Source organism: Enterococcus sp. DIV0691 (assembly GCF_051711145.1).
Lineage (GTDB): Bacteria > Bacillota > Bacilli > Lactobacillales > Enterococcaceae > Enterococcus_B > Enterococcus_B hirae.
The window spans coordinates 2,465,515-2,507,500 of record NZ_JBIOLY010000001.1; the positions used below are offsets into that span (position 1 = coordinate 2,465,515).

General features: G+C 36.7%; 38 protein-coding genes, 1 rRNA gene, 1 other RNA gene, 1 pseudogene and 1 other annotated feature (2 of these 42 running past the window's edge). Of the genes and pseudogenes, 8 read left to right on the forward strand and 33 right to left on the reverse strand.

Translation table 11 applies throughout. The features are described from left to right. The 13 genes from IGJ11_RS11315 to IGJ11_RS11375 form a co-directional block, all read right to left on the reverse strand. Window positions 1-281, reverse strand: partial view of an acyltransferase family protein gene (locus IGJ11_RS11315; RefSeq protein WP_010720873.1) — the start only. It extends 1,666 nt beyond the left edge of the window; 281 of the gene's 1,947 nt are visible here — the first part of the coding sequence; it begins with the start codon at window positions 279-281; its stop codon lies off the left edge, out of view. A 442-nt stretch (window positions 282-723) separates the two neighbouring features. Next, window positions 724-1,599: a YitT family protein gene (locus IGJ11_RS11320; protein ID WP_010720874.1), complete on the reverse strand. Its 876-nt coding sequence runs from the start codon at window positions 1,597-1,599 to the stop codon at window positions 724-726. 448 nt (window positions 1,600-2,047) lie between these two features. Continuing rightward, window positions 2,048-3,814 carry an aspartate--tRNA ligase gene (aspS, locus tag IGJ11_RS11325; protein ID WP_178287199.1) on the reverse strand — a complete coding sequence of 589 codons (1,767 nt, stop codon included), beginning with the start codon at window positions 3,812-3,814 and terminating at the stop codon, window positions 2,048-2,050. A gap of 14 nt (window positions 3,815-3,828) precedes the next feature. Continuing rightward, the gene (hisS, locus tag IGJ11_RS11330) at window positions 3,829-5,121 is read right to left on the reverse strand and encodes a histidine--tRNA ligase (protein WP_010720876.1); all 1,293 of its coding nucleotides are present in this window, start codon (window positions 5,119-5,121) and stop codon (window positions 3,829-3,831) included. A gap of 55 nt (window positions 5,122-5,176) precedes the next feature. Then, window positions 5,177-5,386: a binding site (T-box leader), on the reverse strand. A gap of 189 nt (window positions 5,387-5,575) precedes the next feature. Further along, window positions 5,576-6,523 carry an aldo/keto reductase gene (locus tag IGJ11_RS11335; RefSeq protein WP_010737088.1) on the reverse strand — a complete coding sequence of 316 codons (948 nt, stop codon included), beginning with the start codon at window positions 6,521-6,523 and terminating at the stop codon, window positions 5,576-5,578. 426 nt (window positions 6,524-6,949) lie between these two features. Beyond that, on the reverse strand, window positions 6,950-8,209 hold the full coding sequence (locus IGJ11_RS11340) for a cytochrome P450 (protein ID WP_207431565.1): 1,260 nt from the start codon (window positions 8,207-8,209) through the stop codon (window positions 6,950-6,952). A 307-nt stretch (window positions 8,210-8,516) separates the two neighbouring features. Beyond that, complete coding sequence (gene dtd / locus IGJ11_RS11345; protein WP_034699948.1) at window positions 8,517-8,963, reverse strand: D-aminoacyl-tRNA deacylase; 447 nt, start codon at window positions 8,961-8,963, stop codon at window positions 8,517-8,519. An 11-nt stretch (window positions 8,964-8,974) separates the two neighbouring features. Beyond that, window positions 8,975-11,188, reverse strand: coding sequence for a RelA/SpoT family protein (locus tag IGJ11_RS11350; protein WP_010720880.1), 2,214 nt, complete (start codon window positions 11,186-11,188; stop codon window positions 8,975-8,977). Window positions 11,189-11,394: 206 nt separating this feature from the next. Beyond that, window positions 11,395-12,147, reverse strand: a complete 753-nt coding sequence (locus tag IGJ11_RS11355) for a 16S rRNA (uracil(1498)-N(3))-methyltransferase (protein WP_088775327.1) — start codon at window positions 12,145-12,147, stop codon at window positions 11,395-11,397. Beyond that, a complete protein-coding gene (gene prmA / locus IGJ11_RS11360) occupies window positions 12,148-13,095 on the reverse strand; it encodes a 50S ribosomal protein L11 methyltransferase (protein WP_010720882.1) in 948 nt (315 codons plus the stop codon). Window positions 13,096-13,107: 12 nt separating this feature from the next. Further along, complete coding sequence (locus IGJ11_RS11365; RefSeq protein WP_063627546.1) at window positions 13,108-13,596, reverse strand: DUF3013 family protein; 489 nt, start codon at window positions 13,594-13,596, stop codon at window positions 13,108-13,110. Beyond that, window positions 13,593-14,234, reverse strand: coding sequence for a DNA-3-methyladenine glycosylase (locus tag IGJ11_RS11370; RefSeq protein WP_053766269.1), 642 nt, complete (start codon window positions 14,232-14,234; stop codon window positions 13,593-13,595). Before IGJ11_RS11370 ends, IGJ11_RS11365 begins: the two co-directional genes overlap by 4 nt. A 224-nt stretch (window positions 14,235-14,458) precedes the next feature. Further along, window positions 14,459-14,968, reverse strand: coding sequence for a DinB family protein (locus IGJ11_RS11375; protein WP_010737081.1), 510 nt, complete (start codon window positions 14,966-14,968; stop codon window positions 14,459-14,461). Window positions 14,969-15,232: 264 nt separating this feature from the next. Here IGJ11_RS11375 and IGJ11_RS11380 point away from each other — a divergent pair, with 264 nt between their 5' ends. From IGJ11_RS11380 to IGJ11_RS11395, 4 genes are all read left to right on the forward strand, one after another. Next, complete coding sequence (locus IGJ11_RS11380; RefSeq protein WP_053766267.1) at window positions 15,233-16,528, forward strand: replication-associated recombination protein A; 1,296 nt, start codon at window positions 15,233-15,235, stop codon at window positions 16,526-16,528. Window positions 16,529-16,589: 61 nt separating this feature from the next. Beyond that, a non-coding RNA gene (ssrS, locus tag IGJ11_RS11385) (6S RNA) lies at window positions 16,590-16,784 on the forward strand. Between the two features lie 114 nt (window positions 16,785-16,898). Beyond that, window positions 16,899-17,186 (forward strand): hypothetical protein, encoded by a 288-nt coding sequence (locus IGJ11_RS11390; RefSeq protein ID WP_010720887.1) that lies wholly within the window; start codon window positions 16,899-16,901, stop codon window positions 17,184-17,186. Between the two features lie 70 nt (window positions 17,187-17,256). Then, window positions 17,257-17,724 (forward strand): universal stress protein, encoded by a 468-nt coding sequence (locus tag IGJ11_RS11395; RefSeq protein WP_010720888.1) that lies wholly within the window; start codon window positions 17,257-17,259, stop codon window positions 17,722-17,724. A gap of 184 nt (window positions 17,725-17,908) precedes the next feature. Here IGJ11_RS11395 and IGJ11_RS11400 read toward each other — a convergent pair whose 3' ends face one another. The 11 genes from IGJ11_RS11400 to comGA all read right to left on the reverse strand — a co-directional run bounded on the left by IGJ11_RS11400 (window position 17,909) and on the right by comGA (window position 28,129). Further along, a complete protein-coding gene (locus tag IGJ11_RS11400; protein WP_438772557.1) occupies window positions 17,909-20,332 on the reverse strand; it encodes an immunoglobulin-like domain-containing protein in 2,424 nt (807 codons plus the stop codon). Window positions 20,333-20,590: 258 nt separating this feature from the next. Next, on the reverse strand, window positions 20,591-21,805 hold the full coding sequence (locus IGJ11_RS11405; protein ID WP_053766265.1) for an immunoglobulin-like domain-containing protein: 1,215 nt from the start codon (window positions 21,803-21,805) through the stop codon (window positions 20,591-20,593). Window positions 21,806-22,029: 224 nt separating this feature from the next. Then, window positions 22,030-23,214 (reverse strand): acetate/propionate family kinase, encoded by a 1,185-nt coding sequence (locus IGJ11_RS11410; RefSeq protein WP_010737077.1) that lies wholly within the window; start codon window positions 23,212-23,214, stop codon window positions 22,030-22,032. A gap of 24 nt (window positions 23,215-23,238) precedes the next feature. After that, the gene (locus tag IGJ11_RS11415; RefSeq protein WP_010720892.1) at window positions 23,239-24,246 is read right to left on the reverse strand and encodes a class I SAM-dependent methyltransferase; all 1,008 of its coding nucleotides are present in this window, start codon (window positions 24,244-24,246) and stop codon (window positions 23,239-23,241) included. Between the two features lie 165 nt (window positions 24,247-24,411). Next, window positions 24,412-24,783 (reverse strand): competence type IV pilus minor pilin ComGG, encoded by a 372-nt coding sequence (gene comGG / locus IGJ11_RS11420; protein ID WP_063627550.1) that lies wholly within the window; start codon window positions 24,781-24,783, stop codon window positions 24,412-24,414. Further along, complete coding sequence (comGF, locus tag IGJ11_RS11425) at window positions 24,752-25,186, reverse strand: competence type IV pilus minor pilin ComGF (protein ID WP_207431558.1); 435 nt, start codon at window positions 25,184-25,186, stop codon at window positions 24,752-24,754. The genes comGG and comGF overlap by 32 nt, the downstream gene beginning before the upstream one ends. Next, a complete protein-coding gene (locus IGJ11_RS11430; RefSeq protein ID WP_088745260.1) occupies window positions 25,161-25,433 on the reverse strand; it encodes a hypothetical protein in 273 nt (90 codons plus the stop codon). The genes comGF and IGJ11_RS11430 overlap by 26 nt, the downstream gene beginning before the upstream one ends. A 28-nt stretch (window positions 25,434-25,461) precedes the next feature. Next, entirely contained in the window at window positions 25,462-25,926 is a 465-nt protein-coding gene (gene comGD, locus IGJ11_RS11435; protein WP_207431556.1) for a competence type IV pilus minor pilin ComGD, read from the reverse strand. Continuing rightward, window positions 25,901-26,197, reverse strand: coding sequence for a competence type IV pilus major pilin ComGC (gene comGC / locus IGJ11_RS11440; RefSeq protein ID WP_063627553.1), 297 nt, complete (start codon window positions 26,195-26,197; stop codon window positions 25,901-25,903). The genes comGD and comGC overlap by 26 nt, the downstream gene beginning before the upstream one ends. Further along, window positions 26,194-27,243, reverse strand: coding sequence for a competence type IV pilus assembly protein ComGB (gene comGB, locus IGJ11_RS11445; RefSeq protein ID WP_178287181.1), 1,050 nt, complete (start codon window positions 27,241-27,243; stop codon window positions 26,194-26,196). The genes comGC and comGB overlap by 4 nt, the downstream gene beginning before the upstream one ends. Next, complete coding sequence (gene comGA, locus IGJ11_RS11450; RefSeq protein ID WP_178287179.1) at window positions 27,200-28,129, reverse strand: competence type IV pilus ATPase ComGA; 930 nt, start codon at window positions 28,127-28,129, stop codon at window positions 27,200-27,202. The genes comGB and comGA overlap by 44 nt, the downstream gene beginning before the upstream one ends. Window positions 28,130-28,259: 130 nt before the next feature. Between comGA and ade the strand changes: the two genes are divergently transcribed. Continuing rightward, window positions 28,260-29,990, forward strand: a complete 1,731-nt coding sequence (gene ade, locus IGJ11_RS11455) for an adenine deaminase (protein ID WP_063627728.1) — start codon at window positions 28,260-28,262, stop codon at window positions 29,988-29,990. A 115-nt stretch (window positions 29,991-30,105) separates the two neighbouring features. Here ade and trmB read toward each other — a convergent pair whose 3' ends face one another. From trmB to IGJ11_RS11475, 4 genes are all read right to left on the reverse strand, one after another. Continuing rightward, complete coding sequence (gene trmB, locus IGJ11_RS11460) at window positions 30,106-30,759, reverse strand: tRNA (guanosine(46)-N7)-methyltransferase TrmB (protein ID WP_010720901.1); 654 nt, start codon at window positions 30,757-30,759, stop codon at window positions 30,106-30,108. Between the two features lie 138 nt (window positions 30,760-30,897). Further along, window positions 30,898-31,680 (reverse strand): phosphotransferase family protein, encoded by a 783-nt coding sequence (locus tag IGJ11_RS11465; RefSeq protein ID WP_010720902.1) that lies wholly within the window; start codon window positions 31,678-31,680, stop codon window positions 30,898-30,900. A gap of 179 nt (window positions 31,681-31,859) precedes the next feature. Beyond that, window positions 31,860-33,071, reverse strand: a complete 1,212-nt coding sequence (locus tag IGJ11_RS11470; protein WP_010720903.1) for an ABC transporter permease — start codon at window positions 33,069-33,071, stop codon at window positions 31,860-31,862. Next, window positions 33,064-33,801 (reverse strand): ABC transporter ATP-binding protein, encoded by a 738-nt coding sequence (locus IGJ11_RS11475; protein ID WP_207431555.1) that lies wholly within the window; start codon window positions 33,799-33,801, stop codon window positions 33,064-33,066. Before IGJ11_RS11475 ends, IGJ11_RS11470 begins: the two co-directional genes overlap by 8 nt. A 135-nt stretch (window positions 33,802-33,936) precedes the next feature. Between IGJ11_RS11475 and IGJ11_RS11480 the strand changes: the two genes are divergently transcribed. From IGJ11_RS11480 to IGJ11_RS11490, 3 genes are all read left to right on the forward strand, one after another. Beyond that, on the forward strand, window positions 33,937-34,371 hold the full coding sequence (locus tag IGJ11_RS11480; RefSeq protein WP_010720905.1) for an HIT family protein: 435 nt from the start codon (window positions 33,937-33,939) through the stop codon (window positions 34,369-34,371). Continuing rightward, window positions 34,364-34,702, forward strand: a complete 339-nt coding sequence (locus IGJ11_RS11485) for a YtxH domain-containing protein (protein WP_010720906.1) — start codon at window positions 34,364-34,366, stop codon at window positions 34,700-34,702. Before IGJ11_RS11480 ends, IGJ11_RS11485 begins: the two co-directional genes overlap by 8 nt. Before the next feature lie 176 nt (window positions 34,703-34,878). Continuing rightward, a complete protein-coding gene (locus IGJ11_RS11490; RefSeq protein ID WP_010737066.1) occupies window positions 34,879-35,889 on the forward strand; it encodes a peptidylprolyl isomerase in 1,011 nt (336 codons plus the stop codon). 173 nt (window positions 35,890-36,062) lie between these two features. Here IGJ11_RS11490 and IGJ11_RS11495 read toward each other — a convergent pair whose 3' ends face one another. The 5 genes and pseudogenes from IGJ11_RS11495 to rrf form a co-directional block, all read right to left on the reverse strand. Next, entirely contained in the window at window positions 36,063-36,278 is a 216-nt protein-coding gene (locus tag IGJ11_RS11495) for a hypothetical protein (protein WP_010720908.1), read from the reverse strand. Between the two features lie 151 nt (window positions 36,279-36,429). After that, on the reverse strand, window positions 36,430-37,374 hold the full coding sequence (locus IGJ11_RS11500; protein WP_207431554.1) for a 3'-5' exoribonuclease YhaM family protein: 945 nt from the start codon (window positions 37,372-37,374) through the stop codon (window positions 36,430-36,432). After that, window positions 37,358-40,077, reverse strand: a pseudogene (locus IGJ11_RS11505) (AAA family ATPase). The gene IGJ11_RS11500 and the pseudogene IGJ11_RS11505 overlap by 17 nt, the downstream one beginning before the upstream one ends. Then, window positions 40,074-41,294, reverse strand: coding sequence for a metallophosphoesterase family protein (locus tag IGJ11_RS11510; protein ID WP_088745263.1), 1,221 nt, complete (start codon window positions 41,292-41,294; stop codon window positions 40,074-40,076). Before IGJ11_RS11510 ends, IGJ11_RS11505 begins: the two are co-directional and overlap by 4 nt. Window positions 41,295-41,918: 624 nt before the next feature. Continuing rightward, window positions 41,919-41,986 (reverse strand): 5S ribosomal RNA (gene rrf / locus IGJ11_RS11515); it runs 48 nt beyond the window's last position.

Consider the following 41,986-nt stretch of genomic DNA (forward strand, 5'->3'; position numbering starts at 1 on the left):
GATGCAGTGATTAGTAAAAATACTAATCCTGGATATAACCTTTTCATTCGTCGGACATAAAACTGCCAAATATTGATTTTGCCATTTTGTTCCCATTCTTGCCGTAATAAATCAGTGATCAAATAGCCTGATACAACAAAAAATATCGGGACGCCCAAATAACCACCCTTCAAACTTGTAGGGAGCAAATGGTACAAAATCACTCCTACTACTGCCAAAGAACGAATACCGTCAAAACCAGTAATGTAGCGACTATTTTTTAACCTTTTTTGTTTTTCCATTCAATATTCCAACTTTTCATAAACTTTTTTCATTTGTAATATACGTGTATTGTACAAAAATAGCAAGAAAAATTCATGTGATTTTCGCTATCATTTCTATCTTCCCATAAAACTTTGAAAAAAAGAATAACTTTTTCCGCAACTTTAATAAAAATTCAACTATGAACAACATATAACTAAAAATAACCTTGAAGTTTCAGTAAGATTACATCTAACTGAAAGAATCACTTTACTAAGATCGTTACGACAAATTTAGCAAAATGAAGGGTGAAAATCTCAAAACAGGATAAACTGTTTGAAGATTCTCACCCTCCAGATACAAATCAAGCTACACAATGCCCAACTTTATCAAACGATTTGTAGAATAAAGTTGTTTCCAGCCACACTGATCGATTCATTTATTTGGATATGTCACTTTTTCTGTCAATAAGTTGCACTTGCACTAAACGCCCTCTTCATAAAACCGACCAAGAATTTGGACATTTTCGGCGATACTGACAAACGCTTGTGGATCAGAAGCTTTCATCGCTTCTCTTAACAAAGGCAACTCATAGCGTGTAACGATCGTCATCAACACCGTTTGTTTATCGTGCTTGTAAGCTCCTTCTGCCTCATTGATGATCGTGATTCCACGACGCATACAGTTTTGGATTTCATTGACTACTCGTTCGGGATGCTTCGTTACGATCATCACTTGCATTTTCTTTTGTTTCGTATACATCACGTCGGTTACTTTCCCACTGACAAAGATCGAAAGTGCGCTATAAAACATGTATTGCCAGCCAAAAAGGATACCAGCTACGAAAACGATCAATGCATTGAAGTAAATCGAAATTGAACCAATCGATTTTCCTGTCTTTTTACGAATAGTGATACTGACGATATCCAAACCACCTGAGGATAAGCCATTTCTTAAGGCTAACCCGATCCCTAACCCCATCACAGCTCCCCCAAAAATCGCGCAGATGATTGGATCAGTTGAAAGAACCGTTAGAGGAAGGATATGGATACAAAGTGACGTCAATGTCACGGTGATAAATGTAAAAATCGTAAACTTCTTACCGATCTTCACCCAAGCAAGAACAAATAAAGGAATATTCAATAAGTATAAAGTCGTTGAGACGGGTACTTCGAATCCAATCAACGATTTAGATAAAGTAGTCAGTATTTGTGCCAAGCCAGTGATTCCGCTTGAATAAATATGTCCTGGTTGATAAAAAAAGTTTAGTGCTACTGATGCAATCAATGCATAAACGATAGATACCGAAAGCTTGGTCGTATAATCATGATGCGCCCAATTTTCGAAAGTTTTTTTCATTGCTTTGTATTTCCGGTTACGATCTCGTAATTTTCATATGAATTCGTATGAAGAGACAATCATTGGCTGGAAGTCAATTTCTCTCTTTTCCCGGAATTTCCTTTCTTAATTTTAATTTGGATAGTGAGTAAAGATACGTAGTATATAATGAAAGAACGAACGATTACGTTCAGTGACTACTCTATAATGATCCATCATTACACTAACCAAAAAGAAGGATTCATTCTTCGCCTATCGCATCACTAAACGTAGCATCCATTGAAAATATGGGTTAAAACTCAACTGACATTATACGCTATGGCTTAATTATAAATCGTTTTGGAATTAAATCAAGACAACATAAACAAGTACGAGAGTCTTTTTACACCTAGTCCAGACTCCCGTACTTATTATTTATAAAACGATCAATGGAATTGAGTTACTAGTCTTTTGTTCAATACGAATAAACTTAGTCCATGCTGGTTACATCAATATTCAAGTCAAATAATTGGGCATCTGATACCGTACTTGGTGCATCACTCATGACATCTGCTGCTCTACCATTTTTAGGGAAAGCAATAACTTCACGAATGTTTTCTTCACCAGCAAGTAACATCACAAAACGGTCCAAGCCAAGAGCAATACCGCCATGTGGTGGGAACCCATAATCCAATGCAGTTAATAGGAAACCAAATTGTTCCTCCATTTGTTCCTTCGTAAAGCCTAAAGTTTCTAAGACTTTTTCTTGGATTTCACGAGTATGGATCCGGATTGAGCCACCGCCTAGCTCATAGCCATTCAATACGATATCATATGCTTCTGCATAGACACTAGCTGGATCTGTACTCAAGCGTTCAAGATCTTCTTCTTTTGGCATCGTAAATGGATGATGAGCGGATACGTAGCGTCCTTCTTCTGCAGAATATTCAAATTGTGGCCATTCTGTGATCCACAAGAAATTGAATTTTGATTCATCAATTAAGCCTAATTCTTTTCCTAAGCGTGTACGGATTGCACCTAGTGTTGCAGCTACGATTTCTTTTGTATCCGCACCAAATAATAAAATGTCTCCAACTTCAGCGTTTGTCGCTTGAACGATTGCTTCTGTTGCATCTCCCATAAATTTAGCGATTGGACCTTTCAAGCCGTCCTCTTCTACTTTTAGCCAAGCTAATCCCTTCGCACCAAATTGGCTAGCGTATTGCCCAAGATTGTCTAAATCTTTACGAGAGTAGTTGCTTGAAGCATTTTTAGCATTTAAAACTTTGACGACGCCACCTTTTTCAAGAGCCATTTGGAAGACTTTGAAATCAACATCTTTGACGATTTCACTTAAGTCGGTCAACTCCATCTCAAAACGTGTATCTGGTTTATCACTACCGTAGCGATTCATTGCTTCGTCATACGTCATGCGAGGAAACGGTAAAGTAACGTCGATTCCACGAACATCTTTCATCACTTTCGCAATCAAGCCTTCGGTATAATCTTGGATTTCTTCTGCCGTCAAGAATGTCGTTTCAATATCTACTTGAGTAAATTCTGGCTGACGATCACCACGAAGATCTTCGTCACGGAAACAACGAACGATTTGGTAGTAACGATCAAACCCTGCGTTCATCAATAATTGTTTAAACAACTGAGGTGATTGAGGTAAAGCATAAAAGTGCCCTGGGTAAACACGCGAAGGAACAAGATAGTCACGAGCCCCTTCTGGCGTTGATTTTCCTAAATAAGGTGTTTCGATATCCATGAAATCATTATCATCTAAATAATGACGGATTGCTTTCGTTGTTTCATTTCTCATTTTGATATTTTTCGTCATTTTTGGACGACGCAAATCTAAATAACGATATTTCATACGGATCTCGTCTCCGACTGTTTGATCGTCTTCAATCAAAAACGGTGGTGTTTTTGCTTTGTTCAAGATAACAATTTCGTTTGCGAATACTTCATATTCACCAGTGACCATTTTAGGGTTGATGGCTAGCTCCTCACGTTTACGAACCACACCAGTGATTTCAATCACGTATTCACTCCGACATTTATCCGCGATTTCCCATGCTTCTTTATTGACTTCAGGATTGAAAACGATTTGGACGATTCCTTCTCGGTCACGTAAATCAATAAAGATTACTCCCCCTAGGTCTCTTCGCTTTTGTACCCACCCTTTTAATGTAACAGTTTGATCTAGTTCTTTTGCTGAAATCAAACCGCAATAAGTTGTTCTTTGTGCCATTTTTCTTTTTCCTCCTACTCGAATAAAGTCATTTCATCATAGACTTCATCAAAATGTTCATAAACTTCTGTTAAACTAAAGCTTTTTTCTTTTCTATTAGCCATTGATTTGACTGTGACCGTTTGGTTTTCCAGCTCATCTCCGCCAATAACTAACACTAACTTAGCATTCGCTTTATCAGCCGTTTTGAATTGTGCTTTTGCTTTACGATCCATAAAATCACGATCAGCTGAAAACCCAAAATTGCGGATCGTTTGCACCAGTTTCAATGCTTCGATATTCGTTTCTTCGCCTAAAGCCACGACATAAGCATCTAATTCATTAAATGCCGGAATCACGACTTCTTCTGCTTCCATTGTTAACAGCAAGCGTTCGATCCCCATCGCAAAACCAAAACCCGGTGTTTGAGGTCCGCCTAGTTCTTCAACCAGATTATCGTAACGTCCACCTGCACAAATCGTCGCTTGTGCGCCCATCTTTGGTGCATCACTCATAATCTCAAAGATTGTATGTGTATAGTAATCCAACCCTCGAACCATCGTGCTATCGATTTCGTAAGGTATATTAAGTGCATCCAACATAGCAACGACCATATCAAAATGTTTTTGTGCTGTTTCGCTTAAGAAATCTAAAATCGATGGTGCATCAGCAACAAACTTTTGATCACGTTTGTCTTTACTATCTAACACCCGCAACGGATTCTCATGCAAACGACGTTGTGAATCTTCACTCAACTCTTTTTCAAATGGTGAAAGATAGTCGATCAATGCTTGACGATATGCTTGACGCGTTTCTTTATCTCCTAGCGAGTTGATCACTAATCGAATTTGAGTGATTCCTAATTGTTTGAAGAAATCAAGGGCCATAACCATGCTTTCTACGTCAGTTGCTGGATTGTCAGAACCAAAAGCTTCTACTCCGATTTGATGGAATTGACGTAAACGACCTTTTTGAGGGCGTTCATAACGAAACATTGGTCCCATATAAAATGTTTTATAAGGTTTTGCATATTCTGGTCCAAATAATTTATGTTCCACAAAAGAACGAACGATCGGTGCTGTTCCTTCTGGACGTAAAGTGATGTGGCGTTCCCCTTTGTCATAGAAATCATACATTTCTTTTGACACGATATCCGTTGTATCCCCTACACTTCGAGAAATGACTTCATAGTGTTCAAAAATAGGCGTGCGGATTTCATTGTATTGATAATCTCTAAACAATAAACGCGCTGTTTCTTCCACGAACTGCCATTTTTCTGACTCACCAGGTAAAATATCATTTGTTCCTTTTGGTCTTTGGAAACTCATTTTTTTCTCCCCTTTACTTTTCTATGTAAAAAAAAATCCACCCTTATTCATTACGAACAAGGGTGAATGACTAATTCATACACGGTACCACCTATTTTTGAAAGATTGCTCTTTCCTCTAACGATTAACGCTCGTACACGGGACGGCTTTTCACTCGTCCATCTCCAGAGTGTCTTTTAGAACCTAAAACTTTAGATCATTTTCAGCCTTGATGATCCTCTCTTGTAAAGCTTCAGAAACTTACTCGCTCTTTCATTGATATTTTCAATATTACCTATAACCTACTAAAAACAAGGCGTAAAGTCAAGAAAAATCTGTAAATCAACTGAGAATTAATAAGGTGCTAACCGACTAACTGAATGAAACATCTCCTTAATTACTAGCATCCTTCATTCCAGCACACGCTCATTTTTTCAGAGCTAACTTCTTCTGTCACGACCTTCTCTGTATTTTTCTAAAAATCTTTAAAGAGTTGATCAATGGTATGGTAATCAGTGGACGATAAATGAATATCTAATGCACGAGCATTATCTCTAACTTGTTCCGGTTTTTTCGCTCCAGGTATCACGACAGAAATCCGTGGATTTTTCATATACCAAGCTAAAACGAGTTGAGCAATACTAGCTTGATTGTTTTTCGCAATCGGTGCAAGTTGTTCGACAGCCTGAATGATTTTTTCAAACCTCTCTCCTTGAAAATCCGGATTCTTCTTACGAGGGTCATCTGGAGCCATACTTTGAAGACTATTTAAATGATATTTCCCCGTTAACAAGCCGGAAGCAAGTGGAAAATAAGGGACAAAACTAATGTTATGTTGTTCAAGATAAGGCCAACGTTCTTTTTCAGCTTCACGATGGATCAAACTAAATTTATCTTCAACAACATCAACATAGCCATCTTGATTTGCTTCTTTCAGTTGAGTCATTGAAAAATTAGAGACTCCGATTGCACGGATCTTCCCTGCTTCTTTTAGTTTGTGCAACGCAGCGACTGCTTCATTTTTTGGCGTTTCTTTATCTGGAAAATGGATATAAAAAATATCAATATAATCAGTTTGTAAACGTCGGAGTGCTTCTTCTACAGAACGGGTCAAAAATTCTGGTGAATTATTGAATACCCCTTTTTGTCCAGGAACATGGGCAGCTTTAGTGGCAATGATCACCCGTGAACGATCAAATTCATTTTCTTGCAAGACTTCACCGATCAGTTCTTCTGAACGTCCATTTCCATAAGCATAAGCAGTATCAATTAAATTGATGCCGTTTTGCAAAGCGGTTCGTACAACTTCTTTCCCAGTTTCATCTTTTAAGTTAGCAAAAAGATTATGACCGCCGATCGCATTCGCTCCTAAGCCAAGTTGTTCAGCATAAACTTGTGAATGTCCAATTCTTATTTCTGCCATTCGCAATTCCTCCTTTTTTCTTTAGTCTAAAACAAAAAGAAAAAATGCTAAACTAAAAGAACTTTTGAAAAAAGAGGTTGTGAAAAGAGCGTTTTGACCTGAGCGTTAAGGAGGGAAATCTCGAAATAGCTTCTCATGTTTTGAGATTTTTTGACTTATCGCCGAAGGTCAGCTCTTTGAACACCGTGAATCAGAGGTTGTGAAAGCAACGGGAAGCTCCGATGATAATAAGAAAGAATTTTTTAAAACAGCTTCTCATGTTTTGAAAAATTCAGGCTTATTTCAAGGAGCTGTTACTTGAACACCGTTTACTTGTTTTAGAATAAAAAATAAAGCGCCCCCCAAAAGTTAGTTTTTTTAGTCTAACTTTTTTTGGGGGGCGCTACAGAATGAGATTTATATTTCAGACTTTTTATTTTCTACGCACTATTCTTTATATAAGAGTACACGACTATTAGGATAAGTTGGAAATTGATTACTAGGGATCGTCCAATCTTGTTCAGGTACTGAAAATTCATAATGGTTGACTAATTGGTCAGAAAAGACCCGTAAACTGTGTAAAGTGATCCATTCTCCTGCACAGCGATGCATTTGTCGAAAGTCTCCTCCACCTTGAGCAATCATCTCATATTCCTCTTCGTAAGAAAGATCTTTTGCTTTCCCTAAATAACGTTTGATCATGAATGAATCTGGCGCATCGATTGTACGCTCATCATGATTCGTCCCGTATAGATCCAAAATAACCCAACTATCTTTAGGAATAAGATAGCCGTCAACTGACACATCTTTTAAAGCAATGGCTGGCAACATTGGGAAAAATGGATAGTAACGACGCATTTCCTGAATAAACGGATCTTGAAGTTCTGTAAAGTCATTTTTTAACTGCTGTTTTAAGTCTGGTCGACTGAATAAAGCATGTCCCATCAAAGCTGCCCAGACTGTCAATGCTACAGTTGGTCGAATAATATTGAGCAATTCCACCGCAGCCACTTCGATTGGCAACAAATTACCATCAAGATCAGTTGCTTGGGCAAAAGCATATAAAGCGACATCTTCTTTACCTGGAACAGGGTTTGCTCGTGCATCCTCGATCAACCTTTGAGCCCATTGTTCAGATTTTTTACGATTTTCAACCCCTTTGATATGATCGATTGGCGACGTAAATGTCCCACTGATCATAGAAATTTGGTAATCAGCGAACTGATTGATTTCTTCATCGGTCAATTCTGCTAAGTTGATTCCTGACCATTCACAAATCGAAGTAAATAGTACTTGTTTACTTAAATCAAATAATTCAAATTGTCCATGTTGTTCGTTTAACGCTTGAGACAAATTTTTTTCTAAAATTTGATGGTACGTATCCATTCTTTCCGGTGTCATCAAATCCATAAAAATCGATTTGCGATGATGGTGTTGGGCACCGTCTAGTGTTTGAACACCATTTTTCCCAAACAACGTTTTTAATACTAATTTAGGCATTGCTCCTTTTCGTTTGAAATTCCTTGGATCATAAAAAATTTGAGCGGCTTCTTTTCCATAGATCACAATCGCTTCTTTATTGAAGATTTTTGCTTTCACTACTGGCGCATTTGCCTCTTTACGTAATTCCTCTAACAAGTGATAACCTTGCTCATATCGTTTTTTAATCTCGGTTATCTTTATATCGACTACTGGTACCTCTTTCATCTTTTATCTCCTCCAATAGAACACTTCATCTATTATTAGCTTATCTTTTTTTTAGATAGCTGACAAAAAAAGTGTTCTAAAACCAAAAAGACCAAATGGACTCGATTTTAGAACTATTTCTCCTCTAAAATCACTCTTTTTTCCTTAAAAAATAGGTTCCCCCATCTGTATGACACTTTTCGAGTAGGCACACAAAAAAACGATCACTCAAAGATTCATCGCTTGTGCGAATCTCTGAGGATCGGTTAAAGAAATTGACGAGTCCTGCTCATCTTATTTCAATCAATTATGAATATACTAGCATCTCTTATTTATTTTGAGAATCAATAATGATAGTAACCGGACCGTCATTGATCAAAGATACTGCCATGTCAGCTCCAAATTGGCCGGTTGCTACGGTAATCCCTCTATTTCTAATCCCTTCATTAAAAGCCTCGTATAGTGGAATAGCTGTTTCGGGACGAGCTGCTGAGATGAAACTTGGACGATTTCCTTTTTTAGTATCTGCAAACAGCGTAAATTGGGACACACTCAAAATTTGTCCTTCGACATCTTCTACACTACGGTTCATTTTTCCTTGTTCATCTTCAAAAATACGCATTTGTGCAATTTTTTTTACTAAATAATCAACATCATCTTGCGTATCTTTTTCATGAATACCTAGTAAAATAACCAGCCCTTGATCGATCTTCCCAACTTCTTGTTGATCGATCGTCACTGAAGCTTTACTTACTCGCTGGACAACAGCTCTCACGTGTTTTCCTCCTAACCATTGGTTCGTCGCACGCTATACACATCTGGTACAGCTTTGATTTTATCCACGATGCTCTTTAGGTGAGCAAGATTTTGGATCCCTACTGTTAAATGGATCGTTGCCATTTTGTCTTTGTTGGTTCTCGCTTCCACGCTGTTTAAGTTTTTAGTCATGGTATTTACCGTTTGTAAGACATCATTTAACATGCCGGAACGATTATAACCATAAATTTCCAGATCAGCATCATATTCTTTTCTGGTATTCGAGGTATCTTCCCATTCAACTTCGATCAGGCGTTCGGCCACATTCGGCTTGTCTACTTGGACATTCGGACAGTCTCTTCGGTGAATTGAGATTCCTCTTCCTTTAGTGATATAACCCACGATATCATCTCCAGGGATCGGGTTACAGCAACGACTGATCCGAATCAACAAGTTATCGACACCTTGAATCACGACACCACCTTCATGGCGAACCTTCATTTTTTCCGGTTCTTTTTTCGGTTGGTTCATGATTTCTTCAGCTTCTTGTTTTTGTTGCTCGATCTTTTGTTCTTTTCTTTCTTTTTCAGTCAAACGGTTCGCCATCGTCAATGCACTGACTTCACCATAACCCACAGCTGCATACATATCATCTTCCGTTTGATAATTCAGCTTTTCTAAAGCATCTTGCAGCTTACTTTTTGCTAAAATTTCTTTTGGTGCAAAGCCTAGATCGATAATACATTTTGTGATTGCTTCATGTCCTTTGATGATATTTTCTTCTCTGTCTTGCGCTTTGAAGAAACGTTTGATTTTATTGCGAGCTTTACTCGTAGCAACTAATTTCAACCAATCTCGACTTGGACCAAACGAATTAGGTGAAGTCAAAATCTCAATAATGTCTCCATTTTTCAACTTATAATCTAATTGAACCATTTTGCCGTTGATTTTGGCACCCGTTGTTTTATTTCCAATGTCTGTATGGATACTATAAGCAAAATCTAAAGGTCCAGAACCCTTTGGCAGTTCTGTCACGTCCCCTTTAGGAGTGAAAACATAGACCTTATCACTAAAGATATCTCCTTTGACACCTTCCATAAATTCTGAAGCATCATAACTTTCATCTTGCAGTTCAATGATTTCGTGGAACCAGCTTAATTGTTTCGTGATACCATCTGGTTCGACCTTATCATTTTTACCTTCTTTGTATGCCCAATGTGCAGCCACCCCGAACTCGGCGATTTCGTGCATTTCTTGAGTTCGTATCTGGATCTCTACCGGATTTCCAGCTGGTCCAATGACTGTTGTATGCAAGGATTGATACATATTTGCTTTAGGCATAGCAATATAATCTTTAAACCGCCCTGGCATTGGTTTCCATTTGGTATGGATTGCTCCTAAAACAGCATAACAATCCTTGATAGAGTCAACGATTACCCGTATTGCAAGTAAATCATAGATTTCATTGAATTGTTTCTTTTGGTCTTTCATTTTCCGATAAATAGAATAAATGTGTTTAGGACGTCCATAGATTTCTGCATAGATATCTAGTTCTTCTGTTGCTAGACGAATATCTTCGACTGTGGCGTTGACATATTTTTCTCGTTCTTCTCGTTTCGTTTGCATCAAATGCACGATTCGATAATATTGTTTAGGATTGAGATAGCGAAGTGCGGTATCTTCTAATTCCCATTTGATTCGACTGATCCCCAAGCGATGAGCTAATGGTGCATAAATTTCTAAAGTTTCTTGGGCGATTCGACGTTGTTTATCTTCACGAAGATGTTTTAGCGTACGCATGTTATGTAGTCGATCAGCTAATTTCACCATAATTACACGTAAATCTTGCGCCATAGCTAATAACATCTTTCGATGATTTTCTGCTAATTGTTCTTCATGTGATTTGTATTTGATTTTCCCTAGTTTCGTTACACCGTCAACTAACATTGCAACGTCTGGACCAAATTCTTCTTTCAAATCATCCAAAGTAACGTCGGTGTCTTCTACAACATCATGCAAAAAACCAGTTGCAACAGTATGGGGGTCCATTCTTAAATCAGCTAAGATCCCAGCAACTTGGATAGGATGGATAATGTATGGTTCGCCTGATTTACGAAACTGGCCATCGTGAGCAGCCGTTGCATAATCGCAAGCTTTTTGAACAAATGCTACATGATCAGGTCCCATGTATTGGCTAACCAATTTAATCACTCCAGGACCTGTCAATAATTCTTCTTTTGGCATGGAACATCCCCCTTTCAAAGGTTACGAACAACAGCTGTTGCTCCGAATAATATTAAAAACCATTCTTCTTTTGTATAACATAACTAGAAACAAACTCATGCACACCATTCATTTGATGTCATCCGTTGTTTACAATAAAATAATTGTTTTTATTATACAGATTGTTCGGAATTTTTTCAATTTTTCCTGATTTTATTCAGTTATTATCAGTGAGTGAGCTCCCACTGATAACTTGCCGCACTTAAAAGATAAAGAGGTGCCGTCTCCGTACGTAAAATCCGCGGTCCTAATCCACATAAGATTCCACCTTTTTCAACAAAGGCTTCAACTTCTTCAGGAGCAAGACCTCCTTCAGGACCAAAAACGGCTAAAATCCGACTACCATCAGTGAGTTCTTGGAATACCTTAGCTAAATTGGCTAGTTCTCCTTGTTTTGCTGACTCTTCATAAGCAATCAACAACACATCATAAGCAGATAGTCGATCAAAAAGAGCTTGCTGACTTTCCAATAATTCCACTTGGGGCGCAATCTGTCTATGAGATTGTTCAGCTGCTTCTTGAGCAATTTTGTTCAAACGTTCTTGACGTTTGTTTCTTTTTTTCGCATCCCATTTTACAATAGATGTTTTAGCTGGAAAGCCAATAAATCCATGCGCACCTAATTCTGTTCCTTTTTGAACGATCCAGTCTAGTTTATCCCCTTTTGGATAACCACTGGCAATCGTGATGTTATTGGGTAATTCCTTTTGGCTTTTTTCTTTTTCAAGCTCGCTCAAATAAACGGTATCTTCACTGATTTCTGTGATCTCCGCACGAATCGATACTTGATCGTTGAATGCTAAATAGACTTGATCTTTTGGCGCCATGCGCATGACCCGTACGATATGATGAAATGCCTCTCCCGAAAGTTCGAAGCGTGTATTTGGTTGATACGCCTCTTCTAAAAAGTAACGTTGCATTTATTCCACCTCAGGCTTTTTCAAGATAATTGCATACCAATCTTTTTGTTGGAAAATTTGATCAACGACAAAACCCTGTTCTTTCATGGCGTCAATGACCATTTGTTTTTTTTCTTCAATGATACCAGATACGATCAGGCGCCCCGTTTGTTTTAATAAGCGCCAAGCATCAGGGATCATCAACAAAATAATATCTGCTAAGATGTTCGCCACGATAACATCACTTTCGATTGTGATGCCGTTCAATAAATCATTAGCAGCTACGTGAACATCTTTGGCTACTTCATTCATATCCATATTTTCTTTCGCTGCACGAACAGCCACTTCATCCAGATCATAGGCATAAACATCTTTGGCTCCTAAGTATTTTGCTGCGATACTTAAGACGCCAGAACCAGTTCCTACATCTAAAAGTGTTTCTCCGCCACGCAATACCGTTTCTAATGCTTGCAATGTTAAAGAGGTAGTTGGATGTGTCCCTGTTCCAAATGCCATTCCAGGATCTAATGTAATGATCTTTTCTAATGGATCACTTGTTTGATACGCTTCCCAACTAGGCACGATTGTTAACATTCTGGTGATCCGTACTGGGTGATAATACTTTTTCCAAGCAGTTGCCCAGTTGCTTTCTTCCACTTCACTAACGGTGATGATATTTTTACCGATCGCCAAGCCAAATTCTGGGAGTTGAGCTACACGGTCTTTGATAAAAGGCAAAATCTCTGGTAAAAAAATCGTTTCAGGGAAATAAGCCATCACCAATGCGCCTTCTGTTAATGAAGTAAAATCTTCTTTATTCAAGATTTCCCCATATTGATCAGACTTGAAATTTTCAACGTCTAAAGCATCTTCAATCGCAACACCGCTTGCTCCTGCTTCCATTAGTATATTAGCCACAGCTTCCACTGCTTCACTGGCGGTTTCAACTTTTACTTCATTCCATTTCATGACATTCACTCCTTAATAACTTGGATAAGGCAAATAGACGTCCGTCTCATTTTGCTGTTTTTCTTCGACTAGTTTTGCTAACTGTTGATTGTCCCAATTCAACTCAAACACTGCCGTTTCATCATCTGCATCAAGAAAATCTAAGAGATCACTTTGCCCTTGCGCTAATACTTCGTTCAAATACTCAATCAATGCATCAATGACCGATTTGGCTATCCCTTTCTTCCCTTCATAAGGAATAACCGCTAAATAATCTTTTTCATCAAAATGGGATTTTTGTGGATTGAACAATAAAATACCATCTTCAAATTCAATGATTTCTTCTTCGGAAACTACACCTTGGACATCATCGATTTCCAAATGCGCTTTATTTTCTGCAAATAGTCGGACAATGATTTCAATCGTATGGTTTTTCGTATCCCAGTCTAATGCCACATCATAATCAGTGATCGTTTTTTCGATTGTTTTGTCTAAGTAGTCAAGTAAGTTTGTTTTTTTCATTTTTTCTTCCTCCAGCCCCAGTCTTCCTCCACCAGGTTCTTTCTTTGTAATGATAGATATGGATTTCCAGCCACCACAAAACGTAATGGTTTGTCCGTCCATTCTCCTTTGTTAGGAATACCGATCCTTGGCAAAGCCATGATTTTCTTAGGTATTTTTGTTTTTTCAAAAACAAAATGCAACGGACTGTCTAAAATCGATTGTCCATAAAGTTCTTGTGGTAATCCTAATGCCGCTACCAATTTTCCGGGACCGTTACTAATATCAGGACCAGTCTTCCCGCCTCTGTTAATGCTCATTTGAGCCACACCAGTTGCAGGCTCGATCGCACGGATCATTACCCCTTGTGGAATCCCTTCAGGTTGCGTAATAATATTTAAAATACGGTGGGTGTGCATCGTATAAAGATAAATCGTTCCTGGCTTTTCATACATCGCTGCCACTCGTGGGGTTCTGCGCATCCCAAAACTATGAGCCGCTTCATCTTCTGGACCAAGATATGCCTCTGCATCAACGATGTAACCACCAACGGTACCAGTTGGCGTAACATATTCTAAATACATCCCTAAAAGATCTCTGGCGACTTCGGGTGTTGTTTTATTCAATAAAAGTTCATCTAATTGCTCTTTATTTGTCATTTTATTCACCACCCTTATCATACACAATATTGAAAGCATAAGCTATGGAAACCAAGAAAAACCTACAGCAAACGACAGGCAGATAAGAATAGCCGAAAAATCCCAAAAATAGGAAGAACTATCTTCGGATTCTCCGGCTTATTTTTCAGAACTAGACACTTCTGTCACAGCCTTTTATAGGATTTTACATAGACCGTTCAAACCAGAACAAGGTTTAGCATTCATTATTTACCGATCACCAGTCGGCGAGTATAGATTCCCTGACCAGAATGCATCACTGCATCATCAATGATCGACACGAGACGATCTTCACGTGTGACAGGAGGTGTCCAGTTGGAATCAATGACTTCATCAAGTGTTCCTTCATCGACTTGTTCCAAGTACTCAATCGTCAATGAAACACTATTAGCTAAATAATCTGTAAGTAGTTTTTTGTCTGTTACGACGACTTTTTTTGCTTCCGCAGGTGTGTGTTGCCAATCTTGCGTATCATCAGGCAGATCTAATGCAAATTTTCCAGACCAGTCTTGACTAAACCACAGTGGTTCACTATTTTTCAAATCGGATATTTGAAGGTCTAATTCTCGAGCAGTATGCCAGATCAGCCAAGTTACTGATTTGATCAAAGGTGCCGGCATCGTATTTGCTTCTGCTACATCTAGCTGGTCTAACGTTTCTTCAAACCGTTCTTGTGCTCGTAACAATGTTTCACTCAATAATCGTGTCGCTTTCATTTTTCTCCTCCTCCAAGCCATCTATGTCTTCACTCCCTTTATTTTACCTCAAATCAGAATAAACGAGGAAGCTGGTGCTTTATTTTAAAAGTCCCCCAGTCCTTTCAATAAGAATCCTCCCTGTTAAACTTAGCCTGAATATGAGTAAACTCGTTTCCTTTCACTTTACGGTTTACGGCGTTCTAAATTAGCGTTACCATAAAGTGGATTGTCCTAATATATGGTATAATTAACGAACGAAAAATAAAAAAAGGAGGCCGTTTTATGCAGCAACCTTTAGCTTATCGGATGCGTCCACGAACGATCGATGAAGTCGTAGGACAAGAACATTTAGTTGGTGAAGGAAAAATTATTCGGCGAATGGTTGATGCCAAAATGCTGTCTTCCATGATTTTATATGGTCCACCAGGAACTGGTAAAACCAGTATTGCTAGTGCGATTGCTGGCTCAACCAAATTTGCCTTTCGCATGCTCAATGCAGCAACTGATTCCAAGAAAGACTTACAAGTAGTTGCCGAAGAAGCCAAGATGAGTGGCACTGTCATTCTCTTACTTGATGAAATCCATCGTCTTGATAAAACGAAACAAGATTTTTTGCTCCCTCATCTGGAAAATGGACGGATCATCATGATTGGCGCAACAACTGAAAACCCCTATATCACGATTAATCCTGCTATTCGCAGTCGAACACAGATTTTTGAAGTAAAACCCTTAAACGAATTAGATATCCAGCAAGCGGTTCGATCAGCTCTAAGTGATAAAGAGCGTGGACTTGGTCATCTAGCTATTCAACTAGACGAAAACGCCTTGCTCCATCTATCACGGGCAACGAACGGCGATCTTCGAAGCACACTTAACGGCTTGGAATTAGCGGCTCGTTCGACCGAGCCAAATGAACAGGGCATCATTCACTTGACGCTAACGATCGTTGAAGAATGTATCCAACGAAAAGCCCTCACTCATGATAAAGACGGAGATGCTCACTATGACGTGATTTCAGCATTTCAAAAATCGATCCGAGGAAGCGATGTTGATGCAGCACTTCATTATTTAGCCCGTTTGGTTGAAGCTGGTGACCTGGCAAGTATCTGTCGGCGCTTGATGGTGATTGGTTATGAAGATATTGGTCTAGGAAACCCTGCTGCCGCAGCTAGAACTGTCAATGCTGTCTTAGCTGCTGAACGTCTAGGACTTCCCGAAGCAAGGATTCCTTTAGCAGATGCCGTAGTTGATCTTTGTCTCTCTCCTAAATCAAATTCTGCTTATGCCGCTTTAGATGAAGCGATTGCTGATATCCGCTCAGGCAACGCTGGCGAAGTGCCCGATCATTTACGAGACAGTCATTACCAAGGAGCCAAGGCATTGAATCGTGGGATTGGTTATCAATACCCTCACAATTTTGATCAAGCCTGGGTGAACCAACAATATTTACCCGACAAATTAAAACAAGCGTCTTATTATCATCCGAAGACTACAGGGAAATATGAACAAGCCCTTGGGCAACAATATCAGCGAATCAAAGAATGGAAAAAATCAGGAGGCAATAAGCCAACGACATAGACTTGATTTTCCATGAGCGCTCTCATTGCTCTTTTTATTTCCATATGCTACTATAGAGGTGGGAAATCTGTGATGTTCGAATTGTCCTCTTTGTGTGTTGACCGAACATTTTTATTGATATCTTGGGACCCGTCTTGTGTCACTGCTGGTAACATGCCTTATCATTTGGTAGTTCGAGGCTACGACCGTGGGACCCACCTGCTTGAATTCGCGGGATCAATACTACAGGACGAACAACGGCATTAACGGAGATTACCATTTTTTGAAGATTAAGGGGCTATGCCAATTACTTGGTACAGCTCCTTTTTTTTCGAGTAGATCCCTTGAAAAACATTATTTGACCAATCTTTAGACTTTTGGAGGAATTTCTATGATTCAACTTTTAATGGGCATTGCCGCATTATTATTATTATTTGTTAGCTATTATTTATTAAAAAAACAACCCATCTTTTTCGTATTAATAGAAGAAACAGAAAAAAATCGTGGCTATTTACAATTCTATGGTGCCATTTACGCTTTCCTAGGGGTGTTAGGTATTTTTGTTGCCTTCTTCAATCAACGATTTATTGCTTTGGCTTACCTGCTCTTGGTCATTATTGTTGCTTCTGTCTTCAGTTTTACTTTCGCTCGGAAAATGGTCAAACCAAACAGTAAATAATTCTCTTTTTGTTCAACTTGTTTTACAATAGAATTATAAATGATTGATTTATCTGAAGGAGTGAATGCTTATGTTACAACAGTACAAAAAAATTATGGTTGCCGTAGATGGCTCTGATGAAGCTGAATTAGCTTTTAAAAAAGCCGTAAACGTTGCTATCAGAAATAATGGAGAACTTTTATTAGCACACGTGATTGATACTCGTTCTTTCCAAACCGTTTCATCATTTGATGGCATGTTGGCAGAGCAAGCAACTGAAATGGCGAAGCAAACGCTAGCTGATTATGAAGCAAATGCTAAAAAAGCGGGATTGAACAATGTTACTACCGTGATTGAATACGGCTCGCCGAAACAAATCATCGCTAAAGAAATTCCTGAGGATAACCATGTAGATTTAATCATGTTAGGTGCAACAGGATTGAATGCTGTTGAACGTCTATTTATTGGTTCTGTTTCAGAATATGTGATTCGTAACGCCACTTGTGATGTTCTAGTGGTACGTACTGATTTAGAGAATAAATTACCTGAAAAAGAATGATTAATTACTAAACAAGCGGTTGTGACAAAAGTATGTCACAACCGCTTTTATTTATTTTTACATATGCTAAAGAGCTTGGCACGTTCTTTTGTTCCAAGCTCTTTTTTAGATTATTTATCCAATCAATCATTTTTTCTAACCTAATCGATTTCATGATAAAAATATTTCTTTGTCATCAATTCGCCTATTTATTTCCTTTAGGAAGTACAATAATGTGCGCATCATTATAAGCTTTTTGTGCTTCTTGTACTTTCGCTAACAGTCTGTCTTTATAAGGTCCATCCACAAGACGGTGGACAAGATTCAATGCAGTATTAATATCATTTTGAGTATTGTTTGTACTTGGTTTACCATTAAAAAACAGACGATCCACCACTGGCGTTGCGTTTGATACAGCAATTAACTGATCGTATTTTTCATGCAATTCATTGGTCGTATAGCCTTCTAAAAATGGAATGTTTATATAAGGAAGTTCACCTAGTTTTTCTGCAAGATCGATCATTTCTTCTGTTGTAAAACTACCTTTAGGATTACCGATATCTCCATCAATAAAGTGTTTATCCATCGTCTCATTCGCAACTTGCCATTTTTGCATCAATGTATCGTATGCTTTTTGTGCTTGATTGACTTTTTCCAACAACGCTGTTTTTTGATCACTATCTGGTAAGCTTTCGACTTGTTGTTTCGCCGCATCAATTTGAGCTTTAGTATTGCCTACTTTTGCTCCATTTCCATCAAACAAATTATTTACTATCGTTAAAGCATCTTCGATTGCTGAATTCAAGATAGAAACTTGTTTGCTCAAAATTTCTTTCCCTTGTTCATCTAAGCTCACTAAAGTAATTGTTTTAGACGTTGCTGATACTTTATTTTTTGCATATACTTCAAATCGATTATTCTTTAACAACTTAAATCCTGGGAAGTACTCTTTTCCATCTACTATCAATTTGAATTTCTTGACATTGCCGGTCACGCTTCCTGTAATATAATCAGTGTTTACTTTATAATAATCTACAACTAAGCTTGGAGCGTTAAGGGTGATTTCTTGCATGCCGATTTCTATACCTTCAGCATTTAAAACTTTTAAAATCACTTTTTTAGAATCTACTGTTACTTTATTTTTTGCATACACTTCAAAATTATTATTCTCTAAAAGTTTAAATCCTGGTGTATATTCTTTGCCATCAACAATTAATTTGAATTGTTTAGCCTCACCTGCAATTTGACCTTTGATGTAATCTTTACCTACTGTATATTCTTCCACCGTTAATTTAGGTGATTGTACAGCAACTTCTCTTGTACCTGTTTCTTTTCCATTTGAATCAAAACTTTTCACTGTAACTGTTTTTGTTGTCGAAGGAATCCTTTTCCCAATATAAAGTTGAAATTTATTATTTGCTAATAATTTAAATCCTGGTGTGTATTCTTTGCCATCAACAATCAACTTGAACTTCTTGATTTTCCCACTGTATTCTCCCGTCATATGGACATTTCCATAATGATAAACATCCACTTTGAATGCATTTACTCTATCATCCAAAGCTGCTTGAGCGATTTCTAATTTTTTCAATAATTGTGCTTTAACAGGAGATATATTATTTACCGCATCTACTTTTCTTCTAGCTTCATCTATTGCTTCTTGAGTATTACTTTCTTTGGGAGTGTCTCCATTAAAGAGCTGATTTACAGCTTCTACCGCTTGTTTTTCTGCAGGATCTTGGACAATATGTGCATCATTATAAGCTTTTTGTGCTTCTTGTACTTTCGCTAATAGTCTGTCTTTATAAGGTCCATCCACAAGACGGTGGACAAGATTCAATGCAGTATTAATATCATTTTGAGTATTGTTTGTACTTGGTTTACCATTAAAAAACAGACGATCCACCACTGGCGTTGCGTTTGATACAGCAATTAACTGATCGTATTTTTCTTGCAATTCATTGGTCGTATAGCCTTCTAAAAATGGAATGTTTATATAAGGAAGTTCACCTAGTTTTTCTGCAAGATCGATCATTTCTTCTGTTGTAAAACTACCTTTAGGATTACCGATATCTCCATCAATAAAGTGTTTATCCATCGTCTCATTCGCAACTTGCCATTTTTGCATCAATGTATCGTATGCTTTTTGTGCTTGATTGACTTTTTCCAACAACGCTGTTTTTTGATCACTATCTGGTAAGCTTTCGACTTGTTGTTTCGCCGCATCAATTTGAGCTTTAGTATTGCCTACTTTTGCTCCATTTCCATCAAATAGATTATTGACTGCATCAGTAGCATGTTGAATCACTTCATCTGCAAGTGTATTCTTCTGTTCCGGTACTGGCACACTTGATGCGTTCTGTTCTTTTGTAGTGGAAGATGTTGTTGTTTCTTCTACTTTTTTATTTTCTTTTTCTTCTGAAGCGTGTGTTTGACTTGTTTCACTCGCCTGACTTGATTGATTTGATTGATTTGCTTCTTCTTTTTTCTCATTTTTTTCCGAAGTAGTAATAGTGATGCCTTCTCCCGCCCCATTTTGATCTGCATGGACCATTGGTGTCACTACTCCAGATAAACTAGATAATACTAATGCACTCGTAGTTGAAAACGACACTAAATTCTTTTTCAAGTTCCCCTTTTTCAATTAAAAACCACCCTTTTTTGTTTATTTAATTTAAGGAAATAATAACCTATTCGGGCTCGCTATTTTTTTTAATTATTTAAAAAAAAATGTCATTTTTTTAAATAGACTATTTTATAAAATAAAAAACAATGTTAAAGTTACTCACTTCGGTAAAAAAATTTTTGTTTGTGACACTGGTTGTTCTTCTATTTCTATTCAAGTAACTTTTTATACGAGTCGTTAATGCTTCAGCTATAAAAATAGTCAGTCTTTATTCGTTGAATCAATGAAAACCACTTGCTTACTAACGATTTCTTTTCCTTGTTCATCTAAACTAATCAAAGTAATAGATTTAGTTAGCGCCGATACCTTGTTTTTCGCGTAGACTTCAAATTGATTATCCTTTAACAATTTAAATCCTGGAAAATACTCTTTTCCATCCACTACTAACTTAAATTTCTTTACTGCCCCAGCATAGGTACCTGTAATATATTCATTTCCTAATTTATAGTCATTTATATCTAAGTAGGGAGATTGGACTCTAACTAAACCAGATTTTAACAAATCTCCTTCTGAATTCAGAGCAACCAAAACGACTCTTTTACTTCCACGTAATATTTTATCTTTCGCATAGACTTCAAATTGATTATTCGCTAATCGTCTAAAACCTGGAGTGTATTCTTTCGTGCTTCCTGTGGTCCCCACCCTCAATTTAAATTTAGCAACATCACCAATAAACTCACCTTTGACATAGTTTTCTCCTAATGTGTAATTGTTAATGGTGAGTTTCGGTGCTTGAACTGAAACGTTTTGAGAACTTGTCTCTTTTCCTTTTTTATCAAAGATTTTTACTGTGACTGAAAAAATTGAAGGCGGAATTTTCTTTCCAATATAAAGTTTGTACTGATTATTTGGTAACAAAGTAAAACCTGGGGTATATTCTTTATCGCCAACAATCAATTTAAATTGATTGATTTCCCCTTCATAAGCACCAGTCATATATACGTTTCCATAAATATAGGGGTCGATTGTACAGGAAGGAGTTTTTTCGTCAAATTCTTTTTGTCCATTTTTTTCTTTAGAATTTGTCATTTTAGTCTGTTTTGAATCATACATTTCTTGCGCTTGAACAATTTTTTCAAATAATTTTGTTTTTTGTACACTTTCTGTTAATTCCATTACTTGTAGCTTTACTTCATTAATTTTTGCTTGGGTATTACTTGTTTTTGCTCCTGTTTCATCAAACAGAAGTTTCACTGCCTCAGTCGCTTTCTTAACGTTTTGATCATTAGGAATGTTCGTTTGTTTCACATCTGAATGTTCACCTGAAATATTTGCCTGGCTGATTTCACTTTTCATTGTTTTCTTTCCTGAGACTTCATTTTGTTCTGCGTATACAAATGGACTGGCAGTTATAGATGAATTAGCTAATATTAGTACACTCATAATCGTTATCGTTAATCGATTTGTTTTTCTCAATTCAATCTCCTCCCTTTTTTTCATAATACTTTATTTTATTTCTATATTTTTTATTGATTTAAAAAAGAACATTTCTTTTTTTCAATCAATCACTTTTTATAGACAAAACAAAAAAAACGAAGTGAACAATGTTCACTTCGGAAAAAATTTATTCTTAAAATTATGATACGTTCGTTACACTATTTCATACCTAAAAAAGGCTAACAACTATTTCATTAGAATATTTATTTACGTAAACGTTCCACGTCACGAGCGATCATCAATTCTTCATCAGTTGGAATGACAAGTACTTTGACTTTTGAATCTTTTGTGGAGATATCTAATTCTTCCCCACGTTTTTTATTCATTTCAGGATCAATTTCACAACCAAACCATGTCATCCCTTTAATGATTTCACTACGGACGTGCCCATCATTTTCGCCAATTCCAGCAGTGAAAACAATTGCGTCAACGCCGTTCATCGTTGTCACATATCCACCAATATATTTACGGATACGGTCTACAAAGATGTCATATGCCAAATGGATATGCTCTTGTTCATAGTTTTTCTCAAGGTCACGCATGTCACTTGATAAACCTGTTAGACCTAACAAACCTGATTTTTTGTTTAAAATGTTGACCATTTCATCAATATCAATCTCTAATTTTTCCATTAGATAAGGTAAAACAGCTGGATCGATGTCCCCTGAGCGTGTTCCCATTGTTACACCTGCCAGTGGTGTGAATCCCATCGAAGTATCAACTGATTTTCCACCATCTACTGCCGTAATTGAAACACCATTCCCTAAGTGACAAGTGATCAATTTCAACTCTTCGATTGGTTTCTCTAACATCTTAGCCGCACGTTCTGCTACATAGCGATGACTTGTACCATGGAAGCCATATTTTCTTACTTTGAAATCTTCATAGTAAGAAACAGGTAAGCTATACAAATAACTGCTTTTTGGCATTGTTGCGTGGAATGACGTGTCAAACACAGCCACACTTTGGATATCAGGTAAGATTTTTTTAAATGCTTTGATACCCATTAAGTTAGCAGGGTTATGCAATGGTGCAAACTCTGCCAATTCTTCAATGCGATCCATCACAGCTTCATCCACGATTACAGAATCAGCATAAGTTTCTCCACCATGAACCACACGATGTCCTACACCAGTGATTTCATCGTAAGAGCTTAAGATTTGTAATGCAATCAGTTGATCTAACAACATTTTTACTGCTACTTCATGATCATCGATGTCCATGATTTTCTCAAATTTTTGATCTTCACCATATTTGATCGTAAAAATTGAATCTTCTAAACCGATTCTTTCGACAATTCCTTTAGCAATTACGGTTTCTTCTGGCATTTGATATAGCTGCCATTTTAAACTTGAACTTCCAGCGTTGATAGCAATTGTTTTAGACATATAATTCTCCTTCTTAGTGCGTGATTAAAGAGAAGACGATTTCCATGTTTCAAATTCTTTAAAAAATTCAGTCACCTTCTCTGGTTTCTTTAGTGAATCAAGTTTTACAAGTAATACTTCTTGTGCTTGTTTTGCCTTTGTTCCTTTTTTCTGCAAGATCAAAATACTTTTTTGTGATTGCTTGTTACGGAATAATTCATCTGGTAATTGGATCATTCCTTGAAGATATCCTTCTTCTTTAAACCATCTTTTGACTTCTTCACTTTGTTCTGTTTCTAAGAAGTTACTTGGCATCAAAAACAGACCGAATCCATCTGGTTTGACATACTTCATTGCCTGTTCTAATAGCAGATGATGGGCATAACTATGCCCTTGTGTGGTGCTTGTTAAAAACTCTTTTGCTTTTTGATCATTCGGATAATAACCAATCGGTAAATCGCTGATAGCTACATCCACTGGATCAATCAGTAATTCTTGTAAGCCATCTTGGTGAAAATATTGAACATTCGCCTGAGTCAGATCACTTGTTGAAGCAGCAACCGCTAATAACGTATCGTCAATATCTACACCCATCCCTTCCGCTTGGTATCCCGCACTTGATAGGTTTAAAAGAACTGTTAATAACAAGTTGCCCATTCCTGCTGCAATGTCCAAAATCTTGATTGGCTCTTCTTTATTTGTGAATAGCTGTTCAATTAAAAAGACAAATAAAAAACCAATACTATCTGGAGTAAGTTGATGGTTCGCTTGAAGATGTTCTGTCTGACTCCCCTTTAGTAACAGTAGTTGTGACAGACGGCGCCACTCTTCTGGTTCAAAGGAAAGTTGACTGAGTTCTTTATACAAAGCAGAAATCTGTTGCTTGATTTCTTCAGACGGTACTCCATCTACCACTCGTACTTGATAGTTGTCGATTAAGTTTTCAGCATTTTCGACATAGGCTTCTAAAAAGGAAGTTCCCAATGCATTTTGTAAAAGCTGAATCGCTTTTAGGTTTTGTTCAAACCCCTGTTCCATTTTTTCTGGTAACATGGTGCACCTCATTTCTAGATATATTATAACAATTATTTTACCTGTTTAATTTTAACGAACTATGAGCAAAATTTCAATCGTTTTCACACTTTTTTGTTTGTGAAATAAAAAACATAAATGTTATGTAAACAGCGGTAACACAGAAAAGAGTGCGTTTTCATGGATTCACTCACTTTCTGTGTTACTTTCTGTATCACTGTTAAGCATTTCCATGAACTGAAAATGCTGAGATTCGATCTGAATTTCGATCGTTAGCTGATTCGCTTTTCTTTTGTAATGAGCCTTTCCTAAATTATATTGATACATTCCCTGTTCTTTCAACTCGTTACTTTCAGATAAAACCATTTGTTTGATTATTTTTGCTACATAATAATTTTTGGTGCGTTGATTCAAATCTACTGTCGAGCGATAAGTTTGTACAATGATCGACAATAAGGAACTACAAACTAGAAACAATAGTAAGGTTGAGAATAAGATATTACTACTGAACCCCTTGTTATGCTTTTTATGATAGTGGCTTGGTCCAAATCCCCTCATACTTCTCTCCGTTTATAAATTCGATTAAAAATGTGATAGCTGCAGTAGAATCTCTCACTTCCCAATGCTTGACTTGTGTTAACACAGGTTGGTGTCCCCCTGATACTTCTCGTTTACGTATCAACGCATGATATTGCTCAAATAAATAGGTTTTCTTTTCCATCTCATAATAAATACGGTTATCTTTAATGACGACATTTTTTCCTTTTTTTATTTCTTCTTCAAACTGAGCTAAAAAAATCAGCCACTCTTTTTGATCCTTTCGTTGTAAATATTGTTCCACTTTCGTTGTTTGCCTGATTAAAAGACTGATTGAAAGTAAAACAGCACTTAAAATGGCAAGCGAAATCAAACATTCAATCAGTGTAAAGGCAGCTTTATTCTGGTATTTTGGTAATCTCAATCACTTTGTCTCCTTGTGTGAGCTTCACTTTTTCGATCTTTTTCTTTTTAGCGGTTATGGTTGTCTGACTATGTGGTCCATTTAACGTTCGATTCGGTATTTGTTCATACATTCGGTAGGTTTTTACATCTTCATATAGCCTGCGAAGTAATAAGATTTCCTGATTATTTTGCTTTTCTGCAGTTAATAAATACAAATTCCCATGGCTGACAAGAAAGATACACGATAAGGTAATGGATAAAGCCATTACTGTTTCTAATAGAACAAAAGCATGTCTATTCGATTTTTTTAATATATCGGCCACTCCCTAGCTGAAATTGATAAACGATTGTTTGTCTTTTATTTGTCCAATAGAACCGATAGGCTTGCAATGAACTTTCATTGCCGGTTCCCGAAGCGAATATGAGCTTTTCCATCTGTTGGACAGTAATTTCATCTGGCACCTCTAAAGTTGACCAACCGAGATTTGGATTAGGTACGTCAAAAATAATTTGATTCTTTGATTGATCGTAAAAGATTCTTGTAGCTTGTTGGCTGACAATGGCTATTTTCTGCGTGGCATATATCCTACTTTCAAATTGTGCAAAAAATTGCTCTATTGTCATCTGCTTTTGCCAAGCTGAGACTGAAAGTGAAGGGAATAGAAATAATCCTAAAGTGATCGTCAAAACAAATAAGGTTTCAATCAAAGTATAACCAGTAAGGCAGATTGGTTTATTTTTGGTTATAGGCATCTGCATGTTCTTGCTTTATATATCCCTCCTTTAAGAGTTCTGCGATCGTTGGGACTTTCCCATTATTTTGCAAAGAGTACAATTCTTTTTGAGCATCGACCAATTGCATCACTGCTTGTTTGCCTTCTCGATTGACATGATCTCGATAGCGGGAAATATTAGGGATGAACAAGAGAACTAATGCACTGATCACTAATAAGACGATCAGCATTTCGATCAACGTAAAACTTTCAACATTCCTTAATTGTTTTCGTCTGAAATTGACTAGATATTTCATAATAAAACCTCCTCAATGTTACCATAAACCGGCAGTAAAATTGCTGCATAAATCAATAGAATCAAGCTTGCAATTCCTAGAAAAAGGACTGGCTGTATCCATGAAAGTCCACGGTTCACCTTTTGGAAAAAATGCTGTCTTGCTAATTTACTGTAAAACAAAAGTTCTTTACCTAAGTTTCCTTTTGCTTCCCCTTGTAAAACGATTTGACTAAATTCAGCCGTTAAAAATGAATAAGTCTCAAACTGCTGTGCTAAAGAAATTCCTGATTCTAACCCTTTTGTCAGACGAAATGCTAATAGTTGGATCAAACTCCCTTGTTTTGTTTCTTTCAAACAAAAAATAATTTGGCGCAATTCTAATCCCTCGTAGAATAATTTTCCAAATTCTAAAGCGATATAAGAAGACTGGTAGAGGGAAAAAAGCGAACCAATCAATGGTTTGTTGCTGAACCATTCCCCTCGTTGAATCATATCCATTTTTAAGAGCCTGATCTTGATAAACAGACATAATAAACCAACAGACAGTAAAACAAGAAGAACATACCAATGAAAGGACTGCAAAAATCGGATTCCCCAATGCGTATCCATGACCATTTCCGAAGTTAATAACTGTGGCAAAATAAATTGGCGTAATGCAACTAAGATCCCTAATAAAAACAAACACAGTAAACACGGGTAACTGATCATCTTTTTTAATTCTTTTCGAAATTCTGCTACGAGACGAAATTGTTCTGCCATCCCATTCAATGTTTGGATCAAGTTCCCATGCGCACTGGCTAACTCGATTTGCACAAGCTTGTCTTGAGTAAAACCCAATGCTTGTAGAACCTCATAAAAAGAATGTCCTTCTTGCAATAAACGGTGTCCTTGCTGTAAATAAATATGGGGGACAGGTGCGATCTTCAACAATATTTCCGTTGCTTCTTGAATACTAAATCCATGGTCAAGTAACTCCCCCATCAGTCGAATATACTTTGCTTGATGGTTCAGTGACATTTTCTTAGAAGGCAAACGATCGCCAGCGACTATTTTTTGCTTCTTCATAGCTTTGGTCCCACCCTTTCCTCTCAAAATCATTGTAGGTAAAGTTGTATCCCCATAAAGCCGCTGCTGCTTGTGTTTGGTCTAAAAGGATTTCTTGGTAGATTACGCCAGATAAACATTCAAAAAACTCATCGCTTCTGCCAACTAATTCAAGAATTCTCGCTTCGGTTCCATCTAAATGGCGGGCATGAACCGTCGCAAATACACGGTGACCTGTCAACGCTGCTCGAATTGCTACATTCGCTGTCTTGCTATCTCTGATTTCTCCAATGATCAATAAATCTGGACGATGACGTAATGCAAGCTTCAGCAATTCCTCATACGTTTGTTCGATTTTATCGTTTACTTGTAATTGTAAAAAGGCTGTTTCTTCAATTTCTACTGGGTCCTCTATTGTAATTACTTGTACCTCTTTGTCTTGTGCCAAATAGTACATCAAAGAAGTTTTTCCTGATCCAACTGGTCCGCTGAACAAATAGAGCCCACGCTTTTTACTCCGCTCATTGATCACCTTTAAATCCTCAGGACAAAAACAGCGGAACTGTTTTTCAGACAAATCATAAAGTAATCGAATCACCAAACTTTCTCTTTGTAAGTAATCACCTACAGAAGACAGTCTCAGTCTGACCTCTTTTTCTTTTAAGACGTAAGTCATTGCACCTAATTGCGCTTTTCTTCTCTCACCGATATCCATCTCTCCTAAATATTTAAAGCGTGAGATTAATTGTTGTCCAATATCTGATGCAATACTTTTTTGGAATGTTCGTTTTTTACTATAGCGGTAATAAATATTGAAATCAGTTTGATTAGGCATTATATAGATATCTTGAACACGTTTTTTATAACTTTCATTAATGAGATCATCTGATATCTTCTTTATATCCATCTTATCCCCTCCATAAAAAACATACGTCTTTTTTCTAATACTATTTTATTTTTGTATCATTAAATGCTAAAAGATGGGCAAAATCCGAATTTATGTTATACTATTAAAAATTTATTTTGGAGGGAACATGGTGGAATCATTACGAACAAAGCATATTTTAGTCGCTGGGAAAAAAGAACCAGCTGATCTGGTAATCAAACATGCACAAATCGTCAACGTTTTTACAAAAGAAATCCTAACCGGTGATGTTGCGATTTGTGACGGTAAAATCGTGGGGATCGGTCAATACGAAGGCAAAGAAATCTATGATGCAAAAAATCAATACCTCGTACCAGGACTTATTGATGGGCATGTGCATATCGAAAGTTCACTTTTATCTCCAAGCGAGTTTGCAAAAATTTCTTTATTACATGGCGTCACCTCGGTAATTACTGATCCTCATGAAATAGGAAACGTAGCAGGGAGTATTGGGCTTGATTTTATGATTGAAGATGCCCAATCCGTACCAATGAATATTTTTATCATGCTGCCATCCTGCGTTCCTGTAACACCTTTTGAAACAAGCGGCGCAGTGCTAGACGCCCAATCATTCATTCCTTTTCTTGATCGTCCTGAAGTGTTGGGACTTGCTGAAGTGATGAACTACCAAGCTGTTGCAAATAACGAAAAAACCATCATTGATAAATTACAATTGATGCATGAGAAAAATATGAAAATCGATGGTCATGCAGCTGGTATTCAAGGAGATGAGCTAAACGTCTATTTGACGGCTGGTATAAAAACCGACCATGAAGCGACTAACGCACAAGAAGCAAAAGAACGTCTAGCTTTAGGGATGTATTTAATGATTCGAGAAGGGACAGTTGCAAAAGACCTCGAAGCACTCCTTCCCGTTGTAACACCAGAAAATTCACGACGTTGTTTATTTGTCACGGATGATAAACTGATCGATGATCTGGTTGCAGAAGGCTCTATCGATCACATCATACGCCAAGCAATCCATTTAGGAATGGAACCATTACAAGCTATTCAAATGGCCACACTAAACGCTGCCGAATGTTTTGGCTTAAGTCAGCTAGGCGCCATCGCACCTGGCTATCAAGCTGATTTCTTTTTAACCAATGATTTATCGACTCTTCCAATCAATACTGTCTTTTCTAATGGAAAAATCGTGGTAGAGAATGCACAATTGAATCTGGAACAATTTCCGAGACAAAAAAATACTTATGCTCAAAAATTACCAAAAATGGATGTGAAACCATTAACGGTCGATTCTTTTGCTTTACCACTTTGTACTGAAAAAGCCCACATGATCGAAGTCATCCCCAACAGTTTATTGACCAATGATTGTCTCGTAGAAGTAGACACAAAAAATGGTGTCTTTGTTCCTTCAATTACCAACGACCAACTAAAAATTGCTGTGATCGAACGTCACCATCGAACAGGAAATGTTGGTGTTGGGATCGTTAAGGGATTTCAACTAAAGAAAGGAGCCCTTGCAACAACTGTTGCGCATGATTCCCATAACATCGTCGTGGTGGGAACGAATGACGAAGATATGTTAATAGCAGCAAACCAATTAATCAAAAAAGGTGGCGGAATGATCGCTGTTGCAGATGGTCAAGAGTTGGCTTGTTTACCCTTACCAATCGGTGGCTTAATGTCTCAAGAACCTTTTTTAGCTGTGAATGAGCAGTTAGTTTCCTTAACTAAAGAAGCACATGCGTTAGGTGCCAGTCAATCATTCGATCCATTTTTAACACTTTCATTTTTAACATTATCTGTCATCCCCGAATTAAAGATCACAGATAAAGGCTTATTTTCATTTTCTAAATTTAACTTGATTGAACCTTCTATATAAAATAAATACGAAAATATTTTGTTCTACAATTTTTCCTTGCTCGAACAGCTGCATCTACAACCAAAAAAGCAACCGAAACAAAAATGTTTCGGTTGCTTTTGATTAAATGAAGTCATTATTTCTTCGTTTTATCTGGAAATTGAGCTTCAACACGATAGATTCTTTGACCTCTTGAAGAAAATTTTTCTTCGTATTCAGTCATGATATTTCCTTCATATTTACTTTGATGTAAATCTAACCATACTTGTTTGATGATCATGCCGTATTGAGAAAAACTAGCTAATGAATATTCAAATAGTCCTTGGTTATCTGTTTTAAAATGGATTTCTCCTTTAGGGCGTAGAATTTGTTCATCCACCGCTAAAAATGTATGATACGTTAACCGGCGTTTTTCATGTCTTTTTTTAGGCCACGGATCAGAAAAGTTCAAATAGATTTGATCAATCTCACTATCTGCAAAATATTCCGTCAACGCTGAACCATCAACATGCAATAGTTTTAAATTTGGTAATGGTTGTTCAATTAATTTATCTAAAGCAATTGATACAACGCTGACTTGCATTTCTACCCCGATATAATTGATTTCAGGATGAGCCTTAGCCATTCCTGTGATAAACTGACCTTTTCCCATACCAATTTCAATATGGATCGGCTGCTCATTGCCAAATAGTTCGTTCCACTTACCTCTCCACTTGGTTGGTTCACTTATTACTAGATCTGGATGCGCTGCTAGCATTTCAGCAGCACCTGGGCGATTACGTACACGCATGAAAACTCCATTCCTTTCTTTCCTAAAAAAATAAAGATCAGACAAGTGATGTTCTACTCTTCTGATCTTAACTCTGAATAAATAATCGACAATAAATGCTTTATTCGTACACCGTACTCATTCTTTTTGACTCTTTGCTCAACCACTAAAAATTCTCTTCAACTGTAAGATCTCTTCATTCATTCGTCGATGATCTTCACGCTGACAATATCGGGTAATCTCTTGTAAAAGATTCATCGCAGCATACCAATGTAATTTTTCTAATATCTCATCCGTTGGGCGAATCCCATAAGTAACGAGCCATTGATTCCAATTAGATAATGGAACATAATTCCCTAAAATCGTGGCAATATCCACCGCTGGATCAGCAAACATAATTGAATCCCAATCAACTAGATACAAATAATTTTTGCACACTAACCAGTTCCGATGATTGACATCTCCGTGTACAACTGCAAAGTTCTCTTTATCCATCTGTGGAATTTGTTGACGCAAAAACTGGTGAACGATTTGTAAAAATCGATTCTTTCTGAGTGTCTCAGGTAACTCCAGTTCATATTGTTGCAACATTTTTTCTGGTGTCATCACTCTACCACCGATCCGAGTCAACATCGTTTTAAGTGAAGCAGAATGATGCAAATGATACAAGACATCAATAACATCATTTCGCTGGCCGATCTCGGTCGGAGTTAATAAACGTCCTTCTAGCCATTCCTGTGCTGTTAAGGTATCGCCATTTCCTGTCCGTTTCGTCCATACCAGTTTTGGTGTAATTCCTTCTCGGGATAGTGCAGCAAGCATTGGAGTCGTATTGCGTTTAATAAAGACCTTATCTTCATCGCGCATGCCTATGTATGTTTTTCCCGTATCACCTTTGATTGGGCGTAAACGCCATTCTTGGTCTAACTGAAACTCCATCATGCATTCTCCCGTCCTCTAAACTCTATGATTTGCAGTACTTATTATTCTAGTCGCCTAAGCCCCGAACGTCAAGCACATATACGTTCTTTTTTCCTGTATTCCTCTCTAAAAAACCATCTTTTATCAAAAAAACGAGAGAAAAAGCAAATCTGCCTTATTCTCTCGTTTTTTCACCTCTTTTATTCGTTCATTTTCTTGATCCGAGTCGGTGTATAGATTTTAATAAACAAGCCGATGACGATCAAATAACTGATAATCGGTATGAGTTTGTCTAGACCATTTAATACGATCGCACCAATCAATCCAAAAAGACTAGCGGCAATCAGCAAAAGATTTAACAATAACTTTTGCAGCGCAACTTCTTTTTGCTTTTCCGTGATTGGATAAAGTTGGACAAGTGTCATGTAACGAAATTGATTGTATAAAGGAATCACTTGGAATCCGATCAAATAGATAAAAAGCGCACCAATAGCAGTTATAAAATAAACATCTTCAATACCTGCAATCAAGATACTTCCAATCAACACTAAGCGTAAGAAAAGACCACTGAAATCAGAACCTCTAATAAATCTTCTGACATAAAGATAATAATAAGTATTATCTTTCGTTTTCTTCGTATGTTGAAGCAACGGGTCTAAATACCTTCTTCTTTTGACTTTAGAAGTGATTTCCGGCACGTCAGTAAAAAGATTGATGAATTGATAGATTTGATGTAAACGTTGCTCTTCTTTTTGTATCATTTTTTCCCAATCCAACCGATACGTCATATTTTTCCATAAAAACCAAAAGTAAATATTTAATTGAATCAACATAGCTAACAATCCAAGCCAGAGCCATCCATAGACCGTAAGCAACAAGATCAGCAATGTCGAAAGATACCAAGAAGCTTTCCATACCATCAATTTTTTCTCTTCAATTCGGAAAAGCTCCACTCGTTTGATTTGTAGTTGACTACTCTTCAATCCCCAGAGAATCAGTAAATAAACGAAATAAAAAGAAAAAGGCTGCCCGGTTGTCACAACCACGAGGGGCATTGAAAAGCCACAAGCTAGTCCTAAGAACAGAAAAGGAAATAGACTGGAATAAAGAAAAGCTCGTTGGAGATACTGATGCATCTCCTTTTCTTTCGGTAGTAGAAAAACCAGATCGGCCGCTTGCGTGAAAGTGGCAAATTTACCAAAAAACAAACAAATAAACCAAAAGATCGTAAGGATAATCCCACCCATTTGAAAAGGAGTCGTTAACGTTTTTAACCAGTTTGAATAGTAAAAGCCGACTCCGCCAAATAGAAATAAGCAAACCAATACAAAATGATCATTTAGTACATAACGCAAATACTTCATCATTTTTTTCTGGTGTTTTGCTAATCGCAATTGAAAGAAATTATTCATGATCCTGCTCCTTTGTCAAGGAGATATAAATTTCATCCAGTGAAGAATCAGGTAGTCGGAATTCCTCCTGTAAGTCTTTTAAGGTTCCATCTGCATGTATTTCTCCATTGTGCAGAACTACAAAACGATCACAATATTTTTCTGCCGTAGCTAAAATATGCGTAGACATCAAGATCCCTGAACCTTCATTTTTCATTTCTACCATTAGTTCTAAAAGAGCATTGATTGCTAATGGATCTAATCCTAAAAAAGGCTCATCAATAATGTACAAAGAAGGCTCGATCAAGAAAGCACACAAGATCATCACCTTTTGTTTCATCCCTTTTGAAAAATTGGCTGGCAACCATTCCAAACGATTCTCTAAACGAAACGTATGTAACAATTTCTCAGCTCGTTGCATCGCTATATCGATTGGAATATCATAGGCCATCGCAGTCACTTCGATATGTTCTCTTAAAGTTAGTTCTTCATATAAAGAAGGCGTTTCAGGTATAAAACCGATTTGTTTTCGGTATTCTTCAGTATTTTTTTTCAAACTCAGATCATTAATCGTGATAGATCCTTTTTTTTGTTCTAAGAGGCCAATGATATGTTTGATCGTTGTACTTTTTCCAGCGCCATTTAAACCGATCAATCCTACCATTTCGCCAGGCTGTACACTAAAACTAATATCTTTTAAAACAGGTAGATGTCCATAGCCACCTGTTACATGTTCCACAATTAGACTCATAATTTTTCCTCCGTCGTTCGATTGTTTTTATTATACCATGAAGAAAACAAAGTCAATTTATTTTTTTTCATACAAATCTTTGAACATATGGTAAAGTTAACATAAATAATATTTTTGATGGAAAGGATGTTTCCTATGGAAAACTGTATCTTTTGTAAAATTATTAAGCAAGAAATCCCTAGTTATAAAATCTACGAAGACGAAAAAGTCTATGCATTTTTAGATATATCCCAAGCTACAAAAGGACACACACTAGTTATTCCAAAACAACACGTTTCTGATATTTTTGAATATGACGAAGTACTAGCAGCTGATGTCTTTTCACGTATCCCTAAAATCGCTCGTTCAATTGAAGAAGCTTTTCCTGAGATGCAAGGACTGAATATCTTGAATAATAACCGTGAATTGGCTTATCAATCTGTATTTCATTCACATGTCCATTTGGTCCCTCGCTATAGTAAAGAAGATGATTTTTCGATCCACTTTGGTAACCATCAGTCAGAATATAGTGCGGAAGAATTGCAACAAATTCAACATACCATTGTAAAGCAGGTGAAGAACATTGATTAAAAACTTTTTAAAAGGAATCGTTTTCGGAACGACCGTTGGAGCTATATCTGGATTGTTATTTGCTCCTAGAAGCGGGAACGAAACCAGAAAAAAATTGATCGCTGAACTAGACGAAGCAACGGAATTAACAAATGATTTAAATAACAGTCTTAATAATTTCAAACAAGCATTAGTTGACACAAAAGAAACAGCTAATACTTTGATCCCCGCTTTTCAAGAATCAATGAAAAAAGATATTGAAAATTTTAAATTTCAAGCAGAACCAAGAATTGCACAAATCCAAGAACAAGTTGAAAAATTAACAAATGATTTGCCACAAGACATGCAATAATGCGGAATTTTATAACACTTTTGATTTTAATTTTATTGTTTTTTTAATTTTTAGTTAGGAATGTGATCAAAATTTGAATTTTATTTGAAACTATCACGAGAACGTTTTTATTAATAAATAGATATGGTATAGTTATTATTGTAAGAATAATAATAAATCACAGGAGAGCAATTTTAATGAAAAAGAAAAAAATAATTTTAGCTGCAACTAGTGCGCTAGCTGTATTAGCATTAGCTGCTTGTTCAGGTAGTACAAATAAAGACATCGCCACAATGAAAGGCGGAACTATCACGGTTGAAGATTTTTATAATGAAGCAAAACATACGCAAAACAACCAACAATTAGTTCAAAATATGATTATTTACAAAGCCTTTGAAAATAAATATGGCGATAAAGTAACGGATAAAGATGTCAATGCTGAATACAAAAAGAATGAAGAAACTTACGGTGACACCTTTAAATCACAATTAGAAGCAGCTGGTTATACAGAAGACTCATATAAACAAGCACTTAGAAGCAGTTTAGTATTAAAAGCTGGTATAAGTGCTAACGTCAAAGTGACAGAAAAAGATTTAAAAGAAGCTTGGAAAACTTTCCATCCAGAAGTTGAAGCACAAATCATTAAAGTAAGCAGTGAAGATGAAGCAAAAGAAGTGAAAAAATCAGCAGATGATGGAACTGATTTTGCGAAACTGGCAAAAGAAAAATCAACCGATGAAGCAACTAAAAAAGATGGCGGAAAAATCAAATTTGACTCTCAAACGACAGATGTTCCAACTGAAGTGAAAGAAGCAGCCTTCAAATTAAAAGACGGTCAAGTATCTGACGTTATCTCAGCGACAAATACAACTTCATACTCAACAGATTATTATGTTGTAAAAATGGTCAAAAACCAAAATAAAGGCGATGACATGAATAAATACAAGAAACAATTAGAATCAATCGCCCGAGATACAAAAGAAAGTGATCAAGACCTACAAAAAGAAATTATCGCTAAAGTATTAAAAGAAGAAAATGTAAAAGTCACAGATGATGCCTTTAAAAATGTATTAACGCCATTTACTATGGAAACAGCTAATACCAATACATCTGAGTCTAAAACAAAATCAACAAAATCTTCTGAATCTAAAACAACTGAATCAACAAAAACTTCTGAATCATCAACAACTGAATCATCAAGCAAATAAGATGAAAAAAACAGACCTATCCTGGTCTGTTTTTTTTTGACGCTATAATTTCTAAGAAGGATCGTAATTTCCACCTTATTTTTATAAAAGATAAGCATAGATTAAAACACCAAAGTAAATGATTGATTTTGATGTTTTTTCGCTACCTATTCACTTTGACAAAGAGCTGTTTTTTAGTAACTGATTCTGGTCATCAGTGTAACGATCGTTGCAAACATAGCAAAAATACAAATAAAGACGCCCGTAGTCGTTAAAGTAATCAAAGCAATCTTGGATTTGTTTCTCAATTTATAAGCCATATACAACAAACATACTGAGAAGAAAATTCCCAATACCCAGAAAAATAGCGGATCTCTTTGAACGCCAAGAGATTGGATATAATGATTCATTAACTATTTTCCCCCTATTAGTAAAACGGTTTCTCATCTGACTACAATCTTACACTATTGTAGATTTTTATCAATAACAAAATAAATTTTCCAATAATAAAGACACGTAGGCTCACAAGTAGTTCGTGTTAGGCTACGTGCCTTTAGTTATCTATAGTTCTTTGGGAACATAGAAACTACGATTTTCCATTCCAAAAATCCGTTCAGTGTATTTTCCAGGTTCTGTTTGACGAATCGACGTCAACATCATTTGCATTGAAGCATCGAGATTATCGATCTGATGCAAGATTTCTGCTTCCATGATCCGTGGTCGAACCGGCGATCCGTATTCTAATAAGCCGTGATGTGCTAAGACCATATGTCTTAATACCAAAACATCTTCATCTGCTTCATTTATTTTCAATGCGATACATGCTCTCGTGATTTCTTCATCTACTAGTACCAAATGCCCCACTAGATTACCCGCTAAAGTATATTCCGTACTCATCGGTCCAGATAATTCAATCACTTTTCCGAGATCGTGTAAAATGATTCCTGCGTATAACAACGATCGATTCAATTCTGGATATTCATCAGCAATCGTTTTACCTAAATGCAACATAGTCAATGTGTGGTAAGCTAATCCACTCGCAAAAGCATGATGATTCCGTTTTGCTGCGGGAAATTCAAAAAATTGCTTTTGATATTTATTTAGTAAATGACGGACAATCCGATTCCAATGAGCATTTGTTATATCAAATAATAATTGATTGATTTCTTCTTCCATTTCTTCTTTTTTCAAAGGAGCCCTTTCCATATAAAAACTAGGATCACTTGGCTCTTCAAGTTTAGTCAATCTCATATGCAAAATCTTTACTTGTGGGTTTCCTTGATAGATTTCCCGCTTCCCATTTAAGAAAACAACTGTCCCAGCAGTAAACTTGTTGATTTCTTCTTCAGTAGCATCCCAATATTTGCCATCAATCGTTCCAGACGTATCTTGAAAAGTAAATGCAATAAATTTTTTTCCGTTTTTCGCAACTCTGACATCAGCATTTTTAATTAAAACAAACAATTCAAATTGTTCATCGACAACTAATTCACGAATTTTTTTCATTCTTTATACATCCTTTAATATATTCACAGATTGTTGAAGCTCCTGATAATAGCTTACCATTTCTTGGTCAGAAGAAAAACAAATAACTTGATAATTTTGACCGAAATCAGCTAACAATTTGGCTAATTGATATTTTCTTTGATGGTCATAATGCAACCAACCGTCATCAATGATAATTGGACAAATCGAACGTTTTGATTCTAACGATAGATAGGCAAAGCGCATGGCCATAATCAGTTGATCTTTCGTTCCTGTAGATAATTCATAAATGGGAAAATCAGTTACACCGTCTGTTAGCGTCAAAGTATCATTTCTCAATAATATCTCTTGGTAATGATTTTGTGTTAAGACTCCTAAATAGTGACCAGCAGCTTTTAACAATTGTGGTAATTGACGTTCACTCATTTCTGTAGACAGATCCCCTAAAAAAGTCCCAGCGACCATTAGACCGCCCCAATGTTCCATCAGTTGTTGCAGTTGTGCTCTCAATAAACTTTCTTCTTGGTACATCTCATCCAACGTACCATCTTTTTGTAATTCCTCGATTTGGATCTTTAACCGCTGACGTTGTTCGATCAATTGTTTTTCTTCAAACTGATACTGCCGTTGTTTCTCTTGATTATGATACAGTTCAGTACTTAATTGCTCCCGTGTCCGTTTTTTTGGAAAAAGTGGCGCGAGAATCTCATCCAACTCTTTTAGTCGTTGAAGTTGTGTTTTTGTTTGTTGCGCTTTTTGCAAATAAGCAGCTACTTCGGATGGATAAGCAAGTCCGACCTGTTCCATCTGTCCGCTATAGTGTTCGATCAAACTTTTTTGTTTCTTTTTCAATTGGTTGATTTCTTGTTTCAATAGTGTATTTTGTTGATAACTTCTAGCGAATTTCAATTGTTCCATTTCTTGGATGAAGTTCGTTAAAAGCACCATTTTTTCAGCGATTCCTTTATCTTGTAACGGTAACCATTCCTTAATCAATTCAAACTGACGATCAAGCTGTACCAACTTTTGTTGAATCTCATTTGCTCGTTCTTGTTTCTTGATCAAGCGGCTATACAAGTCTTGATAATCGGATACTTCATGCCCATATTCCTTCATCGCTTCTAAGGTATTCATCGTTCCTAAGTGATGGACCTTTGTAAAATCGAAAGCTTTTTGTTGGATTTTTTGTTGTTCAATCACTAGCTTGTTTTTACTTTGATTAATCTCTTCGATTTGGGCTAACGTATTGTCTAATTGTCCCAGTTTTTCTTGCCACTTACCTTTGATTTCTGATAAATCACTTTTCTGACCATTCAGTGATTTCTTCTCATAAAATGAATACCCCAATGTACCTAAGGCTAATAAAAAGACTCCTAGTTTCCAAGGCATTGGTAGGAAGATCCCCACCACAAAAAAGAATCCGCCGATAATAGCAAACGGTGTTTTGTTCTTTGAACGAACTTCTGAAGGTGCCGACTGTAATAATTCTGGATGTGTGGCTTCTAATTGGTTGATCTCCGCTTCAATCGTCCGCTGCTGCTCTAAGACGATTTCTGATCTGATTGATAATTGATTGACTTGTTCTTTCAACAAACGATTTTCAGAAAATAGTTGTTGCCACTCTTCAGTATGCAAAAATTCTTGTGGCTCTTGTGTCCGTTGCCATTGCCAGCTTTGTTCTAAAATTTTTAATTCTGAATCAATTTCTCGTTCTTCCACTTGGAGTCTTTGCCATTCATTCAGCCAATGTTCGATTTGTGTTTGCTGTTGTTGCAATTCTTTTAGTACTTGCTCTTGTTCCAAATAGAAATAATATCGTGCCGACTGTTGATCCATTCCGCTATGTTTTTCTAAAGTAGCTTCGAGCTCATCTAGGCGTTCCGTCATCTGCTGATAGCGTTTAGTGAATTCCTCTAAGTCTAAAAGCAACTGTTCTTCAGGAACTTGTGGTAAGGTATTGGCTTTAAGTGTTTGCCACTCTTCGTATAAAGAATAATTCAGCTCTTGCTGCTTGATCTGAGAAATTTTTTCGTTTATCTCTTGGAGTTTTTTTTGTAGCTCTCTTTGATCTTGACTGTAGGCTTGTTCTTGTCGAACGAGTTCACCGAAAAAAGATTCCTGCTCTTGTTTTTGATGGACTCTTTCTTGAAGGTTCTTCCACTCATTCAATTTCTGATTGATAAGCAGTTTCTGCCCTTTTTTCTTAAAAAGCTGTTGGGCTTGCTGATAATATTCTTGTCTTTTTTGAAAAACATACGAACTACCCGTAATCCCTAATGAGATCAGTGCATCATGTAATTCTTTTTCTCGTAGATGATCTAGTTCAGTTAACTGTTCTTGTTGAAAAGTAAAAACCTGCTGAAATAAATCCTTTGTTAGTGGAGAAAGTAATTTCTCTAATAATTCATCACTTCCCTGTTGCTCATTAAAAAGGACTTTGGATTTCCCACGATTTTGCTGTTTGTAACGTTCAACTAGTATTTCTCCATGAACTGGATGTTCTAACCAAATTTTCCCACCATAGGCAGCCCCATCTTTCGGCGTATAGTCTTTTTTCTTCTTTCCTTTTGAAGGGAAGCCAAATAATACAGCCTGAATAAATTGGTAAATCGTTGACTTGCCTGCTTCATTTTCACCGTAGATCAATTGATTTCCAGAAATAAAATCAAATGTTTTTTGTCTCCACTTACCAAATGCAGCTATTTCGATTCGAAGGATTCTCATATACTTTCCTCCTCAAACACAAAATCTTGCTCCAGTATTGCCTTGGCTTTAGTCAAGGTACCTTCCTGATATTCAGGTAAATCATTCATCAAGCGAACCGCATCAGGATGACTGTACATCTCACCTAAAATCTGATGGAAATCTTCACTTACCCGATAAGTTTCAAAGAGTTGGTCAACTAATGTCTGTGAGACCTTCAACGATACTCGATTCATTCTTTCATCTTCCTTAATAGATATACGCCAAATAAGTAAATTTGTAGACAGGTTGGCTATTTTTTCCATTAAATACTCAAGTAATTCGCCAGAATAGATTCGATCAATCACTTCTTGGTTCAAGTGATGATACTCTGTTACCTTTAAATCTAACAACGTCAGTTTTGGATTTCCCATAGTTAACTGCTCTTGGATCACTTGTAACACGTCTTGCGTAGTCCGAGCAGTTTTTAAAGACACGGTCTTACTCTCCCAGTATACTTCTGCGACCTCTAGCGGAATCGTCTGGCATTCACTGGAGGTCAATTCAACCAATAAAACATTTCTAGCTGTCTGCTCTTTTTGGGTATGGCCTTGAGGTGCCCCTGGATAATTCATTGTTTCTTTTTCGTTTAAAGACATTGGCACATGGATATGTCCTAATGCCCAATAATCATAGCCTTTTTCCTGCATTTTAGACGGCTGAAAAGGTGCATAGTTTCCCCTCTGATTGCTACCTATTTCGCCATGATACAGACCGATATGATAATCCACTGAGTGTCGTAAAGGAAATTCAGCAACTTTATCTCCCTGTATCCATTGGTGTAAATAACTAAACCCGCTGATGGCGACCTTTTCCCCTTTTTTAGATAAAAATGTCTTTGTTTCTACCTCTTCCGAAGTAAATAAATGGACATTTTCGGGAAAAGTAAACCAGTAGCGCTCTGATTGATAATAATCATGATTTCCAAATGTCAAATAGACAGCAATCTCTTTTTCATTCAATCGTTCGATTTGATCAAAAAAATGTTTTTGGATTTTTAATGAAGGACGATTTTGATGGAAGGTGTCTCCCGCAAGTAAAACAAAATCAACTTCATTTATTATAGCCTTGTCTACAATATTTGCTAAAACTTTTAAATTAACCTCTAATAATTTTTCCTGTACCGATTTATCTAAATTTACTAGTCCTTCAAAAGAGCGATCGATATGTAAATCAGCTGCATGGATGAATTTAACCATCGAGTGTCCTCCTTTTTACTCAAGATGAATTTATGCCTTATCCGGCTTTATTTGAATAATTTTTATAAAATAGGTACTGCTTTATAAAATTATATGCCCTTTTATCATACCATTTTCATTGCTTTTTTTCATCAAAAACCGAAAATTTGTTCGCATTCACTCGAATAGATTACTCCGACCAATTCTCCCCTTGCTTTATGCCTAACTTTTTTGTATTTTATGGTAAAAGTAGAAGCATGAGGATTATTTACTCCTTTTTCTCTAAAAGGATAGAAAAAGAAAATGGGGAATTAACACACTGTCTTTTGATATGTAGCGTAACTTGTATTTCCAGCTGTCTATCTTTAATCTGTTTGCAAATTTCAGTGCAATTTTTTTACTTGGCAGCCTCACTTCGTCAAACAACCTGTTAACTATATTTAATTTTGTCACCTTTTATCTTTTACTAAAAACCAGCTAAATAGGAGGAATGCCTCGCTTGTCCATCTTCATTGTTTTAATATACCTTTGTTTGTAAAAAAGCTAGGAACAATCCCAAATACGATTATTCCTAACTTTTTATTTTCTCTTAATTTATGCAAACAAAAAAGCAGATGAACTAAATTCATCTGCTTTTCATCATTTGCGTGGCGACGTCCTACTCTCACAAGGGGCAACCCCTCACTACAATCGGCGCTAAGAAGCTTAACTTC

Bases quoted from the DNA above. Each gene is read 5' to 3' on its own strand.
- IGJ11_RS11320 (WP_010720874.1), bottom strand. From the start codon at position 1,599: ATGAAAAAAACTTTCGAAAATTGGGCGCATCATGATTATACGACCAAG.
- aspS (WP_178287199.1), bottom strand. From the start codon at position 3,814: ATGGCACAAAGAACAACTTATTGCGGTTTGATTTCAGCAAAAGAACTA.
- hisS (WP_010720876.1), bottom strand. From the start codon at position 5,121: ATGAGTTTCCAAAGACCAAAAGGAACAAATGATATTTTACCTGGTGAG.
- IGJ11_RS11335 (WP_010737088.1), bottom strand. From the start codon at position 6,523: ATGGCAGAAATAAGAATTGGACATTCACAAGTTTATGCTGAACAACTT.
- IGJ11_RS11340 (WP_207431565.1), bottom strand. From the start codon at position 8,209: ATGAAAGAGGTACCAGTAGTCGATATAAAGATAACCGAGATTAAAAAA.
- IGJ11_RS11350 (WP_010720880.1), bottom strand. From the start codon at position 11,188: ATGCCAAAAGAAGAATTATTGACAGGTCCTGGAGTGATTAAATTGGTT.
- IGJ11_RS11355 (WP_088775327.1), bottom strand. From the start codon at position 12,147: ATGCAACGTTACTTTTTAGAAGAGGCGTATCAACCAAATACACGCTTC.
- prmA (WP_010720882.1), bottom strand. From the start codon at position 13,095: ATGAAATGGAATGAAGTAAAAGTTGAAACCGCCAGTGAAGCAGTGGAA.
- IGJ11_RS11365 (WP_063627546.1), bottom strand. From the start codon at position 13,596: ATGAAAAAAACAAACTTACTTGACTACTTAGACAAAACAATCGAAAAA.
- IGJ11_RS11370 (WP_053766269.1), bottom strand. From the start codon at position 14,234: ATGACAAATAAAGAGCAATTAGATGAACTTTTATTGAATAAAACAACA.
- IGJ11_RS11375 (WP_010737081.1), bottom strand. From the start codon at position 14,968: ATGAAAGCGACACGATTATTGAGTGAAACATTGTTACGAGCACAAGAA.
- IGJ11_RS11380 (WP_053766267.1), top strand. From the start codon at position 15,233: ATGCAGCAACCTTTAGCTTATCGGATGCGTCCACGAACGATCGATGAA.
- IGJ11_RS11390 (WP_010720887.1), top strand. From the start codon at position 16,899: ATGATTCAACTTTTAATGGGCATTGCCGCATTATTATTATTATTTGTT.
- IGJ11_RS11395 (WP_010720888.1), top strand. From the start codon at position 17,257: ATGTTACAACAGTACAAAAAAATTATGGTTGCCGTAGATGGCTCTGAT.
- IGJ11_RS11410 (WP_010737077.1), bottom strand. From the start codon at position 23,214: ATGTCTAAAACAATTGCTATCAACGCTGGAAGTTCAAGTTTAAAATGG.
- IGJ11_RS11415 (WP_010720892.1), bottom strand. From the start codon at position 24,246: ATGTTACCAGAAAAAATGGAACAGGGGTTTGAACAAAACCTAAAAGCG.
- comGG (WP_063627550.1), bottom strand. From the start codon at position 24,783: ATGAGGGGATTTGGACCAAGCCACTATCATAAAAAGCATAACAAGGGG.
- IGJ11_RS11430 (WP_088745260.1), bottom strand. From the start codon at position 25,433: ATGGCTTTATCCATTACCTTATCGTGTATCTTTCTTGTCAGCCATGGG.
- comGD (WP_207431556.1), bottom strand. From the start codon at position 25,926: ATGCAGATGCCTATAACCAAAAATAAACCAATCTGCCTTACTGGTTAT.
- comGC (WP_063627553.1), bottom strand. From the start codon at position 26,197: ATGAAATATCTAGTCAATTTCAGACGAAAACAATTAAGGAATGTTGAA.
- comGB (WP_178287181.1), bottom strand. From the start codon at position 27,243: ATGAAGAAGCAAAAAATAGTCGCTGGCGATCGTTTGCCTTCTAAGAAA.
- comGA (WP_178287179.1), bottom strand. From the start codon at position 28,129: ATGGATATAAAGAAGATATCAGATGATCTCATTAATGAAAGTTATAAA.
- trmB (WP_010720901.1), bottom strand. From the start codon at position 30,759: ATGCGTGTACGTAATCGCCCAGGTGCTGCTGAAATGCTAGCAGCGCAT.
- IGJ11_RS11465 (WP_010720902.1), bottom strand. From the start codon at position 31,680: ATGATGGAGTTTCAGTTAGACCAAGAATGGCGTTTACGCCCAATCAAA.
- IGJ11_RS11470 (WP_010720903.1), bottom strand. From the start codon at position 33,071: ATGAATAATTTCTTTCAATTGCGATTAGCAAAACACCAGAAAAAAATG.
- IGJ11_RS11475 (WP_207431555.1), bottom strand. From the start codon at position 33,801: ATGAGTCTAATTGTGGAACATGTAACAGGTGGCTATGGACATCTACCT.
- IGJ11_RS11480 (WP_010720905.1), top strand. From the start codon at position 33,937: ATGGAAAACTGTATCTTTTGTAAAATTATTAAGCAAGAAATCCCTAGT.
- IGJ11_RS11490 (WP_010737066.1), top strand. From the start codon at position 34,879: ATGAAAAAGAAAAAAATAATTTTAGCTGCAACTAGTGCGCTAGCTGTA.
- IGJ11_RS11495 (WP_010720908.1), bottom strand. From the start codon at position 36,278: ATGAATCATTATATCCAATCTCTTGGCGTTCAAAGAGATCCGCTATTT.
- IGJ11_RS11500 (WP_207431554.1), bottom strand. From the start codon at position 37,374: ATGAAAAAAATTCGTGAATTAGTTGTCGATGAACAATTTGAATTGTTT.
- IGJ11_RS11510 (WP_088745263.1), bottom strand. From the start codon at position 41,294: ATGGTTAAATTCATCCATGCAGCTGATTTACATATCGATCGCTCTTTT.